This is a genomic window from Hydrogenophaga sp. L310, assembly GCF_055703065.1.
The window spans coordinates 55,805-108,671 of the sequence record NZ_JBVPZA010000012.1; the positions used below are offsets into that span (position 1 = coordinate 55,805).

Annotated in this window: 59 protein-coding genes and 4 tRNA genes (2 of these 63 cut by a window edge); 19 read left to right on the forward strand and 44 right to left on the reverse strand. The window is 65.1% G+C overall.

The genetic code is table 11. The features are described from left to right. The 3 genes in view from AC0GNO_RS18370 to AC0GNO_RS18380 are tightly spaced (at most 12 nt apart) and all read left to right on the forward strand, a layout consistent with a single transcriptional unit that may run on beyond the window. A protein-coding gene (locus AC0GNO_RS18370; protein WP_472904993.1) for a DNA-3-methyladenine glycosylase 2 family protein crosses the window boundary here: on the forward strand, window positions 1-167 show its end. It extends 1,369 nt beyond the left edge of the window; 167 of the gene's 1,536 nt are visible here — the last part of the coding sequence; its start codon lies off the left edge, out of view; the stop codon is at window positions 165-167. Then, entirely contained in the window at window positions 164-679 is a 516-nt protein-coding gene (locus AC0GNO_RS18375) for a methylated-DNA--[protein]-cysteine S-methyltransferase (protein WP_472904994.1), read from the forward strand. The genes AC0GNO_RS18370 and AC0GNO_RS18375 overlap by 4 nt, the downstream gene beginning before the upstream one ends. Window positions 680-691: 12 nt before the next feature. Further along, window positions 692-1,603, forward strand: a complete 912-nt coding sequence (locus tag AC0GNO_RS18380) for a DMT family transporter (protein WP_472904995.1) — start codon at window positions 692-694, stop codon at window positions 1,601-1,603. A 103-nt stretch (window positions 1,604-1,706) separates the two neighbouring features. On the opposite strand, the gene AC0GNO_RS18385 is transcribed toward AC0GNO_RS18380, so the two are convergent. The 9 genes from AC0GNO_RS18385 to folC form a co-directional block, all read right to left on the reverse strand. Continuing rightward, a tRNA-Asp gene (locus tag AC0GNO_RS18385) sits at window positions 1,707-1,783 on the reverse strand. 54 nt (window positions 1,784-1,837) lie between these two features. Beyond that, window positions 1,838-1,913: transfer RNA gene (locus tag AC0GNO_RS18390), tRNA-Glu, on the reverse strand. 75 nt (window positions 1,914-1,988) lie between these two features. Then, window positions 1,989-2,064: transfer RNA gene (locus AC0GNO_RS18395), tRNA-Ala, on the reverse strand. Window positions 2,065-2,139: 75 nt separating this feature from the next. Next, a complete protein-coding gene (gltX, locus tag AC0GNO_RS18400; RefSeq protein ID WP_472904996.1) occupies window positions 2,140-3,528 on the reverse strand; it encodes a glutamate--tRNA ligase in 1,389 nt (462 codons plus the stop codon). An 83-nt stretch (window positions 3,529-3,611) separates the two neighbouring features. Next, window positions 3,612-4,820 carry an O-succinylhomoserine sulfhydrylase gene (locus tag AC0GNO_RS18405; protein WP_472904997.1) on the reverse strand — a complete coding sequence of 403 codons (1,209 nt, stop codon included), beginning with the start codon at window positions 4,818-4,820 and terminating at the stop codon, window positions 3,612-3,614. Window positions 4,821-4,828: 8 nt separating this feature from the next. Further along, window positions 4,829-6,331, reverse strand: coding sequence for an amidophosphoribosyltransferase (gene purF / locus AC0GNO_RS18410; protein ID WP_304920511.1), 1,503 nt, complete (start codon window positions 6,329-6,331; stop codon window positions 4,829-4,831). A gap of 33 nt (window positions 6,332-6,364) precedes the next feature. After that, a complete protein-coding gene (locus AC0GNO_RS18415) occupies window positions 6,365-6,850 on the reverse strand; it encodes a CvpA family protein (protein ID WP_472890165.1) in 486 nt (161 codons plus the stop codon). A gap of 31 nt (window positions 6,851-6,881) precedes the next feature. After that, window positions 6,882-7,640 (reverse strand): SPOR domain-containing protein, encoded by a 759-nt coding sequence (locus AC0GNO_RS18420; protein WP_472904998.1) that lies wholly within the window; start codon window positions 7,638-7,640, stop codon window positions 6,882-6,884. A 75-nt stretch (window positions 7,641-7,715) separates the two neighbouring features. Then, window positions 7,716-9,077, reverse strand: a complete 1,362-nt coding sequence (folC, locus tag AC0GNO_RS18425; RefSeq protein WP_472890163.1) for a bifunctional tetrahydrofolate synthase/dihydrofolate synthase — start codon at window positions 9,075-9,077, stop codon at window positions 7,716-7,718. A gap of 67 nt (window positions 9,078-9,144) precedes the next feature. Between folC and AC0GNO_RS18430 the strand changes: the two genes are divergently transcribed. The 3 genes from AC0GNO_RS18430 to argG are packed head-to-tail and all read left to right on the forward strand — an operon-like array spanning window position 9,145 to window position 11,219. After that, entirely contained in the window at window positions 9,145-9,510 is a 366-nt protein-coding gene (locus AC0GNO_RS18430; RefSeq protein WP_472890162.1) for an arsenate reductase, read from the forward strand. 39 nt (window positions 9,511-9,549) lie between these two features. Beyond that, a complete protein-coding gene (gene ppnP, locus AC0GNO_RS18435; RefSeq protein ID WP_472890161.1) occupies window positions 9,550-9,867 on the forward strand; it encodes a pyrimidine/purine nucleoside phosphorylase in 318 nt (105 codons plus the stop codon). An 8-nt stretch (window positions 9,868-9,875) separates the two neighbouring features. Continuing rightward, window positions 9,876-11,219 carry an argininosuccinate synthase gene (gene argG, locus AC0GNO_RS18440; RefSeq protein WP_472904999.1) on the forward strand — a complete coding sequence of 448 codons (1,344 nt, stop codon included), beginning with the start codon at window positions 9,876-9,878 and terminating at the stop codon, window positions 11,217-11,219. 74 nt (window positions 11,220-11,293) lie between these two features. Here argG and AC0GNO_RS18445 read toward each other — a convergent pair whose 3' ends face one another. The 3 genes from AC0GNO_RS18445 to murB all read right to left on the reverse strand — a co-directional run bounded on the left by AC0GNO_RS18445 (window position 11,294) and on the right by murB (window position 14,570). Further along, window positions 11,294-12,835 carry a hypothetical protein gene (locus AC0GNO_RS18445; protein WP_472905000.1) on the reverse strand — a complete coding sequence of 514 codons (1,542 nt, stop codon included), beginning with the start codon at window positions 12,833-12,835 and terminating at the stop codon, window positions 11,294-11,296. A 6-nt stretch (window positions 12,836-12,841) separates the two neighbouring features. After that, window positions 12,842-13,378, reverse strand: coding sequence for an SRPBCC family protein (locus AC0GNO_RS18450; protein ID WP_472890158.1), 537 nt, complete (start codon window positions 13,376-13,378; stop codon window positions 12,842-12,844). A gap of 142 nt (window positions 13,379-13,520) precedes the next feature. Then, complete coding sequence (gene murB, locus AC0GNO_RS18455) at window positions 13,521-14,570, reverse strand: UDP-N-acetylmuramate dehydrogenase (RefSeq protein WP_472905001.1); 1,050 nt, start codon at window positions 14,568-14,570, stop codon at window positions 13,521-13,523. Between the two features lie 40 nt (window positions 14,571-14,610). Between murB and AC0GNO_RS18460 the strand changes: the two genes are divergently transcribed. Then, on the forward strand, window positions 14,611-15,102 hold the full coding sequence (locus AC0GNO_RS18460) for a YajQ family cyclic di-GMP-binding protein (protein ID WP_177138396.1): 492 nt from the start codon (window positions 14,611-14,613) through the stop codon (window positions 15,100-15,102). Between the two features lie 102 nt (window positions 15,103-15,204). Further along, on the forward strand, window positions 15,205-15,855 hold the full coding sequence (locus AC0GNO_RS18465; protein WP_472905002.1) for a retropepsin-like aspartic protease family protein: 651 nt from the start codon (window positions 15,205-15,207) through the stop codon (window positions 15,853-15,855). 4 nt (window positions 15,856-15,859) lie between these two features. Here the strand turns inward: AC0GNO_RS18465 and AC0GNO_RS18470 are convergent, their stop codons facing one another. The 4 genes from AC0GNO_RS18470 to AC0GNO_RS18485 all read right to left on the reverse strand — a co-directional run bounded on the left by AC0GNO_RS18470 (window position 15,860) and on the right by AC0GNO_RS18485 (window position 18,441). Next, complete coding sequence (locus AC0GNO_RS18470) at window positions 15,860-16,216, reverse strand: RidA family protein (protein ID WP_472905003.1); 357 nt, start codon at window positions 16,214-16,216, stop codon at window positions 15,860-15,862. Beyond that, window positions 16,213-16,842 (reverse strand): glycerol-3-phosphate 1-O-acyltransferase PlsY, encoded by a 630-nt coding sequence (plsY, locus tag AC0GNO_RS18475; protein ID WP_472905004.1) that lies wholly within the window; start codon window positions 16,840-16,842, stop codon window positions 16,213-16,215. The genes AC0GNO_RS18470 and plsY overlap by 4 nt, the downstream gene beginning before the upstream one ends. Before the next feature lie 64 nt (window positions 16,843-16,906). Beyond that, window positions 16,907-17,398 (reverse strand): aminoacyl-tRNA deacylase, encoded by a 492-nt coding sequence (locus AC0GNO_RS18480; RefSeq protein WP_472905005.1) that lies wholly within the window; start codon window positions 17,396-17,398, stop codon window positions 16,907-16,909. After that, on the reverse strand, window positions 17,398-18,441 hold the full coding sequence (locus AC0GNO_RS18485; RefSeq protein WP_472905006.1) for an aldo/keto reductase: 1,044 nt from the start codon (window positions 18,439-18,441) through the stop codon (window positions 17,398-17,400). The genes AC0GNO_RS18480 and AC0GNO_RS18485 overlap by 1 nt, the downstream gene beginning before the upstream one ends. A 259-nt stretch (window positions 18,442-18,700) precedes the next feature. Between AC0GNO_RS18485 and AC0GNO_RS18490 the strand changes: the two genes are divergently transcribed. Continuing rightward, entirely contained in the window at window positions 18,701-19,006 is a 306-nt protein-coding gene (locus AC0GNO_RS18490) for an OmpA family protein (RefSeq protein ID WP_472890152.1), read from the forward strand. Window positions 19,007-19,012: 6 nt separating this feature from the next. Here AC0GNO_RS18490 and AC0GNO_RS18495 read toward each other — a convergent pair whose 3' ends face one another. Beyond that, a complete protein-coding gene (locus AC0GNO_RS18495; protein WP_472905007.1) occupies window positions 19,013-20,764 on the reverse strand; it encodes an acyl-CoA synthetase in 1,752 nt (583 codons plus the stop codon). Between the two features lie 34 nt (window positions 20,765-20,798). Here AC0GNO_RS18495 and AC0GNO_RS18500 point away from each other — a divergent pair, with 34 nt between their 5' ends. The 5 genes from AC0GNO_RS18500 (at window position 20,799) to AC0GNO_RS18520 (ending at window position 26,898) form a co-directional block, all read left to right on the forward strand. Then, window positions 20,799-21,707, forward strand: coding sequence for an alpha/beta fold hydrolase (locus tag AC0GNO_RS18500; protein ID WP_472905008.1), 909 nt, complete (start codon window positions 20,799-20,801; stop codon window positions 21,705-21,707). A 134-nt stretch (window positions 21,708-21,841) separates the two neighbouring features. Next, window positions 21,842-22,946 (forward strand): peptide chain release factor 2 gene (gene prfB, locus AC0GNO_RS18505; protein WP_177138409.1). Its coding sequence is split into 2 segments (ribosomal slippage): window positions 21,842-21,922 and window positions 21,924-22,946, totalling 1,104 coding nucleotides; the frame shifts between segments, so codons are not numbered across the junction. A gap of 2 nt (window positions 22,947-22,948) precedes the next feature. Continuing rightward, window positions 22,949-25,645 carry an aminopeptidase N gene (gene pepN, locus AC0GNO_RS18510; RefSeq protein WP_472905009.1) on the forward strand — a complete coding sequence of 899 codons (2,697 nt, stop codon included), beginning with the start codon at window positions 22,949-22,951 and terminating at the stop codon, window positions 25,643-25,645. A 144-nt stretch (window positions 25,646-25,789) separates the two neighbouring features. Beyond that, entirely contained in the window at window positions 25,790-26,809 is a 1,020-nt protein-coding gene (locus tag AC0GNO_RS18515) for a class 1 fructose-bisphosphatase (protein ID WP_472905010.1), read from the forward strand. Window positions 26,810-26,822: 13 nt separating this feature from the next. Further along, window positions 26,823-26,898 (forward strand) — tRNA-Thr (locus tag AC0GNO_RS18520). A 341-nt stretch (window positions 26,899-27,239) separates the two neighbouring features. Here AC0GNO_RS18520 and AC0GNO_RS18525 read toward each other — a convergent pair. The 27 genes from AC0GNO_RS18525 to nifH form a co-directional block, all read right to left on the reverse strand. Further along, window positions 27,240-27,422 carry a hypothetical protein gene (locus AC0GNO_RS18525; protein ID WP_472905011.1) on the reverse strand — a complete coding sequence of 61 codons (183 nt, stop codon included), beginning with the start codon at window positions 27,420-27,422 and terminating at the stop codon, window positions 27,240-27,242. Next, window positions 27,419-27,844 (reverse strand): hypothetical protein, encoded by a 426-nt coding sequence (locus tag AC0GNO_RS18530; RefSeq protein WP_472905012.1) that lies wholly within the window; start codon window positions 27,842-27,844, stop codon window positions 27,419-27,421. Before AC0GNO_RS18530 ends, AC0GNO_RS18525 begins: the two co-directional genes overlap by 4 nt. 339 nt (window positions 27,845-28,183) lie before the next feature. Beyond that, a complete protein-coding gene (locus AC0GNO_RS18535; protein ID WP_472905013.1) occupies window positions 28,184-28,918 on the reverse strand; it encodes a hypothetical protein in 735 nt (244 codons plus the stop codon). A gap of 12 nt (window positions 28,919-28,930) precedes the next feature. Next, window positions 28,931-29,122: a hypothetical protein gene (locus AC0GNO_RS18540; RefSeq protein ID WP_472905014.1), complete on the reverse strand. Its 192-nt coding sequence runs from the start codon at window positions 29,120-29,122 to the stop codon at window positions 28,931-28,933. Window positions 29,123-29,166: 44 nt separating this feature from the next. Beyond that, on the reverse strand, window positions 29,167-29,538 hold the full coding sequence (locus AC0GNO_RS18545; RefSeq protein WP_472905015.1) for a VRR-NUC domain-containing protein: 372 nt from the start codon (window positions 29,536-29,538) through the stop codon (window positions 29,167-29,169). Between the two features lie 117 nt (window positions 29,539-29,655). Then, window positions 29,656-31,647 carry an AAA family ATPase gene (locus AC0GNO_RS18550; RefSeq protein ID WP_472905016.1) on the reverse strand — a complete coding sequence of 664 codons (1,992 nt, stop codon included), beginning with the start codon at window positions 31,645-31,647 and terminating at the stop codon, window positions 29,656-29,658. Continuing rightward, entirely contained in the window at window positions 31,647-31,934 is a 288-nt protein-coding gene (locus AC0GNO_RS18555) for a hypothetical protein (protein WP_472905017.1), read from the reverse strand. The genes AC0GNO_RS18550 and AC0GNO_RS18555 overlap by 1 nt, the downstream gene beginning before the upstream one ends. Then, window positions 31,931-32,293, reverse strand: coding sequence for a hypothetical protein (locus tag AC0GNO_RS18560; RefSeq protein WP_472905018.1), 363 nt, complete (start codon window positions 32,291-32,293; stop codon window positions 31,931-31,933). Before AC0GNO_RS18560 ends, AC0GNO_RS18555 begins: the two co-directional genes overlap by 4 nt. Further along, entirely contained in the window at window positions 32,290-32,490 is a 201-nt protein-coding gene (locus AC0GNO_RS18565) for a hypothetical protein (RefSeq protein ID WP_472905019.1), read from the reverse strand. The genes AC0GNO_RS18560 and AC0GNO_RS18565 overlap by 4 nt, the downstream gene beginning before the upstream one ends. A gap of 354 nt (window positions 32,491-32,844) precedes the next feature. Beyond that, window positions 32,845-33,354, reverse strand: a complete 510-nt coding sequence (locus AC0GNO_RS18570) for a hypothetical protein (RefSeq protein WP_472905020.1) — start codon at window positions 33,352-33,354, stop codon at window positions 32,845-32,847. 106 nt (window positions 33,355-33,460) lie between these two features. Next, window positions 33,461-34,768 (reverse strand): tyrosine-type recombinase/integrase, encoded by a 1,308-nt coding sequence (locus AC0GNO_RS18575; RefSeq protein ID WP_472905021.1) that lies wholly within the window; start codon window positions 34,766-34,768, stop codon window positions 33,461-33,463. A 315-nt stretch (window positions 34,769-35,083) separates the two neighbouring features. After that, the gene (locus AC0GNO_RS18580) at window positions 35,084-35,527 is read right to left on the reverse strand and encodes a nitrogen fixation protein NifQ (RefSeq protein ID WP_472905022.1); all 444 of its coding nucleotides are present in this window, start codon (window positions 35,525-35,527) and stop codon (window positions 35,084-35,086) included. Between the two features lie 6 nt (window positions 35,528-35,533). Next, window positions 35,534-35,845, reverse strand: a complete 312-nt coding sequence (gene fdxB, locus AC0GNO_RS18585; RefSeq protein ID WP_472905023.1) for a ferredoxin III, nif-specific — start codon at window positions 35,843-35,845, stop codon at window positions 35,534-35,536. 115 nt (window positions 35,846-35,960) lie between these two features. Next, a complete protein-coding gene (locus AC0GNO_RS18590; RefSeq protein ID WP_472890145.1) occupies window positions 35,961-36,158 on the reverse strand; it encodes a CCE_0567 family metalloprotein in 198 nt (65 codons plus the stop codon). Between the two features lie 2 nt (window positions 36,159-36,160). Continuing rightward, window positions 36,161-36,649: a NifX-associated nitrogen fixation protein gene (locus AC0GNO_RS18595; protein WP_472905024.1), complete on the reverse strand. Its 489-nt coding sequence runs from the start codon at window positions 36,647-36,649 to the stop codon at window positions 36,161-36,163. After that, window positions 36,646-37,056, reverse strand: a complete 411-nt coding sequence (nifX, locus tag AC0GNO_RS18600; protein WP_472905025.1) for a nitrogen fixation protein NifX — start codon at window positions 37,054-37,056, stop codon at window positions 36,646-36,648. Before nifX ends, AC0GNO_RS18595 begins: the two co-directional genes overlap by 4 nt. Before the next feature lie 14 nt (window positions 37,057-37,070). Next, window positions 37,071-38,471 carry a nitrogenase iron-molybdenum cofactor biosynthesis protein NifN gene (nifN, locus tag AC0GNO_RS18605; RefSeq protein WP_472905026.1) on the reverse strand — a complete coding sequence of 467 codons (1,401 nt, stop codon included), beginning with the start codon at window positions 38,469-38,471 and terminating at the stop codon, window positions 37,071-37,073. 22 nt (window positions 38,472-38,493) lie between these two features. Further along, a complete protein-coding gene (gene nifE / locus AC0GNO_RS18610; protein WP_472905027.1) occupies window positions 38,494-39,987 on the reverse strand; it encodes a nitrogenase iron-molybdenum cofactor biosynthesis protein NifE in 1,494 nt (497 codons plus the stop codon). Window positions 39,988-40,146: 159 nt separating this feature from the next. Beyond that, complete coding sequence (locus AC0GNO_RS18615) at window positions 40,147-40,626, reverse strand: ferritin-like domain-containing protein (protein WP_472905028.1); 480 nt, start codon at window positions 40,624-40,626, stop codon at window positions 40,147-40,149. A 16-nt stretch (window positions 40,627-40,642) separates the two neighbouring features. After that, window positions 40,643-40,999 (reverse strand): hypothetical protein, encoded by a 357-nt coding sequence (locus tag AC0GNO_RS18620; protein WP_472905029.1) that lies wholly within the window; start codon window positions 40,997-40,999, stop codon window positions 40,643-40,645. 7 nt (window positions 41,000-41,006) lie between these two features. Continuing rightward, entirely contained in the window at window positions 41,007-42,725 is a 1,719-nt protein-coding gene (locus AC0GNO_RS18625) for an AAA family ATPase (protein ID WP_472905030.1), read from the reverse strand. Between the two features lie 19 nt (window positions 42,726-42,744). After that, the gene (locus AC0GNO_RS18630) at window positions 42,745-43,230 is read right to left on the reverse strand and encodes a hypothetical protein (RefSeq protein ID WP_210825810.1); all 486 of its coding nucleotides are present in this window, start codon (window positions 43,228-43,230) and stop codon (window positions 42,745-42,747) included. Between the two features lie 108 nt (window positions 43,231-43,338). After that, complete coding sequence (locus tag AC0GNO_RS18635; RefSeq protein WP_472905031.1) at window positions 43,339-43,713, reverse strand: hypothetical protein; 375 nt, start codon at window positions 43,711-43,713, stop codon at window positions 43,339-43,341. 2 nt (window positions 43,714-43,715) lie between these two features. Beyond that, window positions 43,716-44,033: a 2Fe-2S iron-sulfur cluster-binding protein gene (locus AC0GNO_RS18640; protein ID WP_472905032.1), complete on the reverse strand. Its 318-nt coding sequence runs from the start codon at window positions 44,031-44,033 to the stop codon at window positions 43,716-43,718. A gap of 187 nt (window positions 44,034-44,220) precedes the next feature. Then, entirely contained in the window at window positions 44,221-45,780 is a 1,560-nt protein-coding gene (nifK, locus tag AC0GNO_RS18645) for a nitrogenase molybdenum-iron protein subunit beta (protein ID WP_472905033.1), read from the reverse strand. 71 nt (window positions 45,781-45,851) lie between these two features. Further along, window positions 45,852-47,315 (reverse strand): nitrogenase molybdenum-iron protein alpha chain, encoded by a 1,464-nt coding sequence (gene nifD / locus AC0GNO_RS18650; RefSeq protein WP_472905034.1) that lies wholly within the window; start codon window positions 47,313-47,315, stop codon window positions 45,852-45,854. A gap of 87 nt (window positions 47,316-47,402) precedes the next feature. Continuing rightward, window positions 47,403-48,296, reverse strand: a complete 894-nt coding sequence (nifH, locus tag AC0GNO_RS18655; protein ID WP_177138454.1) for a nitrogenase iron protein — start codon at window positions 48,294-48,296, stop codon at window positions 47,403-47,405. A gap of 380 nt (window positions 48,297-48,676) precedes the next feature. On the opposite strand from nifH, the gene AC0GNO_RS18660 reads away from it, so the two are divergent. The 5 genes in view from AC0GNO_RS18660 to AC0GNO_RS18680 are tightly spaced (at most 20 nt apart) and all read left to right on the forward strand, a layout consistent with a single transcriptional unit that may run on beyond the window. Next, entirely contained in the window at window positions 48,677-49,135 is a 459-nt protein-coding gene (locus AC0GNO_RS18660; RefSeq protein WP_472905035.1) for a group II truncated hemoglobin, read from the forward strand. After that, the gene (locus AC0GNO_RS18665) at window positions 49,132-49,740 is read left to right on the forward strand and encodes a hypothetical protein (protein WP_472905036.1); all 609 of its coding nucleotides are present in this window, start codon (window positions 49,132-49,134) and stop codon (window positions 49,738-49,740) included. Before AC0GNO_RS18660 ends, AC0GNO_RS18665 begins: the two co-directional genes overlap by 4 nt. A gap of 20 nt (window positions 49,741-49,760) precedes the next feature. Beyond that, a complete protein-coding gene (locus AC0GNO_RS18670; RefSeq protein ID WP_472905037.1) occupies window positions 49,761-50,609 on the forward strand; it encodes an NAD(+)--dinitrogen-reductase ADP-D-ribosyltransferase in 849 nt (282 codons plus the stop codon). Further along, the gene (gene draG / locus AC0GNO_RS18675) at window positions 50,602-51,531 is read left to right on the forward strand and encodes an ADP-ribosyl-[dinitrogen reductase] hydrolase (protein ID WP_472905038.1); all 930 of its coding nucleotides are present in this window, start codon (window positions 50,602-50,604) and stop codon (window positions 51,529-51,531) included. Before AC0GNO_RS18670 ends, draG begins: the two co-directional genes overlap by 8 nt. Next, window positions 51,524-52,867, forward strand: the 5' portion of a protein-coding gene (locus tag AC0GNO_RS18680) for a nitroreductase family protein (protein WP_472905039.1). Its footprint extends 267 nt past the window's final position; 1,344 of the gene's 1,611 nt are visible here — the first part of the coding sequence; it begins with the start codon at window positions 51,524-51,526; its stop codon lies off the right edge, out of view. Before draG ends, AC0GNO_RS18680 begins: the two co-directional genes overlap by 8 nt.

Here is a 52,867-nt window from a genome sequence, read left to right on the forward strand (position 1 = left end):
TGGCACTGATCAAGGCGCTCGGTATCGAGGGGCGAGGCCGGGCGGCCACTCTCGAAGCCGGCCGGCAATCAACCGCTTGGCGTCCCTGGCGCAGTTACGCTGCGATTCGCGCCTGGGCCGGCACGTTTGATCTCCCCATCCCGACCTCAGGAGTACCCACACCGTGAACCACACCACACATCGGGTGAAAGCCACCATCGCATCGCCATTGGGCCCGTTGCTGCTGGCCGCCACGCCCTCGGGTTTGAGTGGCGTCTGGTTCATGGACCAGCGCCACAGGCCTGCAGAAAGCCAGATCCTGGACTGGACACCTGTTCAGGACAACGCCACCCTGAACGCAGCGGCAGCCCAGCTGATCGCCTATTTTGAACAGCGCCTCGGCCAATTTGAACTTCCGCTGGATCTGTCCGCCGGCACCGCGTTTCAGACTTCGGTCTGGCGAGCGCTGCTCGACATTCCGTTTGGCCAGACACGGAGCTATGGCGAACTGGCCCGCGCCATCGGCAACCCCGCAGCGGTGCGCGCCGTGGGTGCGGCCATCGGACGAAATCCCCTCGGCATCGTGGTGCCTTGCCACCGGGTGGTGGGCGCACAGGGCGCGCTCACCGGCTATGCTGGCGGGCTTGACCGCAAAGCGGCCCTGCTCCGGCTTGAGGGTGGCGACGGTCTGTTTGCCTGAATCGTCTGCACCATGTCGCTTTCGCTGATCGCCGAGTTCGTTCTGCTCGCAGCCCTCTGGGGCTCCTCGTTCCTGTTCATGCGCCTGGGTGCTGCCGAATTTGGCGCACTGCCCACGGCGGGTCTGCGGGTCGCACTCGCCGCACTGTTTTTGCTGCCGGTATTTCTCGTCAAAGGCGTCTGGGCCGACTTCCGGCAGCGCGCCAGACCCATCCTGTTTGTCGGCCTGCTGAACTCGGGCATTCCATTTGCGCTGTTTGCCTACGCCGTGATGCACATCACCACCGGCCTGACCTCCATCCTCAATGCCACCGTGCCCCTGACCGGTGCGGTGGTGGCCTGGCTCTGGCTCAAGGATCGACCGAGCGGCTCCCGCATGCTGGGTTTGCTGATCGGCTTTGTCGGTGTGACCCTGCTCGTGATCGGGAAATCCGGATTCAGCGCCACCGGCGTGGCCGGCGCCGCATCCATCGGCACGACCTTGCTGGCCATGGGCGCCTGCCTGCTGGCCACCACGTGTTATGGCCTGGCCGCCAGTTTCACCAAGCGCTACCTGACCGGCGCACACCCCCTGGCCACGGCCACCGGCAGCCAGATCGGCGCTGCGCTCGGCCTGGCGCTGCCCACGTTCTGGCTCTGGCCCGAAACACCCGTGAGTCTGGGCGCCTGGGGTGCGCTCGCGGCGGTGGCCTTGTTCTGCACATCCATCGCGTACATCCTGTTTTTCCACATCATCGAGCAAGCTGGACCGTCGAAGGCGCTGACCGTCACGTTCCTGGTCCCGGTGTTTGCGCTGATGTACGGTGTGTTCTTTCTGGGCGAAAACATCACCCCCTGGATGGTGACCTGTGGCGTCATCATCGTCTGCGGCACCGCGCTCTCCACCGGGCTGGTGCGCCTGGGAAGGCTGGAACGGGCAACTTGATGGCGGCACGCTGCTTATGGCGGCCGCACGCCAAACCAAACCCATTCTGAAGCGCACAAGAAAAAACCGCCGCAGTCTTGCAACTGGGCGGTTTGTCTTTAACTGGCGGAGTGGACGGGGCTCGAACCCGCGACCCCCGGCGTGACAGGCCGGTATTCTAACCAACTGAACTACCACTCCGCAGTGGTGCAGCTTTTGCCTGAGGCTTTCGCTTCAGGCCAAGTGCCACAAACTTGGCGACCCTACGGGGATTCGAACCCCGGTACTCACCGTGAAAGGGTGATGTCCTAGGCCTCTAGACGATAGGGTCAAAACCTTGGAACTAACCGAACTTCGCATTGTATCAGTGCCTTTATCAAGACACCGGCACAAGCTTCACAAATTGTGGTGGAGGTAAGCGGGATCGAACCGCTGACCTCTTGCATGCCATGCAAGCGCTCTCCCAGCTGAGCTATACCCCCACAAGGTTTGTTGATTCACGCTTCGCATGTCACCGCTTGGTGCGAATCAGCAAGCCTCAAATTATAGGACATTTTTCAGCGATTTTGAAGTCGTGCCAAAACTGTTTGCTGATTTTGCAGTTCGAGCACCGCGTCCAGCGACGGCGTCTGCGCCGTGCCCATGACCAGCACGCGCACCGGCATCGCCAGTTGCGGCATCTTGATGCCGTGGGCGGTGATGGTTTCCTTGATGGCCGCCGAGATGCTGGCCTTGTCCCAGGCACTGGCAGCCAGCTTCTCCGCCAGCGTGGCCAGCGCGGGCTGAATGGCTGACGTGACATGCTGCGCGCGCTCTTCGGTGCTGGGCGTCACATCGGCGTAGAAGGCAGCGGCCCAGCCGGCCAGCGCTACGGTCGTATCACAGCGGTCCTTGAACAGGCCACAGATGCGCGGCAGCCGCTCGTCGGCGGTGATGCCACGTTTCGCCAGCTGCTCGGCCACCAGGGTGCTGAGCGCCCCATCGTCCATGGCCTTCATGTGCTGGGCGTTGACCCAGCGCAGCTTGGCTTCGTCGAACTGCGCGGCACTGCGGCCGAGGTGATCGAGGTTGAACCATTCGAGGAACTGCGCGCGGCTGAAAATTTCGTCGTCGCCGTGGCTCCAGCCCAGGCGCGCGAGGTAGTTCACCATCGCATCCGGCAGGTAACCCTCGTCGCGGTACTGCGTCACGGGCTTGGCACCGTTGCGCTTGCTCATCTTCTCGCCCTGCTCGTTGAGCACGGTGGGCAGGTGGGCGTACACCGGCGGCTCTTTGCCGAGCGCTTTGAAGATGTTGATCTGGCGCGGCGTGTTGTTCACGTGGTCGTCACCCCGGATCACGTGGGTGATCGCCATGTCGATGTCGTCCACCACGACGCAGAAGTTGTAGGTGGGCGTGCCGTCGGGGCGCGCGATCACCAGGTCGTCGAGTTCGTCGTTGCGGATTTCGATCAGTCCCTTGACCTTGTCGCCCCAGGCCACGACGCCGCCCTGCGGGTTCTTGAAGCGCAGCACCGGCTTCACGCCTTCCGGTACCGGCGGCAAGACCTTGCCCGGTTCGGGGCGCCAGGTGCCGTCATAGCGCGGCTTTTCCTTGTTGGCCATCTGGCGCTCGCGCAGCGCGTCCAGCTCGGCCATGCTCATGTAGCAGGGGTAGACGTGACCGCCGGCCACCATTTCGGCCAGCACCGCCTTGTACCGGTCCATGCGCTGCATCTGGTAGAACGGGCCTTCATCGTGGTCCAGACCCAGCCACTTCATGCCCTCGATGATCACATCCACCGCGGCCTGCGAAGAACGTTCGAGGTCGGTGTCTTCGATGCGCAGCACGAAAACGCCGCCGGTAGCGCGGGCGAAGGCCCAGGGGTACAGGGCCGAGCGGATGTTGCCCAGGTGGATGAAGCCGGTGGGCGACGGAGCGAAGCGGGTGCGAATGGGTGCTGTCATTTCAGGGTCTCTCGACGGGCCGCCCCTGGGGAGACCCGCACCCCCATGGGGGGAAGTGAATACACGAGGTGATGAACGTGGGGTTAACGCGCGCTGAGGCCGCGGTCGAGGTCGGTCTGGATGTCGGTGAGGTGTTCGAGGCCCACGGCGACGCGGATCAGGCCCTGGCTGACGCCGGAAATCTGGCGCTGCGCTTCGGTCAGACGGCCGTGTGACGTGCTGGCGGGGTGGGCACACAGGGTCTTGGTGTCGCCCAGGTTGGTGGACAGCGATAGCGTCTGGAGCGAATCGAGGACGTGGAAAGCGCGCTGGCGGGCCTGATCGGCATCGGATGCTTTGACCTCAAACGACAGCACGGCACCACCGCAGTTCGACTGCTGGGCCATGGCCAGCTCGTGCTGCGGATGGCTGCTGAGGCCGGGGTAAAACACGCGCGCCACACCCGGATGCAACTGCAGCCACTGCGCCAGCGCCAGCGCGCGGGCGGATTGCGCCTGCATGCGGATCTCCAGCGTCTCCAGGCCCTTGAGCACGACCCAGGCGTTGAACGGAGCCAGCGTCATGCCGCCGCTCTTGAGCACCGGCAGGAAGGTTTTGGTCACCAGCTGCTGGCTGGCACACAGGGCACCGGCCATCACGCGGCCCTGGCCATCCAGGTACTTGGTGCCCGAGTGCATGACGATGTCGGCCCCCAGCGCCATGGGACGCTGCAGCGCCGGTGTGGCGAAGCAGTTGTCCACCGCCAGCAGCGCGCCCGCGTTGTGCGCGATGTCGGCCAGCGCGCGGATGTCGCAGACGTCGGTCAATGGGTTGGTGGGCGTCTCGGCGAACAGCAGCTTCGTGTTGGGCTTGACGGCCGCAGCCCAGGCCGACACATCGGTCTGCGAGACAAAACTCGACTGCACGCCGAACTTGGCCAGATCCGAACCGATCAGCTTGATGGTCGAGCCGAACATGGAATGCGAGCAGATCACGTGATCGCCGCTTTGCAGCAGGCCCATGCACATCATCAGGATCGCCGACATGCCCGAGGCGGTGGAGATGCAGGCTTCTGCGCCTTCCAGTGCCGCCAGGCGCTGCTCGAAGCTGGACACCGTGGGGTTGCCGTAGCGGCCGTAGGTGTAGCCGTCTTCGTCGCCCGCAAACCGCCGCGCGGCGGCTTCGGCCGAGGGCTGCACATAGCCGCTGGTCAGGAACAGGGCTTCGGAGTTTTCACCATAGGGGGTGCGCGGCACGGCGGCGCGCACGGCCAGGGTGTCGCGGTGAAGGTCGGGGTCTTTGTCTAAAGGCATGGGCGTGTTCAGGCGGTCTGGGCGTTGGGCAAGGCCAGACGCGAGTTGTCTTCCTGGCCTTCTTCGCTCTGGTCGCGGCCCTGGTTCATGCGTTCGATGGTCTCGAGCGTGATGTCGCCGGTGACATAGACGCCATCGAAACACGAGGCGTCAAAGCCGGCCAGGTTCGGATTGAGCGAGCCGATGGCCTGCTTCATCGCGTCCACGTCCTGGTAGATCAGCGCGTCACAGCCAATGCTCTCGCGCACCTGTTCCACCGTGCGGTCGTGCGCCACGAGCTCGCTCGAGGTCGGCATGTCGATGCCGTAGACATTGGGATAACGCACCGGCGGCGCGGCGCTGGCCAGGTAGACCTTGCGCGCGCCGGCATCACGCGCCATCTGCACGATCTCGCGGCTGGTCGTGCCACGCACGATGGAGTCGTCGACCAGCAGCACGTTGCGGCCCTTGAACTCGCTCGCGATCACGTTGAGCTTCTGGCGCACCGACTTCTTGCGCACGCCCTGCCCCGGCATGATGAAGGTGCGGCCCACATAACGGTTCTTCACGAAACCTTCGCGGTACGGCAGACCCAGCAACTGGGCCAGCTCCATGGCGCTGGGGCGCGAAGATTCGGGGATCGGGATCACGACGTCGATCTCGTTCGGCGGCACGGTGGACACCAGGCGCTTGGCCAGGGTCTTGCCCAGGTTCAGGCGCGCCTGGTAGACCGAGATGCCGTCGAGCACCGAGTCCGGCCTCGCAAGGTAGACGTACTCAAAAATACAGGGGTTGTGGCTGGTCTTCTCGGCGCACTGCTCGAACTGCGTGCTGCCGTCGTGGGCCACGAACAGCGCTTCGCCCGGCTGGATGTCGCGATCCAGTTCAAACCCGTTGCCTTCGAGCGTGACCGATTCGCTCGCCACCATCACGCTGTCGCCCTGCCGACCCACACACAGCGGCCGGATGCCGTAGGGGTCGCGGAAGGCGAGCAGGCCGTGGCCGGCGATCAGGGCAACCACGGCGTACGAGCCGCGAATACGCTGGTGCACGCCGCGCACCGCCGCAAACACGTCGGCGGGCTTCAGCGTGATGCCGCGGCTGACTTTTTCCAGCTCGTGGGCCAGCACGTTGAGCAGCACCTCGGAGTCGCTGTCGGTGTTGATGTGGCGGTGGTCGGTCTGAAACAGCTCCTGCTTCAAGGCCTGTGCATTGGTCAGGTTGCCGTTGTGCACCAGCACCAGGCCAAACGGCGCGTTCACATAAAACGGTTGCGCTTCTTCTTCGCTGTAGGCATTGCCCGCGGTCGGGTAACGCACCTGGCCCAGGCCGCAGTGGCCGGGCAGGCTGCGCATGTTGCGCGTGCGGAACACGTCACGCACCATGCCCTTGGCCTTGTGCATGAAGAACTTGCGACCTTGTTCGGTCACGATGCCGGCCGCATCCTGGCCCCGGTGCTGCAGCAGCAGGAGTGCGTCGTAGATGAGCTGGTTGACCGGCGCCTGGCTCACAACGCCAACGATTCCACACATGATCGGATCCTTACGGAAATAGTGACAAAAACTTCAAGGCAGGTAGCTCGCCAGAGCTGCCGGCAACAGGGGGCGCAGTGTGTGAACACTGTCCGCCATGGCATCGGCCACCACCGACGCCCGCCAGTCGGTTTCGGCACGCAAAGGGGTCATGCTGATCACCACCGTCAGGGCCAGCAGGATCAACACCCCCCGAGCCAGACCAAAGGCGCCCCCCAACACCCGGTCGATGGGCCTGAGCCCCACCGACGCCACCAGCTGTTTCACCAGCCAGGCCAGCAAACCACCCGCAAACGCCGTGGCAATGAACACCAGCGCAAACCCCGCCGCCAGCTTCAAGGCCGGCAAGGCATCCCCCATGGGCAACACCGCAGCCACCTCGTCGGCGTAGGCCTGGGCCAGCAAAAAAGCCGCCACCCAGCCCGCCACGGAAATCACCTCGTACACCAGGCCGCGCCACAGGCCCAGCACCGCCGACAGCACCAGCACCGCCAGCAAAACACCATCGACCCAGTTCATGCGCCGGGGCCCGCGATAAAAAACAGCCCCATCACAAGGTCAGGATGGCGGCGGGCAGTCCGAGGGCCTTCACGCGCGCCGCCGCCTTGTCGGCCTCGGCCCGGCTCGCGAAGGGCCCCAGGCGCACGCGTATCCGCTTGCCTTGCGGCGTTTCGGCCACATGGGTGTATGTCGTGAGGCCTGCGCGCTCCAGTTTCAAACGGGTCTCGCGCGCACGGTCGGCCTCGGCGAAAGCGCCCACCTGCACCACGATGCGCACGCTGGCAGCCCCGGGTTTGTCTTCCAGCAAGGCCTTGGCCCGGGCGGCTTCGGTGGCGGTGGTGCTTTCTTTGGCAGGCGCTTCGACCTTGGCCACGGGCTTCGGTGCGGTCTTCGCAGCGACCTCGGTCGCGTCCTTCGTGGCGGGTTTGTCGGCCGCCGGCGCTGCCACCACCACCTCTTCACGCGCATCAAGCCCGCCACCGGCCGGCAAACGCCCCAACGGACTCTTGCTTTTGTCGACCTCTTCAGGAATCGGTTCAGGGGTCCGGGCCGGCGTAGGGGCCTGCTGGCCGGTGACTTTTTCGCCTGACAAGGGTTGCGCGGGCTGGCGTGCCGGAATCTCGATCGGAATGTCCACAGCGACAGGACGCGGCTGCGTGTCAAAGAGCATCGGAAAGCCCATCACGCCAAGCAACACCAGCACGGCGGCACCGATCAGACGGTGACGGGCGCGGCGGCGAATGGCCTCGATGCTCTGAGGCGGAGGCGTCGTGGGGCTGCTCTGGGAACCTGAACGGGGTGTGAGCATTCGGGGGTGGACCAATACGCTTTCAAAGCCGTAGGCGAGGCGCAAAAACGCGCCAAGGCGTGATCGAGGAAGGGGTCAGGCGGTCAGGTGTTTCGCCGACAGCCGGGGTATCCCATCCTGCAAAATCCCACCCACGGTGAAGAAGGAACCAAAGACCACGATTCTATCAGCGGGGTCTGCAACCGACACCGCCGCCCGCAGGGCGTCCATGGGGCTGGAATGGCATCCTGCGACGCGGCTTTTCCCGTCCGGCGCGGTGCGTGGGTGGGCGTCGAGCAACTGGGCCAGCGCCTCGGCGCTGCTGGCGCGCGGCAACGGCAGATCCGTCACATGCCAGCGGTCGATCAGCGGCGCGATGCGCTCCAGCATGGCGCCCAGGTCCTTGTCGGCCATGGCACCGAAGACCGCGTGGGTGGTTGGGTAATAGCCCATGGCGTCCAGGTTTTCAGCCAGAGCGGCCACCGAATGCGGGTTGTGCGCCACATCCAGCACCAGCGTCGGGGTGCCGGGCACGATCTGGAAGCGCCCTGGCAACTCCACCATCGCCAGCCCATTGCGCACCGCCTGCGCGGTCACGGGCAGGCGTGGGCGCAGCGCCTCAAGGGCGGCCAGCACGCCCGACGCGTTCACCAGCTGGTTGGCACCGCGCAGCGCCGGGTAGGCCAGACCGGCGTAACGCCGCCCGCCGTGGGACGGGTGCATGGCCCAGCCCCACTGCTGCTGGTCACCGGCAAAGTGAAAGTCCTTGCCCAGGCGCCAGAGATTGGCACCCACTTCCAGCGCCCGGTCCAGCACGCTTTGCGGCGGCACCGGATCGCTCACCACCACCGGGCGGCCGGTGCGCATGATGCCTGCCTTCTCGAAACCGATCGCCTCGCGGTCGTTGCCCAGCAATGCCATGTGGTCCAGCGCAATGCTGGTGATGACAGCACAGTCGGCATCGACGATGTTGACCGCGTCCAGCCGGCCACCCAGCCCCACCTCCAGAATCACCACATCGAGCCCGGCGCGCGACAGCGTGCGCAGGATCGCCAGCGTGGTGAACTCGAAATAGCTCAGGCTGATCGTCTCCTGATCACTTCCCTGCCCTTGGCGGGCCTGCTCAACCTCGGCAAAACCGGGCAACAGATCGCCGGCGGCCACCGCCTCACCCGCGATGCGACAGCGCTCTTCAAAGTGAACCAGGTGCGGCGAGGTGTAGACCCCGGTGCGGTAACCCGCCTGGCCGTAGATGGCTTCGAGCATGGCGCAGGTCGAGCCCTTGCCGTTGGTGCCCGCCACCGTGATCACCGGCATGTCCATGACCAGCCCCATGCGCTGGGCTACCTGCTGAACCCGCCCCAGTCCCATGTCGATGGCAACCGGGTGCAGGCGCTCGCAGTGTTCCAGCCATTCGGCCAGCGTGGAAGGGTGTTCAGGCAAGGCGATGTTCAACATGGCAGCTATTGTCCCATTGGTCTTCTGGCCCACCTGGCCGGCGGGCCATTTCTCCGACAATGGCACCATGACCATCCTCTACGGCATCCCCAATTGCGACACCGTCAAGAAGGCCCGCGCCTGGCTGACGGAACACGGCGTCGAACACACGTTCCACGATTTCAAGAAACAGGGCGTTCCCGAGGCCGATCTCGACCGCTGGCTGGCCGCCGCAGGCTGGGAAAAGCTCGTCAACCGCAAGGGCACGACCTGGCGCGGGCTGGACGAACCCACGCGCAACGCCGTGGTGGACAACGCCAGTGCCCACGAATTGTTGGTGGTGCACGCCAGCGTGATCAAACGCCCGGTGGTGGTCTGGGCCGACGGCCAGATCACCGTGGGCTTTGACGCCACGGACTGGGCACAACGAGCCAGAGCAACCCCGCCCGCCTAAAATCGCGGTTTCGCCTCCACTTTTCACACCCTCCTTCCCATGAGCACCACCCAGATCAGCGGCGTGTCCGTCACCACCCAGGCCAGCGTCTATTTCGACGGCAAATGCGTCAGCCACGGCATCACCTACCCGGACGGCACCAAGAAATCGGTCGGCGTGGTGCTGCCAGCCAACCTCACCTTCAACACCGGCGCGCCCGAGATCATGGAATGCGTTGCCGGCGGCTGCGAATACAAGCTGGCCGGCACCGACGCCTGGCTCAAGTCCGGCCCGGGCGACAAGTTCAGCATCCCCGGCAACAGCAGCTTCGACATCCGGGTGACCGAGCCCTACCACTACATCTGCCATTTCGGCTGAGCACACACATGGCCACCATTCTTCAGAACCTGCCCACGCAACAGAAAGTCGGCATCGCCTTTTCCGGCGGCCTCGACACCTCCGCCGCCCTGCTGTGGATGAAGCAGAAGGGCGCGATCCCCTACGCCTACACCGCCAACCTCGGCCAGCCCGACGAGCCGGACTACGACGAGATCCCGCGCAAGGCCATGCAGTACGGCGCCGAACTGGCGCGTCTGATCGACTGCCGCACCCAGCTGGCGCACGAAGGCATTGCCGCGCTGCAGTGCGGCGCCTTCCACATCAGCACCGCGGGCGTGACCTACTTCAACACCACGCCGCTGGGCCGCGCCGTGACCGGCACCATGCTGGTGGCCGCGATGAAGGAAGACGACGTCCACATCTGGGGCGACGGCAGCACCTACAAGGGCAACGACATCGAGCGTTTCTACCGCTACGGCCTGCTCACCAACCCCAGCCTGAAGATCTACAAGCCCTGGCTCGACCAGCTGTTCATCGACGAACTGGGTGGCCGCGCCGAGATGAGCGCCTTCATGACGGCCAACGGCTTTGGCTACAAGATGAGCGCCGAAAAGGCCTACTCCACCGACAGCAACATGCTGGGCGCCACGCACGAGGCGAAAGACCTGGAGCACCTCAACAGCGGCATCACCATCGTCAACCCCATCATGGGCGTGGCGTTCTGGAAAGATGAGGTCGAGGTCAAACGCGAAACCGTGACGGTGCGCTTCGAAGAAGGCCAGCCGGTCGCCCTGAACGGCCAGACCTTCGATTCGCCGGTGGACCTGATCCTGGAAGCCAACCGCATCGGCGGGCGCCACGGTCTGGGCATGAGCGACCAGATCGAGAACCGCATCATCGAAGCCAAGAGCCGCGGCATCTACGAAGCCCCGGGCCTGGCGCTGCTGCACATCGCCTACGAGCGCCTGGTGACCGGCATCCACAACGAAGACACGATCGAGCAGTACCGCATCAACGGCCTGAAACTCGGCCGCCTGCTCTACCAGGGCCGCTGGTTCGACCCGCAGTCCATCATGTTGCGCGAAACCGCCCAGCGCTGGGTGGCGCGCGCCATCACCGGCGAAGTCACCATCGAACTGCGCCGCGGCAACGACTACTCGATCATGAACACCGAGAGCCCGAACCTGACGTACGCGCCCGAGCGCCTGTCGATGGAAAAGGTGGAAGACGCGCCGTTCACGCCGCTGGACCGCATCGGCCAGCTGACCATGCGCAACCTCGACATCGTCGACACGCGCGCCAAACTCGGCATCTACGCCAAGAGCGGCCTGCTGTCGCTGGGCGAAGGCGCGCAGATGCTGCGACTGGAAGGCGACAAGAACGGGGATTGAGTCCTGCCACCTGCGCCGTGTTGAAAGCCGCTCCAGGGAGCGGCTTTCCCGCTTCTGGGCGCGGCCACCGGCTGTCAGTGACTTTCGGCACCGGCCCCGGATGGTTCGACGACGTCAAAACGTTGATCGACCAGGTGCGGGTCGTCAAAATGCCGCCGCCCGACAAAGGCCGTGGCGTGTTGGCCCCACTGGCGCTGCGCGCCCGCATCGCGCACGCCCATGGGCCAGAACAGGTAACGCTCGCCCCGCTGCGTGCCCGCGATGATGCCGTCGGGACCGTAGAGGCTGCGATGACCACCGCCCGGCAGGGGCAGTGAGCGCAGCAGCCCCTCGGGCAAGCTCCGGTAGCGCTCGCCTTGCGGTTCGCGTGTAGCGGCCAGTCCGGTGAGGTAGTGGGTCCGGGGTGCCAGGTGCAACAGCATGCGCTCGCCCCTCGCCAGTTCGGGTGGATTGGCCGGCGTGAACAGCCATTCGATGCCGGGCTCGGGCGCAGGCTTCGCACGCAGGGAACGGGTGGGAAAAAACAGGTGGTAACAGCCGCAGGCGTGGATCGAGTCGTAGAGCAGCGGTCGGCCCTGATCGTCCAGCGTGACGCGCCAGACCAGTCCGTCCAAGGTCCCCGCGAGCAGGTCGACACTGCCGGCCGGAGGTCGCTCCGGAAACCAGGCGAGATACACCAGTTGCACCAGCGTCTTCTGCCCCTGGCGCACGAACGCGATGCGGCGGTACACCGTCGGCTGCGTGGTGTCCACGTCGGGCGTTCCGTCGCCGGCCAGTTTCAGCGCACCGATGCGGTCAAAGCCGCCCTCGACCGGCAGGGCAAACACGGGGGCATGCCGGTCCAGCAGTTGCTGCCGAAGGGCTTCGTCCAGTTGCGGAATACCCAGCGCATCGCGCGGGACGCGTGTGAATGCTTCGGTGCGGTATCCATCGCCAGGTTCGAGAGGCACGTAACGCGTGATGGGTACACCCTCCGAGGGCCCGGCCACATTGAAAGCCGCCACGGTGTCGGCCTGCCAGCGCCGCACACCGGCAGCAAAAGGCAGGCGGGTCAGCGCGTACATCCCCCACACCCGAGCAGCGGTGGAATACGCATCGGGCACGACCGCCCTGTCCAGCAGCATGGCCCGCCGATCGGGAGCAGCGCGATCCAGGTCGCTCAGCACCTGGGCGCAGTGCTGCGTCCGGGCCATGGCCCTTTCCCGGTTGTCGGACGCCGGCTCGTTGCCCGGCAACACGTCCACAACCGCCTCGGGCAGGTTGGCGATCTCGATCGCATGGGCCTCTGCGCCCAGGACTTGCAGCAGGTCCAGCCAGTCGCCGAAATCCGCCCGGTCTTGTGCAGCCTGGTCGCGAAACGACGCCGCAAAGCGGGAAACGCGCAGCTGGGGAAACCCCGCGATGCGCTGATCCTGGGCGTCGCCCACGCCGTGCTGCGCGATCTGCTGGTCCAGCAGGGAAAACCAGCGCCGGCAGCGGGTCTCCTCCGTGTCCGACGGGTCGGTGGTGCTGTCCACCGTCAGGCTGGAACAGGCCGACAGGATCAACAGCAGCAACGCCATCACGAGGCCGTGGCCAGCGTGCAGCACCTGGGTATTGGTTGCTGCGGCCCGCACGTCCAACTACTCCCGCGCGGCCTTGGCGCGCCGTTCGATCTCGGCCACCAGGCTTTCAAACCGGAGGCGGACGTTCTCTTTCAGCAGCGGCTGCGCCAGAAATCCCGGCACCGGCGAGGCCAGCTCCAGTTTGCCTTTCCAAGTGAGGTCGTAGCGGTCCCGGACGCCCGGCACGCTCGTGAGCAGGTACTCCCCTTCGAGGTGCCTGAAATCGCCCCGAACCAGCTTCACGCCGATGCGTCCCGGCGGGTCCTCCTCGACCTCCAGCACGACATTGAGCGTCATGGTGAAAAACAGGATGTCTGCGCTGCCGCTCTGCTCGACCACCACGCGCCCGGGCATGCGCTGCAGGACCACGCTGCGGTCCATGCCCGTGATCCATTTCGCCGTGTTGTCGTAGTCGGTCAGGGTGGCCCAGATGACACTTTGGGGAGCCAGCACGGTGGCGTGCATGCCGATCGCCACCATGCGGCCTTGACGGGTGGCCGTGATGTCGATGGGCTCGGCGCCCGCCAAGGCTTCTGGGTGTGCAATGGGTGCCATACAAAGCGCCAGGAAAAACCGCCTGGCCATGCGCAAAGTGTTTGGATCCCTCATGTCTCCGCATGCTACAGCGGTGTCGCCGCTGCCGTGCAGGCGCGGGTTCAAGCCCCCTCACCCGGCGCTCGACCCACCCTGAAACCGCTCAGACCACCACCGGCTCGGGCTCCAGCCGGATGCCGAAACGCTCGTAGACACTGGTCTGGATCGCCTTGGCCAGCGTCATGACCTCGCCGCCGGTGCAGGGGTGGCTGGGGCCGCCGCGGTTGACCAGCACCAGCGCCTGCTTTTCGTACACGGCGGCGTTGCCCACGCTCTTGCCCTTCCAGCCGCAGGCATCGATCAGCCAGCCCGCCGCCAGCTTGATGCTGCCGTCGGGCATGGGGTAGTGCACCACCTTCGGGTCGCGCGCGATGATGTCGGCGCACTGCTCGGGCGTGACGGTGGGGTTCTTGAAGAAGCTGCCGGCGTTGCCGATCACCGCCGGGTCGGGCAGTTTGGCGCGCCGGATCGCCACCACCCAGTCAAAGATCTGCTGGGCGTCGGGCGCGTGGATGCCGGTCTCGGCCATCTTGCGTTCCAGGTCCAGGTAGCCCAGCACCGGCTTCCAGGGTTTGGGCAGCAGGAAGCGCACGCGGGTGATCAGCGCCCGACCCGCCAGGCCGAAGCTGCGCGCATCCGTTGGTGCGTGCTTGAACACCGAATCGCGGTAGCCAAAACCGCATTGCGCCGCATCGAGCGTGAACGCGCGACCGGTCTGCAGGTCGATGGCGTCGAGGGAATGAAAACGGTCCTGCAGTTCCACGCCGTAGGCACCGATGTTCTGTACCGGCGAAGCCCCCACCGAACCGGGGATCAGCGCCAGGTTTTCCAGACCGGGCCAGCCCTGCTCCAGCGTCCAGGCCACGAACGGGTGCCAGCTTTCGCCCGCGCCGGCCTCCACGACCCAGCCCTTGGCGGTTTCTTCCACCAGCCGGCGGCCCAGGATGTCGACCTTGAGCACCAGCGCCTTGATATCGCCCGTGATCACGAGGTTGCTGCCCCCGCCGAGCACGAACACCGGGGCTGCCCAGTCCGGGCTGGTCATCAGCGCGGCCAGATCCGCCTCGGAGCGCACGCGCGCGAACCGCTGGGCCCGCGCCGCGATGCCAAAACTGTTGAAGGGCTGGAGCGCCACATTGTTCTCGACTAACATCTGAAGATTGTCTCACCCACGCTTTCTGGAACCACGCACCATGCCTTCTTTTGACACCGTTCTCGAAGCCGATCTTGTGGAAGTGAAAAACGCGGTCGAACAGGTCGCGCGCGAAATCGGCACCCGCTTTGACTTCAAGGGCACCAGCGCTGGCATCGAACTCAAGGACAAGGAAAAGGAAATCACCCTGTTCGGTGATGCCGACTTCCAGCTCACCCAGGTCAACGACGTGCTGGTGGCCAAACTGGCCAAGCGCGGCGTGGACGTGCGCTTCCTCGATGCCGGCAAGGTCGAAAAGATCGGCGGCGACAAGGTCAAGCAGGTGGTGAAAGTCAAAAACGGCATCAGCACCGAAGACGGCAAAAAAATCCAGCAAACCCTCAAGGGCAGCAAGATCAAGGTGCAGGGTGCCATCCAGGGCGACGCGGTGCGCGTGACCGGCGCCAAACGCGACGACCTGCAGGCCGCCATGGCGCTGATCAAGAGCGAGCTGAAAGACCTGCCTTTGTCGTTCAACAATTTCAGAGATTGAGCTCACCCCCGCGCCGCGCCTGAGGGCGCGTCACCCCCTCAAGGGGGCGGCGCCTTTGGGCCGGCAAAGCCGGACCCTCGGCGCCCTCGGTCAAGGCACTTCATGCGCACATCGTTTCTTTGTCCCGCACTGCTTCTGGCCCTCGTTGCCAACGCCTCGCTGGCGCAGTCGGTCGCGCTCTCGGGCATGAGCGGCAGCAAGGCGCTGGTGGTGATCGACGGGGGCGCGCCCCGGTTCATGAGCGCGGGGCAGACGCATCAGGGCGTGCGCCTGATCAGCGCCCAGGACGACACCGCTGTGATCGAGATCGAGGGCAAGCGCCAGACATTGCGGGTGGGTGATGCACCGGTGAGCGTGGGCCGCATGGCGCCCAGCGGCGGCGGTGGCCAGCGCATCGTGCTGACGGCCGATGCTCGTGGGCACTTCATGCCGCAGGGCCAGATCAATGGCAAGACGGTGCAGTTCATGGTGGACACCGGGGCCACCGGCATCGGCATCGGCGAAGCCGAAGCCCGGCGCATCAACCTGAAGTTCGAACAAGGACAGAAGGTCCAAATGAACACCGCCAATGGCGCGGCCAACGGCTACCTCATCAAGCTGGATTCGGTGCGTCTGGGTGATGTTGTGGTGTACGACGTGGCGGCCATCGTGTCGCCGCAACCCATGCCCTTTGTGCTGCTCGGCAACACCTTCCTCACCCGCTTCCAGATGCAGCGCACCAACGACCAGCTCACCCTGGAAAAACGTTTCTGACCGTTCAGGCCTGCGCAGCCGTCACCACGATCTCGATCTTCCAGTCCGGGTTGGCCAGCGCGGCCTGCACCGTGGCACGCGGCGGCGCGGTGCCCGGCACCACCCAGGCGTCCCACACCTCGTTCATGATGCCGATTTCGCGGATGTCGGTCAGGTAGATCTGTGCGCGCAGGATGCGCGACTTGTCGCTGCCGGCTTCCTGCAGGCGCTGCTGGACCTGGTCGAGCACGTCCTGCGTCTGACCCCGGATGTGTGTATCGCCCCGTTCGGGCACCATGCCGGCGAGGTAGACCACGCCGTTGATAACCGCCGCTTCGCTGTAGCGGGCCGCCACGCCGTGGCGCTGAATATCGTTGCTCATTGGCTTTTGGACCCCAGTTTGCTTTCTTTGCCGGCGAACAACCGGTTGATGTTTTCAGCGTGGCGCCACACCAGCAGGATGCCCATGACCGCCAGGCTCAGCACCATCACATTCGGCGCGTCCCAGGCCACCTGGCGGCCAAACAGGTAGTACGCCGGGGCGAACACCGCCGTGACGATGGAGGCGAGCGAGGAATAGCGGAAGAAAAACGCCACGATCACCCAGGTGGCCAGCGAAGCGAGGCCGAGCCAAGGGTTGAAACCGAGGATCACGCCGGCCGCCGTGGCCACACCCTTGCCACCCTGGAAGCGGAAGAACACCGGATACAGGTGCCCGAGAAAAGCCGCCAGGCCGACCAGCGCCACCGTCCCATCGCCCAGCCCCCAGGCATCGCCCCACCACTTCACGGCCACCACCGGCAGCCAGCCCTTGAAGGCATCCAGCAGCAGCGTGACGATGGCAGCGGCCTTGCTGCCCGAGCGCAGCACGTTGGTGGCACCAGGGTTTTTGCTGCCGAAGGTGCGCGGGTCGTTCAGGCCCATCGCGCGACTGACCAGGACAGCAAAAGACAGCGAACCGATCAGGTAGGCGGCCAGGGTAGCGATGGCGGGGTAGAGGGATTCCAAGGCGACGTCCTCGTTGTTGTTCTGGGGGTTCGCGCGTCCAGCGCGCGCGGGCGGTTCCGGTCGCCTATTCTGCCAGCGCGCACTGCACGGCCCTGGCCCCCAGCGGACCGCTGAGCACGGCCGGATCGATGCCGACCAGGAAACCGCGCCGCCCGCCGTTGATCCAGATCTTCGGCAGCGCCAGCACCGTGGACTCCACCCACACCGGCATGTCGCGCTTCAGACCAAAGGGCGAGGTGCCGCCCACGAAATAGCCGCTGTGCCGGTTCGCCACTTCGGGTTTGCAGGGCTCGACCGACTTGGCGCCGATCTGGCGCGCCAGGTTCTTGGTGGACACCGTGCGGTTGCCGTGCATCAGCACCGCCAGCGGCTTCGCCGCCTCGTCCTGCATGATCAGCGTCTTGACCACGGCGAAGGGATCGAAGCCCAGCACCGCGGCGCTGTGCTGCGCACCGCCGTGCTCCAGGTACTCATAGGGGTGCTCGGTGAAGGCCACGCCATGGGCCTTGAGCCAGGCGGTGGCGGGGGTTTCAGAGATGTGGGTCTTCTTCGCCATCACTGGGCGGGATCGCGCAGTTCCCAGCGGATTTTGTCAATCTCTTTGAGCAGTTCGGGCGACAGCGCCGTGCCCCACGCATCCAGGCATTCGTCCAGCTGCGCCAGCGAGGTCACGCCGATGATGGTGCTGGCCACGCGCCAGTTGGTGTAGCAGAAGGCCAGCGCCAGTTGCGCCGGCGTCATGCCGTGCTCGCGGGCCAGCGCGTTGTAGCGGCGCGCGGCATCCAGCGCTTCCGGCCGGCCCCAGCGCTGTTTGCGCATCGATTCGTACAACGCCATGCGCCCGGCGTCGCCCACCAAGCCGTTGGCGTCGTATTTGCCGGTCAGCAGGCCGAAGCCCAGCGGTGAATACGCCAGCAGCGACACGCCCAGACGGTGGCCGGTTTCGTCGAGCCCGTTTTCGTAGCTGCGGTTGATCAGGCAATACGGGTTCTGCACCGTGGCCACGCGCGGCAGGCCGTGCTGCTCGGCCAGGCGCACGAACTCGTGCACGCCGTAAGGTGTTTCGTTCGACAGGCCCACCGCCCGCACCTTTCCCGCTTTCACCAGATCGGCCAGCGCTTCGAGCTGCTCCAGCACGGAAACACCCGGCTTGTCTTTGGCCGGATCGAAATACAGCGCGCCGAAAGCGGGCACGTTGCGCGCCGGCCAGTGGATCTGGTAGAGGTCGATCACGTCGGTCTTCAGACGCTTGAGGCTGGCTTCGCAGGCCTCGATGATGCCGGCCTTGCTCACCTCGGGGCGCAGCCAGGGCATGCCGCGGGCGGGGCCCGCCACCTTGGTGGCCAGCACGAGTTTTTCGCGTGCGCCCGGCGTCTTGGCGAACCAGTTGCCGAGGATGGTTTCGGTGGCGCCGCAGGTTTCGGCCCGCGCCGGCACCGAATACATCTCGGCCGCGTCGATGAAGTTGACACCCCGTTCCAGCGAGCGGTCCAGGATCCGGTGGGCATCGGTCTCGTTGACCTGTTCACCAAAGGTCATGGTGCCGAGGCAGATGGGGGTGACTTGCAGGGCGCTGGCGCCCAGTGAAACAGTGTTCATGAAGAAGTGTGCAAATGCGTATGGCGTGAAACCGGAAGACCGAAACGGTCTATAAGTTTAGGGCCGCGGGAATGCCCCGTGTGTCGCCCGTGAACCCGTCTGCCTGATTGCTCTGGAGTTGCCCATGTACCGATTCAAGCCCCTGTACCTGCTTTCTGCCCTGGCCTTGTGTGTCGCCGTGGCGGGCTGTGGCACGCCCGGCCGAGGTCCTGGCCCAGGGCCCGACCGTTCTGGCCCAGCCACTGGAACCGCGCTTGATATGCCCGTCGCGGAAGCATTTGCACCAGGGCGCTCGGCCGTCAAACCCGCCCTCGCCCGCGAGCTCAATGCCCTCGCGCAACGGCTGCAGGGGCGAGGCTATTCGCGCCTGCGCATCGTGGGCCCCGGCGACGAGACGGGCCGTGCAACGTCCAACCGGCTGCTGGCGCTGGACCGCGCGCACAGCGTGCGCGATTACCTGATCGCACGCGGTCTGTCGGTAACGCGGCTGCAGGCCGAAGGCCTGGCGGCGAGCCGCAGCCTGGAAATCCACGTCACCGCGCCGCCCGGTCGCGGCTCCCGCTGAGGGTCTTCACGCCAGCGCCCGGGCCCGCGCCTCTTCCTGCTGGCGCAACACGCGACGCTGCACCTTGCCGGTGGTGGTCATGGGCAGGGACTCGACGAATTCGATCTCTTTCGGGTACTCGTACGGTGCGAGCTTGCCCTTCACATGGGCCTGCAGTTCCGCCGTGAGACGCGCTTCAAACCCGGCATCACCCAGGCTTCGCCCTGGCTTGGCGTTGAGGTATTCCTGCGCCAGCACCACATAGGCCTTGACCACCGCACCGCGCTCGGCGTCGGGCTTGGGCACCACCGCCGCGTTGGCCACGGCCGGGTGCTTGACCAGGCAGTTCTCGATCTCGCCCGGCCCGATGCGATAACCCGCGGCCTTGAACACGTCGTCGGCCCGGCCCTGGTACCAGAGGTAGCCCTCGGCGTCGCGGATGGCCATGTCGCCGGTGCGGCACCAACTGCTGGCCATGTCGCCGGTGAACTTGGCGCGCGTGGCGGCCTCGTTCTTCCAGTAGCCGAGGAAAAAGATCGGGTCCGGGTAGCCGTGCACGTCCAGCCGGTGCACCGCCACGTCGCCCGGCACGCCCACCGGGCACTCGTGACCTTCGTCGTCGATCACCGCCACCCGGTGCCCGGGGTAGCCTTTGCCCATCGACCCCGGCTTGGCCGGGTAGAGCCGCGCGCAGTTGCCCACGATGTAGTTGATCTCGGTCTGGCCAAACATTTCGTTGACCGTCACGCCCAGCTGTTTCTGGCAGTAGGCAAACACCGCGTCACCCACGGCCTCGCCCGCGCTCATGATGGCCTGCAGCTGCACCCGGAACTGTTTTCGCGGCTGGGGATAGGCCTTCATCATGGCCTTGAGCGCGGTCGGAAACAGGAAGGTGTGCGTGACGCCGTGGCGCTCCATCAGCTCAAACGCGGCCTGCGGACTGAAGCGGCCGTTGAAGGCCACGATGGGGCGGCCGAAATACAGCGAGGGCAGCAGCGCGTCCATCAGGCCACCGGTCCAGGCCCAGTCGGCCGGTGACCAGAACACCGCCTGCGAAGGCTGGGCCACATCGAAGGGATCAAAGCCAAACCAGTTCTGGCTGCAGACAAACCCCGTGAGGTTGCCGATGAGCGCGCGGTGCGGAATCAGCGCGCCCTTGGGGTTGCCGGTGGTGCCGCTGGTGTAGATCAGCACCGCGGCTTCGTCCGCCCAGGTGTCCACCGCCTTGAACCGCGCGGAAGCCGAAGCCAGCAAGTCGGACCACGCCAGCGCACCCGACGCCGGCGCTTCGACCGCGATCAGGGCCCGCAGCTGCGGGCAGTTGCCGCTGACCGACTGCACCGCCGCCAGCGTGCTGCCGTCACAGATCGCGACCACCGCCTCGCTGTCCTGCAGGCGGAACTCCAGCGCCTCGGGGCCGAACAGCTGCGACAGCGGCATGCCCACCGCGCCCATCTGCAGCACCGCCATGTAAGCCACGGCGGTCTCGAAGCGCTGCGGCATCACGATCGCCACCCGGTCACCACGCCGCACGCCAAGCGCCGTCAGGGCGCTGGACAGTCGGTTCGCCTGCTGCTGCAGTTCGGCGTAGCTGTGGCGGCGGTCGGGCTGCCCCGGCGCGGTGGCGATCACCGCGGTCTGTGGCGCCGTGGCCGGATCGGCGGCCCAGCGGCGCGAGCAGACCGCCGCCATGTTGAAGCGCTTGGGCACCTGCCAGCCAAAGCGGCCATGCAGATCGGCGTAGTGGTCGGGGGTGTCGCTGGCTTGACGCTGGCGCATGAAAGGTCTCCGTCTCGTCTTTATGATGAATCGAATGTACCAAGCCCTGAAAGACTCGCGCAGCACGTTTGTGCCGATCCGCCACCTGTCCTACCACGTGCGTCAGTGGGGTGAACCGGTGCCCGGACAGGCCCCGCTGGTGCTGGTGCACGGCTGGATGGACGTGTCGGCTTCGTGGCAGTTCATGGTGGACGCGCTGAAGACCGACCGCTGGATCATCGCCCCCGACTGGCGCGGCTTCGGGCTGACCCGAAGCAGCGATCCGGCGCCGGACAGCTACTGGTTCCCCGACTACCTGGCCGACCTCGACGCCCTGCTCGACCATTTCGCGGGTGAGCAGCCGGTCGATCTGGTCGGCCACAGCATGGGCGGCAACGTGGCCATGATGTACGCCGGCGTGCGGCCGCAGCGCATCCGCCGCCTGGTGAACCTGGAAGGCTTCGGCCTGCCTGCCACGCGCCCGGCCCAGGCGCCCGAGCGTTATGCGAAGTGGATGGACGAGATCAAGGCCCTGCACCGCGGCGAGATGGACCTCAAACCCTACGAGTCGGCCGAAGGTGTGGCCCGCCGCCTGATGAAGACCAACCCGCGCCTGCCGCAGGACAAGGCCGACTGGCTGGCGCAGCACTGGGCAGCGCCCGATGCCCAGGGCCGCTGGCAGATCCTCGGGGACGCGGCCCACAAAGTGATCAGCGCCCACCTCTACCAGGTGGAAGAAGCGCTGGCGATCTACCGCCGCATCAGCGCGCCGGTGCTCAGCGTGACCGCGAGCGACGACAGCCTGAGCCAGTGGTGGAAAGACCAGTTCACGCTGGCGCAGTATCACGAGCGCCTGCAGGTGGTACCCGACCTGCAGAACGCGGTGATCCAGGACGCGGCCCACATGCTGCACCACGACCAGCCGGAAGAACTCGCCCGGCTGATCGAGAACTTCCTGATCTGAGAGGCTGCCCTGAGGCTATGCCGGGCCGTCAGTGCCAGGGGACGGCTGGCATGAGAAAATCGCGGATTCTGTCAACGGCGGCTTCCCGCCTGTCCGGCTGACTCCCATCCCCGAATTCCGATTGAGGCCCCATCATGGAAGCAGAACGCGTCAACACCATCCGCAGCCAGCTCGAAGACCTGACCACCCGCGTGGTCGAGTTACGGAGGTATCTTTGACTACGATGCCAAAGCATCCAAACTGAAAGAAGTCGAATCCGCGCTGGAAGACCCGACGGTCTGGAACGACCCCAAACGCGCCCAGGACCTGGGGCGTGAGAAAAAATCGCTCGAAGACGTGGTGCACGTGCTGGACCGCCTCACCGGTGAGCTGTCCGACAACACCGAGTTGTTCGAGATGTCGAGCGAGGACGGCGACGACGCCGGGCTGATCACCATCGAAGGCGAGGCCGCCAAGGTCGCGGTCGAGGTGGAGAAGCTCGAATTCCGCCGCATGTTCAACAACCCGGCCGATCCGCTGAACTGCTTCCTGGACATCCAGGCCGGCGCCGGCGGCACCGAGGCCTGCGACTGGGCCAGCATGCTGCTGCGCCAGTACCTCAAGTACTGCGAACGCAAGGGCTTCACGACCACGATCGAAGACGAGACCGCGGGCGACACCGCCGGCATCAAGGGTGCCACGATCAAGATCGAGGGCGACTACGCCTTCGGCCTGCTGCGCACCGAAACCGGTGTGCACCGCCTGGTGCGCAAGAGCCCGTTCGACTCCTCGGGCGGACGCCACACCTCGTTCGCCTCGGTGTTCGTGTACCCCGAGATCGACGACTCGATCGAGATCAACATCAACCCGGCCGACGTGCGCACCGACACCTTCCGCGCATCGGGCGCGGGCGGCCAGCACATCAACAAGACCGACTCGGCCGTGCGCCTGACGCACATCCCCACCGGCATCGTGGTGCAGTGCCAGGATGGCCGCAGCCAGCACAGCAACCGCGACGTGGCCTGGAAACGCCTGCGCTCGCGCCTGTACGACTTTGAACTGCGCAAGCAGCAGGAAGAACAGCAGAAGCTGGAAGACACCAAGACCGACGTGGGCTGGGGCCACCAGATCCGCAGCTACGTGCTGGACAACAGCCGCATCAAGGACCTGCGCACCAACGTCGAAATTTCCGCCACACAGAAAGTGCTGGACGGCGATCTCGACGCCTTCATCGAAGCGTCTCTCAAACAAGGAGTCTGAGCATGAGTTCACTGCGTGAAGGCCCCTCCACCGTGGTCCGTCGGGAAGACTACACCGCACCCGCCTACTGGATCGACACCGTCGACCTGAGCTTCGACCTTGACCCGGCCAAGACCCGGGTGCTCAACAAGATGCGCCTGCGCCGCAACCCGGACGTGGCCGCGCAGGCGCTGCGGCTCGATGGCGAAGACCTGAACCTGGCGCGCGTGCTGGTCAACGGCGCAGGCTGCTCGTTCAAGATGGACGGCAACCAGCTGGTGCTGGAAAACCTGCCCGACGGCGACGCGCCGATCGAGCTTGAAATCTTCACCACCTGTTCGCCCGAGAAGAACACCCAGCTCATGGGCCTCTACGTGAGCCAGGGAACCTTCTTCACGCAGTGCGAGGCCGAAGGTTTCCGCCGCATCACGTATTTCCTGGACCGTCCGGACGTGATGGCGAGCTACACCGTGACGCTGCGCGCCGACAAGAAGCTCTACCCGGTGCTGCTGTCCAACGGCAACCTGGTCGAAGAAGGCGCGCTTCCCGACGGCCGCCACTTCGCCAAATGGGTCGACCCGCACAAGAAACCCTGCTACCTGTTTGCGCTCGTGGCCGGCCAGCTGGTGGCGCGTGAGCAGCGCATCACCACGCGCAGCGGCAGCAACCACCTGCTGCAGGTGTTCGTGCGCCCCGGCGACATGGACAAGACCGAACACGCGATGAACTCGCTGATCGCCAGCGTGATCTGGGACGAAGCCCGCTTCGGCCTGCCGCTCGATCTGGAGCGCTTCATGATCGTCGCCACCAGCGACTTCAACATGGGCGCGATGGAAAACAAGGGCCTGAACATCTTCAACACGAAGTACGTGCTGGCCAACAGCGCCACCGCGACCGACACCGACTTCGCCAACATCGAATCGGTGGTCGGCCACGAGTACTTCCACAACTGGACCGGCAACCGCGTCACCTGCCGTGACTGGTTCCAGCTCTCGCTCAAGGAGGGCCTGACCGTCTTCCGCGACCAGGAATTCAGCATGGACCTGTGCGCCGAGCCCTCGGCGCGCGCGGTCAAGCGCATCGAAGACGTGCGCGTGCTGCGCACCGCGCAGTTCCCCGAAGACGCAGGCCCGATGGCGCACCCGGTGCGGCCCGACAGCTACGTCGAGATCAACAACTTCTACACCGTCACGGTCTACGAAAAAGGCGCCGAGGTCGTGCGCATGATGCAGACCCTGGTGGGACGCGCCGGTTTCGCCGCGGGCATGAAGCTGTATTTCGAACGCCACGACGGCAGCGCCGTCACCTGCGACGATTTCGCGCAGGCGATGGCGGACGCCAACCCGGACAGCGACCTCGCCCGCCTGCTGCCGCAGTTCAAGCGCTGGTACAGCCAGGCCGGCACGCCGCTGGTGCGGGCCCGCGGGGTGTACGACGCTGCAGCGCGCAGCTACACGCTCACGCTCACGCAAAGCTGCGCCCCCACGCCCGGCCAGGCGGCGAAAGAGCCGTTCGTGATCCCGGTCGCCATCGGCCTGCTCGACGCCCAGGGCCATCAGCTGCCGCTGCAGCTCGCGCACTGGACCCAGCCCGAAACCGGCACCCGCACGTTTGTGCTGACGCAGGACAGCGAAAGCTTCACCTTCGTCAACGTGGACGCCGAACCCGTGCCCTCGATCCTGCGCGGCTTCTCGGCGCCGGTGCTGCTGGACGCCGAGTACACCGATGCGCAGCTGCTGAGCCTGCTGGCCCACGACACCGACGCCTTCAACCGCTGGGAAGCCGGCCAGCGCCTGGCCCTGCGCCGCGCGCTCGGCGCCATTCGCGCCGAAGGCCCCGTGGCCAGCGAACCGCTGGATGCCGCTTACCTCGACGCCATGCGCGACGTGCTGCGCCACCCCACGCTGGACGCCGCGTTCAAGGAACTGGTGCTCACACTGCCGGGCGAAACCTACATCGCCGAGCAGCTCGACGTGGTCGATCCGCAGCGCATTCACGCGGTGCGCGAGACCATGCGCGGGCAGCTGGCCGAAGCCCTGTTTGACGACTGGGCCTGGGCCTTTGAAGTCCACAAGGACAACGGCGCCTACCGCCCCGATCCGGTCAGTACGGGCCGCCGCGCGCTGGCCGGCCTGGCCCTGAGCATGCTCTGCCTGGCCGCACGCAAAACCGGCGATGCGGTCTGGCCCGGCAAGGCCTACCAGCGTTTCAAGGACGCCGGCAACATGACCGACCGCTTCAACGCGCTCTCGGCCCTGGTGGTCAGTGGCCAGCCGCTGGCGCTGGACGCACTCGCCCGCTTTCACGCCATCTTCCGCAGCGACGCCCTGGTGATCGACAAGTGGTTTGCGCTGCAGGCCGGCGCGCCCGACCGGGGTGGCAACGTGTTGCCCGCCGTGCGCCAGTTGCTGAACCACCCGGACTTCAACCTGAAGAACCCCAACCGGGCGCGCAGCGTGATCTTCAGCTACTGCAGCGCCAACCCGGGCGCCTTCCACCGCAACGATGCGTCGGGCTATGTGTTCTGGCGCGAGCGCGTGATCGAACTCGACGCCTTCAACCCGCAGGTCGCTGCCCGCCTCGCGCGCGCGCTGGACCGCTGGAAGAAACTCGCCGAACCCTACCGCAGTGCAGCGCGCGAAGCCATCGCCCGCGTGGCCGCGAAGCCCGATCTGAGCAACGACGTGCGCGAGGTCGTGACCCGCGCCCTCGCTGAATGACAGCCCCTTGCGTGCCGTGCTTATCAGCCCGGCCCGGGGCTCACACCGCTTCGCGGGTCGCTGCCCCCGAGGGGCTTGCCTTGCTTGGGGCGGCCCGGCGCTGCGGCCTGTTGCTGGACTTATCGAAAAACGTCAGGAACTGAAATGACCAAACGCATCTCCCTCACCCGCTACCTCGTCGAACAACAGCGCGTCGACGGCCACATTCCCGGCGACCTGCGCCTGCTGCTCGAAGTGGTGGCCCGCTCGTGCAAGAGCATCAGCCAGGCCGTCAACAAAGGCGACCTCGGCGGCGTGCTCGGCGCCGCCACCACGGAAAACGTGCAAGGCGAAATGCAGAAGCAGCTCGACATCATCGCCAACGAGGTGCTGATCGAAGCCAACGAATGGGGTGGCCACCTCGCCGCCATGGCCAGCGAAGAAATGGAGGGCATCTACGTGGTGCCCAACCGCTATCCGAAGGGCGAATACCTGCTGCTGTTCGACCCGCTCGACGGCTCGTCCAACATCGACGTCAATGTGTCCATCGGCACCATCTTTTCGGTGCTCAAGAAAGGCAACGACGACCCCGACATCATCGATCCGGTCAGCGAACAGGACTTCCTGCAGGCCGGCAGCCAGCAGGTCGCCGCCGGCTACTGCGTGTACGGCCCGCAGACCACCCTGGTGCTGACCGTGGGCGACGGCGTGGCCATGTTCACCCTCGACCGGGAGCAGGGGTCGTTCGTGCTCACCAAAGAGCACCTGCAGATCCCCGCCGACACCCAAGAGTTTGCCGTCAACATGAGCAACATGCGCCACTGGGACACCCCGGTGAAGCGCTATGTGGACGAATGCCTGGCCGGCAAGGAAGGCCCGCGCGGCAAGGACTTCAACATGCGCTGGGTGGCCAGCATGGTGGCCGACGTGCACCGCATCCTCACCCGCGGCGGCGTCTTCCTGTACCCCTGGGACAAGCGCGAACCCGAGAAGCCAGGCAAGCTGCGTTTGATGTACGAAGCCAACCCCATGAGCTGGCTGGTCGAGCAAGCAGGTGGCGCCGCCACCAACGGCCACCAGCGCATCCTCGACATCCAGCCCACCAAGCTGCACGAACGCGTCAGCGTGATGCTGGGCTCAAAGAACGAAGTCGACCGCCTGACCAGCTACCACAGCACGCTATAATCTTGGGCTACAAGCCGGTGTAGCTCAGTCGGTAGAGCAGCTCATTCGTAATGAGAAGGTCGGGTGTTCGATTCATCTCTCCGGCACCAAGTAAACAAAGGAAACCCTGCTATCAAAACGGTAGCGGGGTTTTTCTTTTCCCGTCCGATGTAAGGGCGGATGTAAGACGATTTCGGCAATCCCACCCAGCACCAGACAAAAGAAAAGCCCCCCCCGCCGTGGGGCTTCGGTCATTTGCTGATTTGAATACTTCGCAAATGGGGATTTTTTCTCCGCGTGCGAAACGGTGGGGTGTCGCCGGTTCGAGGGCGGCAAAGGTTGGACGGCCCCCCACCCCTCGCGCGCGCACGACACGACTTGTGCGTTAGCGTTATCGCAAACCAGAACAGTCGGTTTACATATTGGCAGGGGGCATGTTTTGGACGGCCCCCTACGGCACCAGCTCATCAATGCGCGCTTCTAGCTGGGCAATGTGCGCCTCCAGGCAATCCAGCCGGGCCCGCATCGCTGCAACGTCATAGCGCGTCACCTTTTCGAACTGTTCCCGCAAGGGCTCTATGTGCTTCAAGTAGCGCATAACCCCGTCTAGGTTCTGCTCTGGTGTGCGGCTCATGAAAAATACTGTTCCATCTCGGGGTCGGTTTCCCACGGCTTCAAACCGCTGTGCAAAGCCTTTTTCAGCCCGGCGCTTTCTGGCCTTGTCGTGGCGCTCTTGCACAGTCGCAGCTTGCCCGATAGCGCGGCCATTGTTCCCGCGTACTGGTTCGATAGCTTCGCAGCGGGGTTAATCGCGCCATCGCTCGTGATAGGCCCGTCACGCAGCACCAGCGCATCGCAAAGCCTCTTTTGATGGTCTGCCATGCACAGCGCTTCAAGTAGCGTTAGGTCGGCACCAGCAAAGTAATTCGGGTCAAGCCCGGCGCAGATTGAAACCCACAGCGCGGCAGCGCCAGGGGGCAGGCCAGCAGGCGGCGGCGGGCGCTTCGTGCTGAAAATGGTCGGGGTTGCCAGTGCGGCGGCGGATTTTCTAGTCATGGTGTGTTCCTCAAAACTACAGGCTTTTGAACGTAGCTTGGACATGTCGGTTTACATATCGGCAGGGTGTACGTTTTGACCGTGCCCCCCCTCACTCACGCGGCAGGCCATCGCGTCCCAGCCGGAAACCATGCCTGCCCAGTGCTGGCCTTGTCGTGCCGGTCAGTGCGGCTATGTCGTGCCGGTCAATGTCTTGTAGGGCAGTCACTAGGACGCGGTGCCCATTCCCCAGCAGTTCAAAACAGGACTCGCGAACGTTCACGCGAACCCCGGCGGCTTCAAGCGTTTGTTGTGTGTGCTGCATAAGGCAAAGGCAGGCCCGAAGGCCCGCCCACTCTCTTAGCCCAGCACCAGCGCGATAGATTCGCGCACACGCGGCAGCTTGCCCGCCTTCGCCGTGGTCGGCTCACCATGTCCCAGCGCCACCACATGCGCAGCGTCCGGCCCGTCGATTTTCACAACGTCCCCAAGGTCGCCAAACCCCGTGCCGTCCACCAGCAGCCGGACATTCACCGGCCCACCGGCGCGCAGGCGTTCCACTTCCAGGCGGCGGGTTACATCACGCAGCAGGCGGGACGCGGCGCTTTCCGTGTCTGCGAAGTTCAGTTCAGGCTCTGCCACACCTACCAAACCACACCGATACCCGGCGGCCTCGATAGAACCCCTCACAGCGGCCTCAGCAGCCAGCGCAGCCCGTAGGCTCACCAGCGCATCAGCCACGCCTTGTACGGCCTTTGCGTGCCCCGGTTGGGCCTCTGCGCAGACTGCGGCGCTCAGTTCGGCCACCAGCGCAGCCACGGCGGCCCGTTGCGCTTCAATGGCGGGGCGCAGGGTGTCCAGACGTTCGCGCACCTGGGCAAGCTCACGATTAAGGCCCGTGCTGTCGTTGCGCTGTGCAGGCTCACCACGCAGCAGGCGCAGGCCAGCGGCCAGGGGGTCGAACGTATCGGCAGGCGCGGCCAGCAGTCCCAGCAAACGCGCTTCCTCGGCAGTGGCTGCATTGAATGCGCCGGTCAGTTCGGCAAGGGTGTTCTGTGCTTCGGTGAAGCGGGTGTTTTGATTGATGGTTTTCATGGTTCTTTCGATTCAAAGGGAAGGGTTAACGCGGGAAACCATCGCCATAACGGCGCGGCGCTGTTCGGCTGTCAGGTTGCGCGGCAGCAGCGCGCCACGGTTTGCGACGTTGTGCGCCAGTTGCTCAAGTTGCGCGGTTTCAAATTTCGCCATCGCGGCGGCCAGTTCTGGGGGCGGTGTCTGCCCGGTCTTTGCTTGGAACATGTTGTCTTTCAAAAGTTGGTGAAGGGATGCAGGGCGGCAGCGTGTTACGGGGCTTGCGCCTCGCCCAAGGTGCGCAACACATCGCGGCAGTCACGCGCCACAAAGGCCACGCCACCAGCGGCACGGATGCGCGCCAGGAATAGGGCTTGCTCTGGGCGCAGGCGTCCGGCCTGGGCTTTCACTTCCACACCCAAAAAGCGGCCATCCTTCAATTGCCCCAGCACATCAGGGCAGCCCGGCCAGCCAAAGCGGATAAAGCGGTTGCCCACCTTTGCAGCCCCGGTATTCATGCGTTCGGCCCATGCCACGGCGGGGTGCGTTCGCAGCGCTTTCAACACTTCCACCAGGGCGGCAGCCTCGGGGCGGCTGTTGGTTCGGGGGGTCTGTTGTTCCAGGCCGAAAAGGTCAGCATTCATTGCCAAACCTCCCCACCGAAAAAATCACCGAACTTTCACCCCCTATATATAGGGGGCGGTGAATTTCGGTTACGGATTTCACCGAAAACAGACGGAACGGTGAATTTCGGTTATTCGTCACGCCAGCCATAACCACCCCTCGTTGCAGCCCATCACCCCACGGGCCACCAGTCCAGTGATTGCCTCTCTGGTGCGTGTTGCGCGGCGGTCGGTCTGGCATGTCAGCTTTGCAGCGCCAGCAGATACAGCGGCTTCCAGTTCAATGCAGGGGCGCAGCAGCGGGGCACCGGGCTTGCCTGTTTGCCCGTCCTTGAACATCGGGCGCAGCGCATCCAGAATCACGCGCTGATTTCCACCCTGGGGCAGCTTCACGGCGCGCACATCCTGGGCGGCGGTGTCGCGTAGCACTACGCACGATGTAATGGCCTCGCCCGTATCCTCCACGCCCAGCGTTTCCACTTGCAGCTTGAACGGGTGTGCGGCTCCGTCCTGCCCGTCCTTGCTTTTCGCAACCTTCCATTCCCGGCGCTCGCCCTCGCGTGAAACCTCGATAGCGGCATCCATCGCAGCGAATAGCGAACTGTGCCCACGCAGGCCAGCGGCGGCATTCTTGCCCGTGTGGTGAACCAGCAGCACCAGCCCACGGGTCAGGGTTTGCAGAGTCTTGGCAGCTTCCAGAATCTCGCCCATGTCGCGTGAACTGTTTTCGTCTGCGGTCGGTGCGGAACGGTTCAGCGTGTCCAGCACCACCACAGCACCAGCAGGCACCACGGCGGCCAGGTCTAGCACGTCCTGCCCATCGGTCAGCTTGAACGGTTGCAGCATCATGCGCAGGCCATCAGGCAGCGCACGGCCCCGGCTTGTCTCCCATGCCTGGGCGCGCAGCTTGAACCCGGCTTCACCCTCCAGCGCGGCATACACCACGGGCGCAGCTTCCACCCGGCAATCAAACCAGCGTTGCCCCTCAGCAATGGCGGCGGCCATGTCGAAGGCCAGGAACGATTTACCGGATGCGCTCGGGCCATACAGCGCAGCAAGCCCCACGGCAGGCAGCACACCACGCACACGCCACGCCAGCGGGGGAAGGTCGCGCAGTTCATCGGCTCCCAGCAGCTTGTAACGGGGCGCAGGCTTTGGGGGCTCTGTCGCAGCTTCCAGTGTGCAGGCCAGCACATCAAACCCATCGCGCTGTGCAAGGTCGTTCGCGTCGAAGTTCTGCGCCTCACCCTGGGGCATGTAGGCAACGGCAGCCCCTACGGCCTGGGCAATCTCTGCGGCGCTTTCTTCTTTGCCCGTGTCGGGCACCACCACCAGCCGGGCGGATGCGTCACGCTGGCGCAGGTCGGCAGCTACCTTGCCCACGTTGCCCCAGCCAAAGCACGCCACGGCAGGATGCCCGGTAGCCTGCCAGCAGGCCCACGCGGTGCCCACGCCCTCGCACAAGGCCACGGGCGCACCGGGCACCAGCTCGCCCACGGCAAAGGATCCACGGGCCATCGGCGCACCCGGTAGGTTCAGCTTCGCCTTTTTCCCCTTCGCCTTCAAGCGTGCGGCGGTGTCGCCAGTGGTCACACATTGCAGGCTCTGCAAACTGCCATCGGGCGCATAGGCAGGCACCACCAGCGCCCCGGCCATGCTCTCGCCTTGAATGCGCAGCGGGTCACCAGTAGGCACCACGCGCAGGCCATCCAAAGGCACACCGGCGGCGGCCTTTGCCACGATGTAGCCATGCGCAGCGGTTGCGGGTTCGCAGCGGTTCCACACTTCGGCAGGGCTCATGCCTGGGGCGGGCTGGCGCGGCTGCTCTGGTGCCTTTCTGGGGGCTTGCATGGGCCTTTGCTGGGGCTTGCCTTCACCCATGCGCCAGCCATGTTCAGCGGCCACGCGGTAAAGGGTTCCAGCCCCCACGCCCTTACCCGGTTTGATGCTGCGCCACACATCGCGGGCGGCGGCGGCATCGTAGTTTCCAGCCCCGGCGCTCCAGGCGTCGAAGTCGTCAAAACCCACCCCGGCGGCATTTGCAGCCATTGCGACACGCACCCATGACTCGCGGTCTATGTCGGGCGGGATGCTGTGCAATGCGTCGATTGCTTTTGCGGTGTCGGTCATCAAAACGGGCACCCCCCGTCATCTACTGGGGCGGGGTTGCCTGGGGTGTTGCCCGGCTCGTTCAGCGGTGCGAGTAGCTGAGGCTCCCTCTCCAGCTTCGCAGCCAGCAGGCGCAGCAGTTGCGCGGCCTCCAGCGCGTCAGGCGTCAGCACGTACACGCTAACGGGCGCGTTCGGCAGTTGGTGCCCGTCCGGGATAGTGCAAGCGTCGAACGAATAGGGCATTGCACTGTTCCAGCGGTCGCCCCACCACTCAAAGGAACTGCATTCGATTTGAACTGCCTTCATGCAGCACCCCCATTCATCGCCAGGGCTTGCGCGGTGTATTTCCCGTCAAGGCGATACAGCGCGATAACTCGGTGCGGGTTGTCCTGGGTGGGGCTCGGTATCTCCACGGTTTCCACCGGCCAGCCGTAAGCGCGCAGCGTGAAAATCACGGCTCCCAGTCGCCAGGATTGCGTGCTGTTCTCGAAGTCGGGATGGTCAATCAGGCGGCCATCCATCAGCATCCCCAGCGCCTTATCGGCAAGGGTTCCACGCTTGGGCCATGTCGGGCAAAATGGCGGGGGCGGCAGAAACGAAAGTTGTTCACCGTGGGCCCCTTGCGTCTTGGTCGGTGCGGGGGCCTTTCCTTTTGGGGCGCTCATTGCTTCACCTCCCCCAGCCAAAGCAACGCGGGCTTGTGGCTGTCAAATTCGGCCAGGGTGCGGCCATCCTTTTGCAGCAGCAAAAACGCCTTGCCGGTAATGCGGGCTTCGTGGTCAACCCACACACGCAACCCTTTTGCGCGTGCTACGGTGCGCAGCTTTTGCAGCGCGTCCTGGGGTACGAACGGGGCGGCCATTTACGCCACCCCCAGCGCGGATTTGATTCCAGCCACAGGCCAGCCCAAGCGCCCATTGATGCGAACGGGGCGCAGGCCATCCGGGAAGGTTTCAGCGCAGGCCCAGCCCCTCAAAGTTTGAGGACGGCGCAGCAAATAATGCGCGGCTTGCTCGGTCGGAACCGTGGGGCGGTTCACCAGTTCCAGCGGGGGGAACTGTTGAGGCTCAGTGACAGCGCGGCGGGTGTCTGCGCTGTGTTGCGTTGCGGATTGCATTGGTTACCGTCTTTCTGCCCATCGCTGGGCATTGATTGATGACGGTTCCCAAGTATTCGCATATATCGGCAGGTAAGCGCCTGCCGTTCGCTTGCCGCTTTACTTGCCGAAAAGTCGCTCTCTATGCGCGTTCAGGTCTTGCGCCAGGGCCTGCCGCGTAATGTTCTCGGCTTTTGCGATTTCTTTGATTCCACGCGGCAATTGTGCGTAGGTGTCTTGCGGCATAGGCAATCCAGCATCAATGCACATTTGCCAGCGGCGCGCCTGCCGTTGTTCTGCGTTTGCTGCCACCATTGGCGCTGCCTGGGGCTCTGCGGCCAGCGGCTGCAATCCCTCCAGCACGGGTATTTGACGGGCGGGCGCTTCATGCTGTGCCCATTCATCAATCAGCCTCAGCAAGTGGGCATCAATCTGCCGTGCTGCCTCATCAAGTCCCAAACTTAGGCCCACAGTCCACGGGGCGGGCATCAGTGCGGCACGGGTCAGGATGGCGGCACCAGCGGGCAGGCCATCCAAGGTAAACCGGAATTGTTCAAACGCTCCGAAGCGTGCTTTTAGGCGTACCCGTGCAAGGTCTAGCAGGCGGTCGCGGATTTCGCTTTGTGTCATGTTGGCATCCCCCCGGATGCGCCCCTAAATAGGTGCCACCAGCAGACCAGCGGGGGAACTGGCTTTTCGGCAGGATTGCGGCCCTGCCTAGCTGGGGCGAAACTGATTACGCGGCTTGCACCACGCGCAGCGCACCGGGCGCGGCCTTGGCATCAAACTGCACACCGGCAAGGCTCAGAATGTGCGCCTCTATCTGTTCCAGAAACGGGCGCAGGGCGTCAATGCTGCGCGGCCTGTAGCCCTCGGCTGTTGCGCTTGGCTTGTGGCCCATTACTTGCGCGATAGCCCCAGCAGGTGCCCCGGCAGCCTCACCCAGCAGCGAAAAGGAACGGCGCAGGCCGTGGATTGTCAGCCCCTCGATTGCAGCGCTTTGCAGGGCCTTTGCGTGGCTGTTGCGGGTGTCTGTAATGCGCCCTGCCTTGCCCGTGCTGGCGAACACATACGGCCCCACCCTTGGCAGCGTTGCCAGCATGTGCGCCATGTATGGGCTCAGGGGAATGGTTCGGGTGGTTTCCACCTTGTCGGCAATGGTCAGTTTGCGCCACTGAAAATCCACGTTCGCCCATGTCAGGGCGGCCAGTTCTTCACGGCGGGCACCACTCAGCAGCAAGGCGCGCAGATAGGCGCTTGCAGTGCGGTTGCTCAGTTGCTCCACGCCAGCCCACCAGCCGGACACCTGGGCGGCTTCCAGGGCGTCGGTGCGGCGTGTGTTGCTGGGCAGGTTCTCGACAATGGCGGCTGCCTTGCCTGCATCGCGGTCTGTCAGGTTCCGATACTCAGGGCGGGCAGCACACCAGCGCAGGAAACCCCGGAACATCATCAGGGCGCGGGCGGCTTGGTGCTTACCGGCCACGGCTTCCCGGTCATACCAGCTTTTCAGCGTGTCCTCGTTCACCCCGGCCAGCGGCAGCGCCAGCAACGGAAACAACGGCCCCGGCCTTGTTGTGCCCTGCCCTCGCTTTTTCTTTTCGCCACCGGGCGCGGCCATCACTTCAAGGTCGGCACGGTAACGGGGTTTCCATGCATCGCGGCGCTTGGGCTTGCCGTTTTCCAGATACAGCGGCCAAACCTCGCCCACGGTCAGGGCTCGCGCTGCGGCTGCGGCCTGCTTTTCAGCATGGACAGCCAGGGCTTCGCGTTTCAGGTCGCGGGGGTCTTTGCCTTCATCAATCAAGCGTTGCAGCTCGCGTGCCTTAGCTTGCGCGTCGGGGATGCTCCAGGCGGCAGGGCTCCCGATGGTTATGCGCAGGTCTTTGCCTTGGTACACGCTCTGGAAAACGTAGGCGGGTTTCCCGGCTGGCGTGGCACGTAGCCCCAGCCCCGGCGCAGTCGCATCCCAAAGAAAAGCCTGTTTCTTTTCGGGCGGGCACTTGAACCCCGATACCCGGCCAGCGGTGAATGCAATCTTTGCCATGTGGTGCCCTTCGCTGTCTTACATCGGCCAGGATGTAAGGGCGGATGTAAGACTATTTGCCGAAAAATGCCGAATCTCAATCAACGATTAGGCTGTTCACTTGTCCAGTGGCATTTACCTAAATCGTTGATTTATATAGATTATATCAGCATCAATCAACGCAGGCGAACATACCTATCCTATCATTCGTAATGAGAAGGTCGGGTGTTCGATTCATCTCTCCGGCACCAAGTAAACAAAGGAAAGCCCGCTATCTTTACGATAGCGGGCTTTTTCTTTTGGGTTGGCTTGTAGCCCATTTATAGACAAGCTGTGTCAAACCCTTTGTGTTTCCCCCGGTTTGGCGAGCACCACCATGGGCGTGTTTTCAGGGCCAAAACACACGCTGTGTTCGGAGCAGGCCTCGCAGGTGGGCGAGCGGCAGATCGGCAGCTCTTCGCGCAGGCAGAGCTGTTTGTAGAGGAACTTCTTCCACCGCATGTGCTGCGTGTTGCGGGCCGCCAGGGCCGGAAACCAGTGGGCGATCAGCTGCGACAGGGCCTCGCGCGTGGGCAGGCCCATGTCCTGCCACAGGTGCTGATCGCCCAGCGTGGCGCAGGCCATGGCCCACGACACTTGGCGCAGCTCGTCGGCCGAACCGGCCGCCATGTCGGCGTGCTCCAGCAGCAGGCTCATGACGTCGTCGACCTCATCGCGCCGGCGTTGCATGCGCTCGGCCAGTGCGCGCCAGTCGGGTCGGGGAGTGGCCAGCTCGGGCATGGGGGTTCAGGCCGGCGCAGCAGCGTGGGTGTAGCACTTCTTCGGACAGATCTTCGAGCAGGCGGTGCAGCCGATGCACAACTCCTGGTGCGCGATGGTCATGACCTTCTTTTCGTATTCCTCGTCGTCGTCATCGTCGTCGAGGTTGACCGAGATGCGCTCGCCTTCGTCGGTCAGACCCACAAGTTCGAGCACGCCGCGCGGGCAGACCTTGAAGCAGCGGCCGCAGCCGATGCATTTGTCTTCGTCCAGGGCGGCGACAAAGGTCGGCGTCCAGGTGGCGCCGCTGGGCAGTGTGACGCTGAAATGTTCGCTCATGAAACAAACTCCTTGGCGGTGTGAGCGACTTCGTGCAAGGCACCCGTGGAACCGGCTGTGCCGGGCCACCAGGTGCGTCCCCCTGGGGGGAAGACGCGAAGCGGCGCAGGGGGGATCAGGTGATTGCGGCAACGGCCTTGCGCAGGTCCATCAGCGTGGCGTGGGTGTCGTGGCAACGCTGGGCCACCGAGAGGATGTTTTCCCAACCTGTGGGCAGGTCCTCGGACAGGTCGTGCAGGTCCATCTTGGCCTGCGTGGCCTGTGCGTTGGCCTTCTTCAGGCGCGCCTTGAGTTCATCGGCTTCGGTGCTCATGGTCAGGCTCCGTACTGGGCGACTGCTGGGTACTCGCGGATCATGGCCACCGCTTCGTTCAGGAACTTGGTGCCCGCGTCGGACAGTTTGGCCAGCGAGGGAAAGCCGAAGCGGTGCACGTCGCGCAGCTGCTTGTTGACCACCACCAGGCGGCCAGCGATCAGCACCATGCGGCCAAAACCTTCGTGGCTCATTTTCATCATGGGCGAGACCATCTGGCCGGTCTCGCGCTCGATCGCGACCGCGATCGCGTTGTAGAAAATCTCCAGGTGCCACAGGGTCTCGGGGTCCGGGTCGCCGAGGATGGGCAGGGCGCGGCGCTCTTCGGCGGTGTGGATGAAGGGCTTGAGCAACTGCAGGTCGGTCTTGCCTTCCCAGCTGCCGTGCGTGTCCTGCGCGCGCATCTGCTTGATCAGCTGCTGCACAAAGGGCGTGTTCAAAAAGGCCTCGTCGCTCTCGGGCGCGAGTTCGGGGGTGGCGGTGGCGTTCATGGGGTGACCTCGTCGTCTTCAAAATCGAATGCGCGTTCGCTGTCCTTGGCCATGGCCTTGCGCAGCCAGGGCGGCGGTGTGCCCTGCAGCACGGCCTGCAGCTTGTCCAGGATCTCGGCGATGCTTTCGGGCTGCGGCACCTTGATCGGGTGGATCTTCATGGCCACGACACGCGCCGCACCCGAGCCACCGATGGCGGCCACGTAGAGGATCGCGCAGTCCTTGATGGCTTCGAGCTTGGGCGCGAGCTTGTCTTCGTCGCCGTCTTCTTCGAGCTTGTCGCCGAACTCGAAGCTCTCGACGAAGTGATGGCCCTCGGGGCCGATCTCGTAGACAACGATGCTCTTGGCCCAGCCGAAGTGCGCGTCCACGCGCTCCTTGTCCTGGGTGGCGAAGGCGATCTTCATGGTGGACTCCTGGGTCAGGCGCTGGCCGCAGCCAGCGGGGTGGGTGGGAAGGCGTCGTTGGATTTGTCGAGCCGTCGCGTGGCGAGCTGCGCTTCGGGCGTGAGCGGCCAGTCGCCCGCGTGGTGGTGGGCGATGCGATCGATCATCAGGTTGGCGATTTCAAAGATCAGGTTCATCGTGCCGCGGTAGCCCACGCTCACCTTGTGCGCGTTGCCGATGCGGTCGAACACCGGAAAGCCCACGCGCAGCAGCGGCTTGTTCAGGCGCTCCGCAGCCTGTCGGCCGTGCGAATGCGTGACCAGCAGGTCGCAGTCGGCACCGGCGGTCTCCAGGTCTTCCAGGTCGCCGAGCAGCACCTGCTCGGCCGGCAGCAGCTCAAGGGCTCTGGATTGCGTGGTGCTGATGCAGCAGCGCAGCTCGGCGCCCATCTCGTGCAGCAGGCCGCCCAGGGCCAGCATCAGGTCGGGCTCGGCGGCAAGGGCCACCTTCATACCGCCGGTGTAGAAATGGCCGTCGAGCATGGCGTCGAGCAGCTGGCTGCGCTGGCGCCGGTACTTGGCCGGCACGGGTTTGCCCGAGAGCTGAGAGAGGCGCTGCAGGAAACGGTCGTTGCAGGCAAGGCCGGTCAGCCGCTCGAAGATCTCCAGCGGCGTGCCGGCGATCTTTTCCAGCGCCTCGGCGCCTTCGCGTGTCTGCTCGCCGATGCCCAGCGTGAAGGCCGAGGCGCCCGCGGCGCGGATCTGTTCCAGCGTGGTGCCGCCGAGTGTGGTGCCGCGCCAGTCGGGCGCGATGTGGCCGTCGAGCGAGCCCGAGATGTCGGGCAGCACGATGGGGTTCAGGCCAAAGGCCTGGATCATCTCGCGCAGCTCGTCGATGTCGCTGGGCGTGAGGTGGCTGCCCGGCAGCAGCGTGACCTGGTCGGCCACCACCGGCAGCGGCTTCACCAGCGACTTGACGATGGCGGTGATGGCGTGTTTGAAGCCGTCTTCGAACGCGCCCACGTAGTCGGGCGTGGAGACGTAGATGATCTCGGTGTCGGCCAGCTCGGGGTGGCGCTTGCGCGCGGTGACGAGGTAGCCGTCGACGTCGTCGCCCTTGGTTTCGGTCAGGCCGGTGGAACAGATCGCGATCACCTTGGGCGCGGCGCGCTTGCGGATGTTGAGCAGCGCCGCCTCGATGTTTTCGTAGCCGCCGAGGATGGTGGTGACCTCGTTCATGGCCGTGGTCTGCAGCGGGATCGCTTCCTTGAAGTGACGCACCAGCAGCACCAGACCGAAGGAGGTGCAGCCTTGCGAACCGTGCATCACCGGCATGCAGGCGTCCAGACCGAGAAACGCAAAGCTCGCGCCCAGCGGCTGGCTCATCTTGAGCGGGTTGACGGTGCAGGCTTTTTTGGATTCGACGACGCGTGCCATGGCTGTTTTCCTTGTGGTGGCGTCAGACCGGAACTTCTTCGGGTTCGAGCCCCATCGCCTTGGCCGCGATACCGCTCAGGTGATCGGTGGTGGTGTTCGGCGTGACCGCGCCCAGGGTTTCGCCGTCGTCGCCCCAGGGCGCGGGGATGCGCACTTGCTGCCACACCGGGTTGAAGATGGCGCGATCAATCTCGTGCACCAGCTCGACCATGCCTTCGTAGCCGCCGTAGGGATGGTGGCGTTCCTGGTTGATGTCGAGCCAGGGCATGCGTGCCTTGAGCGCCACGAACTGCGAGCGGCCTCCCGACAGCATGATGTCGGCGCGCGCTTCCTTCAACATCGCGTACATCTCGCGCGGCGTCATGTCGTCGATCATGTGGGCGTCGGCGCCCTCGCCCATGATCTCCTTGATCTTTTCCTTGTCTTCCTTGGTGCTCTTCTTGACGCTGGTGCCGACGATTTCCATGCCACCTTCCTGCAGCGCCGCCACCACCGACCAGGACTTCACGCCGCCCGTGATCAGCAGCACGCGTTTGCCCTGCAGGCGCTTCTTGTATTCGGCGATGCGCTTGTAGGCGCGTGCTTCTTCCACCTCGATCAGGCGCTCGGTGCGTTCGATGAGTTCGGCGTCGGCGCCCTGCTTCACCAGCAGGCTGGCGATCTGGCGCAGGGTCTCGCTCATGTCGCTGATGCCGTAGAACGAACCTTCGAAATACGGGATGCCGTAGCGCTGCTCCATCTTGGTCGCGATGTTGATCATCGACTTGGAGCAGACCATCATGTTGACCTTGGCCCGGTGCGCGCTGGCGATCTCGTTGTAGCGGCCGTCGCCCGAGATGCACGAGAGGATGCGGATGCCCAGGGCGTCGAGCAGCGGCTTGACCTGCCAGAGTTCGCCGACCAGGTTGTATTCGCCAATGATGTTGATGTCGTAGGCGGTGGTGAACTCGGGTTCGACGGTGCCGATCACGTAGTCCAGCAGGGCTTCGGCGCCGAGCTTGTTGCCCAGGTTCTTGGGGCCGGCGAAGCCGGGCGCGTTGACCGGGATCACCGGCTTGCCAAACTTCTCGGCGGCGCGCTTGCAGACGGCTTCGATGTCGTCGCCGGTCAGCGCGGTGACGCAGGTCTGGTAGACGAAGACCGCGGGTGGATCGTACTTTTCGATGATCTCGCGGATGGACTTGAACAACCGCTTTTCACCGCCGTAGATCACGTCGAGTTCGTTGATGTCGGTGGTGAAGCCGCTGCGGTAGATCGTCGAACCGCTGGATGCACTGTGGCGGTTGTCCCAGGAGTTGCCTTCGCAGGCGATGGGGCCGTGCACCAGGTGCGCCACGTCGACCACGGGCTGCAGCGCGATCTTGGCGCCGTCGAAGGCGCAACCACCCGCGGCCGCGCCGGGCGAGAGCTGCTTGGTGCAGCCCTTCTTGCGTTCCTTCTCGCTCTTGCCCTGGTTGATGTCGCAGCCGGGCTCCTCGAACACTTCAGCGATCTTGGCCTTGAGCGATACAGACATGGCGGACTCCAGACGGTGGGTTGTGAGTCCCTTTGCAAGTTGGGTGCCAGCCCAAAACCGCTGCTTTTCAGTCCGTTTTCGCTTGTCGCTCGCTCTTCAGTGGCGGTTTTGGAGGGAATGTCACGGTGGCTTTGCGACAGGCCACCCCACCACCGCGGTTCACTTCTGCATGGGCAGCTTGGCGCCGCTGCGGTGCAGGACGATCCAGCGCTCCAGCTCTGCGACGTGCTGCGCCTCCTCCTCTACAAACTCTTTCGCCAGCACCTTGATCTCGGGGTCGGTCGTGGTCTGCAGCACGTTGTCGTAAAAGGCCAGGCCGGCGCTCTCGGCGTCCAGCGCCACCTGCAGCGCCTGCTCGATGCCGATGAACGGGTCGGCGGCCCAGATCGCTGCGGCCTCGGGGCTCTCGATGTCGGGCCACTGGTAGTCGGCCTCGGCCAGCGTGGGCAGATTGCGGTAGCCGGCGCGTTCGCGCGCGTCGCCCAGGTGCAGCAGCGAGTAGTCGGCCAGCTGGCGGAACAGCTGGGCCACCTCGGTGTTGCCGGCCGTGCGCATGGCGTCGGCGAGCTGGCCGAAGCGCAGCGCGGCTTCGTTTTCCAGCTGGATGGTGTGGGCCAGAAATTCTTCAACGGATTCCATGTCAATCTTCCTTCGGTCAAAAATCCAGTTCGAACCAGGCCGGCTCTTTCTGGCGCAGCTGGGCGATCAGTTCCAGCGTGGCCGGCACCAGGGCGTGGATGCCGTACCAGACCTCTTCGCGCCGTGGCTGACCATCGCTCTCCAGCATGCCCTGCAGGCGCCCCCAACCGTGCCAGTCGAGCTGGACCAGGCGCAGGCGCAGCGGCTCGGGCCAGTGCGCCAGGGTCTGCGCCATGCGCAGCAGGTGCATCTCGACACAGGCCAGGGTGTTGGCGCTGGCGAACAGCTCTTCTTCCCCCTGCAGCTCGGCGAGCAGGCGCGCCATGACCTCGCCGCTGTTCTGCAGGATCAGGTATTGCATGCGGGCAAACATGGCGGGCTCAGTGAATCGTCAAGGACTCAACAGAAGGGTCCAGCCCGCGGAACATGGCGCAGCGCAGGAACACCTCGCGGCTCGCGCCCACCTGCTTGTGGCGGCAGTACTTGGCGACCAGCTTGGCCAGGCCCTTGATGTCGCGCCCGGTCGCGGCCGGGAACAGGTCGGCCAGCATCTGCGGCATGCCGGGCGCCAGCGCCAGCGCGAACTGCTCACCCATCACGCCCCAGATGCGCGCGCGGGCGGCCGCGTCGGGCGGGTGGTAGCGGATCAGCGCGATGCAGCGCGAGACGATGGCCTCGTCGATGTCATCCACCCGGTTGGTGGTGAGGAACAGCAGGCCGTTGAAATACTCCAGCACACGCAGGAAGACACCGACCACGGCGTTCATGGTCAGGTTGTCGTCGCGCTTCTTGATGTACACGTCGGCCTCGTCGATCAGCAGCACCGCGCCCCAGCGCTGCGCACGCTGCAGCACGTCTTTCAGCGCCGTCTCCATGGTGGCCACGTTCAGCCCGAGCTGGCCCGAGTGCACGCGGTAAAGCGGGCGCTGGATGATCTCGGCATAGACCTCGGCGGTGAGCGTCTTGCCCACGCCGGGCGGGCCGGCGCAGAGCACCGTGGTGCCGCCGGACTTGCCGGCGATGATGTCGTCCATCAACACGTCCATCTCGGCGGTCAGGATGTCGATCAGGTCGGTCTGCTCGGGCGGCAGCACCAGCAGCTGCTTGAGCTGGGGCTTGTAGGCGTAGGGTTCGAGGTCGTCCACATGCACCCACACATGGTGGTGCAGCTCCAGGTGGAACATCAGGATCAGCGGGTGCACCGGCAGCTGGCGGAACAGGCGGGGCCTGTCTTTCAGCTCGGCTTTCAGCACCAGCACGTCCTGCTCGGCGTCGTACTGGCTGCTCTTGGCGGCCTTGTTCAGGTAGTTGGTCAGCAGCTCGCCCGGGGTTTCCAGGCTGGTGTCGCGCTGCTGCAGGACGGCCTCGTCGTTCACCAGGCGCGCCGCTTCACCCTGCGCCGAGAGGATCACGATGTCCTTGCGCAGCCAGTCGCAGTCGCGGTGGGTGGCGCTCGGGTCGGGCGCGTGAAAGGCCAGGCCACGGCCGAGGAACTGGGCACCGCTCTGCGCGCGCCACTCGAAGTACGTGGCCACCGACGCTTCGTACGCGCGCAGCAGCTCGGGCGTCTCACGCACCAGGCCGCGCGCGAGCAGCAGCTCGGCCACGCTGCGGCCGATCACGTCGTTGCCCGAGAGGCGCAGGGTCTGGTTGACCAGGCCGCCCTTGGCGTTGGCCTTGAGGTCGATGGTGACCTTGCCGGTTTCGTCGTTCGAGGGCGGCGTGTAGTCGATGCGGGTCGGGCACCAGGCCAGCGGCACGCTATCGGTGTCGGCGCTGAACAGCCAGCCGTGCGTGCTGCCCTCGGCCAGATAAGCCACCAGCGCGGGCACCACGTCTTCCAGCGTGTCGGCCGTGAAGCGCTGGGCGCCGGGCACGCCGAGCAGGCCCCGCAGCGAACGCAGCTGCACGGCGCGGCGCTGCTGAGCCGGGCCGCCCGCGTCCCAGAGCTGGTCGAGACGGTCCAGCACCGGCGCACTGAGCAGGCGCAGCCGGGTCTCGGCGTGTTGTCCGAAACGCAGCTGGTCCGTCAGGCCGGCCAGCTCGGGGAATTCCCCGGCCAGGGTCTGGGCATGGGTGCGTTCGATGCGCAGCTTCATGGCCGTGGATCGGTGGGGATCAGTTGTCGTCGGCCAGCACTTCCAGCGCCACCAGCTGTTCGTACAGGGCGCGCCGCGCGTGCCAGTTGTCTTTGCCGGCGATGCGCGGGTCGGCACCTTCAAATGCGCCGATGGCGTCGCGGTCGCCGCGGTAGACGCAGGTGAGCCCGCCGCGCGCGGCCAGCGCCGCCTCCAGGGCCGCGGCCTCGCTCACCGGCTCGGCGCTCAGCACGCCGCTGCCGAGCAGGTGGTCTGCCCGGTACAGCGCCGTGTCCCAGCCGTGGCTGTCGCCGAGCGCGCAGATGGCCGGGTAGCGCTCGCGCGCCAGCGCATCCACCTCGGCGTGGCCGAGGTCGTCGAGCAATTCGCGAGGGCTCAGGCTGTCGAAGATTTCCCAGGGCTGCAACGCATCGCCGGCCTCGACCTTGCGGGCGAAGTCGGCCTCGTCGTAGGCGAACCAGGCGCGCGGGGCGGCTTGTTCGGGCACTTCCACCACATAGATCATGGTTTTCTCCGGTGGCTGGGGGACTTCAACAACGCCAGGGGCGCCGACCACCCGGGCAGCGCGGCCAGCCGCTGTGGGCCAGCCGGCGCCGGGCCGGGCAACCCGCTTTCACTCCACGCCTTCAGCGGCCGTTTTGGCCCAGACGGCTTTGCGCAGGCGCTGGGTGATGCCGGCCGGACTGGCGTCAAACTGCCGCTGCGCAATCGACAGGGCGCCCTGGGCCACAGCGGCTTCGGGCAGGGTCAGGGGCAGGCGACCCGCCACATGGGTGGCGCCCGGCACCGCCTTGGCGATCGCCTGGCGGTTCGGGTGTTCGTCCATGGCGATCAGGTTGTCCGCCTCGCGCACACCACCCAGACAAACCCAGCCGTCGATCACTTCAACCTTGCGGCCGTCCTGCGTGGTCTTGATGTAGACCGCCTCAAGGGCCGTGCTTCCCGATCCATCGGGAGCCGGTGCAGTGGGGATGGCGGGCGTGTTCATGGTCAGAACTTCACGACGATGTCTTCGTTGCGCACGATGAACTGGCAGGCCAGTCGCCACGGGGGTGGCAGGTCCTTGGTCTCGGCGTCGGCGATCTGCTGCGCGGTGATCTTTCCGGACAGCTTCAACACGGTCTTCTCTTTTTCGGTCAGCGCCACGCCGTGCGGCGTGTTGCCCGAGAGCACGGTCACCTGCAGCTGGCAGGAGCCGCACTCACCGTTCTCACACTCAAAATCCAGCGGAATGTTGTTGGCTTTCGCCACCGCCAGAAGAGTCTTGGTGTCACCCGCGATGGCATAGACCGTGAGGTCCTTCTTCATGCGCGGAGAACTGAATGTCACGTTGGCCATAAAGCACCTCAAAAAATGAAATGAACCCGCACCACCAAGTCAGTCTCCGGCGAGCAATGAAGCTCACCGAGGCCGCCGCGGAACCGGCTTTGCCGGGCCGCCAGCGGCGCCCCCCTGGGGGGGTGACGGCCGCAGGCCGGCGCAGGGGGGGACTCAATCACCGAATGATGTCGTAGCTGTAGTCCGTCTTGCCGGGGATGATCGTGTTCGCGTCCAGCGTCTCGAAGAACTCGTCAAGCAACGTGACCAGCACGCGCATGCCGCCGTCGTAACCCCAGGTGGGGAAACGGTGGTAGTGGTGGCGATCGAAGATCGGGAACACCATGCGCACCAGCGGGGTCTTGGTGTCGCGTTCCAGGTACTTGCCGTAGGTGTTGCCGATCAGGAAGTCCACCGGCTCGGTGAACAGCAGCGAACGCAGGTGCCACAGATCGCGCTTGGGGTAGACCTTGCAGCCGGCGCCGTAGGGCGACGAGTCGAACAGCTCCTGCACTTTCTTGGCCCAGGTTTCGGTGCCGTTGGTGGCCAGCACGTGCGAGGGTTCGGCACCGAGTTCCAGCAGGAACTGGGCGTAGCCGAGCATCTGGTCCGGGTCGCCGTAGAGGGCGTAGCGCTTGCCGTGCAGGTGGGCCTGGCTGTCGGCCATGGCGTCCACAAGTTCGCCGCGTTCTTTTTCCAGCTCGGCCGGGATCGGCTTGCCGGTCAGGCGCGAGATTTCCATCAGGAACTGGTCGGTGCCGGCCACGCCAATGGGGGCGTTCAGCGTGACGACTTCCTGGCCGTGTTCGGCGATGAACTTGCTGGTCTTCTCGCAGCAGAACTCCTGGAACACGATGGTGGCCTTGGCGTGCAGGGCGGCAACCACTTCTTCTTTCGAGGTGCCGCCGGCGTACATGCGGAACTCACCGTCGGTGGGCGTGTTCCAGTTGCCGGACGGGTCACAGATGATGTTCACCTGCACACCGAACAGATCGAAGATGCGGCGGATTTCCTTCATGTTGCCGACGACGTACCCGTCGAAGCCACCGATGAAGTTGATGCTCTCGTTGGGCACGCGAACCAGCGGTTCGGTGGTCTTGGCCTTGCCGTCCCAGAAGTGGCGCAGGATGCCCAGCAGCGCGTTGTCGTAGCCGGTGATGTGGCTGCCGACGAAGGCGGGGGTGTGGGCAAAGGGCACGTCGAACTCGTCGGGCACGCTGCCTTTTTGTTTGCTGGTCTTGATGAAGGCGTCGACGTCGTCACCGATCACTTCGGCCATGCAGGTGGTCGAGACGGCGATCATGTCAGGCTTGTACAGGCTGTAGGCGTTGGCCAGGCCGTCGACCATGTTGTTCAGGCCGCCGAACACGGCCGCGTCTTCCGTCATCGAAGAGCTCACGCAGGAGGTGGGTTCCTTGAAGTGGCGGCTGAAGTGCGAGCGGTAGTAGGCCACGCAGCCCTGGCTGCCGTGCACGAAGCTCAGCGTCTTCTGGAAACCGTTGGCGACATACACGGCGCCCAGCGGCTGGCAGGCCTTGGCCGGGTTCACCGACAGGGAATCGCGGGCGAAGTTCTTCTGCTTGTAGTCTTCGGTCTTGGTCCACTCGACGATCTGCTTGACCGTTTCGTCGCTGTGGTTGAACTCGAATTCCGCTTTCTTGTTGCGGAAGATGTCCTGGTACTCGGGCTCACGGAACAGCAGTTCGTGGTCGAGGATCTTGTCGGCTGATTGGGGCATGGTGCTCTCCAGAGGATGTTGAGATTCAAGGAGCGGACGACCGGCTCAGACCAGGCCGTCCGCAGACTTCTTCAGGCGGCCTTCTTCCAAGGCGCTTTCGTCAGGCCCCAGATGGGAGAGCTGATCGCCATGTCCATGTCACGGGCGAAGATGGCAAAGCCGTCGTAGCCGTGGTACGGGCCGGAGTAGTCCCAGCTGTGCATCTGGCGGAACGGCACGCCCATCTTCTGGAACACGTACTTTTCCTTGATGCCGGAGCCGACCAGATCGGGTTGCACCTGCTCGACGAACTTCTCGAACTCGTAGCCGGTCACGTCGTCATAGATCAGCGTGCCGTCTTTCACGTAGTGCGTGGTGCGCTGGTAGTCGTCGCCGTGGCCGAACTCGTAGCCGGTGCCGACCACGTCCATGCCCAGGTCTTCGTAGGCACCGATCACGTGGCGCGGACGCAGACCGCCCACGAACAGCATGACCTTCTTGCCCTGCAGGCGCGGCTTGAACTTGTCGATCACGGCCTGCATCAGCGGCTTGTACTTGTTGATGACCTCTTCGGCCTTGGCCTTGATGCTGTCGTCGAAGTGGCTGGCGATTTCGCGCAGGCTCTTCTCGATCATGGTCGGGCCGAAGAAGTTGTATTCCACCCATGGAATGCCGTACTTCTCTTCCATGTGGCGGCTGATGTAGTTCATCGAGCGGTAGCAGTGCAGCACGTTGAGCTTGGCCTTGGGCGTGTTCTCGATCTCGGCGATGGTGCCGTCGCCGGACCACTGGGAGATCACGCGCAGACCCATTTCTTCGAGCAGGATGCGGCTGGACCAGGCGTCGCCACCGATGTTGTAGTCGCCGATGATGGCCACGTCGTACGGCGTGGAGACGAACTCGGGACGCTTGTTCGGATCGGTGCGGTCGAACACCCAGTCGCGGATCGCGTCGTTGGCCAGGTGGTGGCCGAGCGACTGGCTCACGCCACGGAAACCTTCGCAGCGCACGGGCACGATGGTCTTGCCTTCGTATTCCTTGCTCTTCTTCTTCGACACGGCTTCGATGTCGTCGCCGATCAGGCCGATCGGGCATTCGGACTGGATCGAGATGCCCTTGTTCAGCGGGAACAGTTCCTGGATCTCGTCGATGATCTTGTCGAGTTTCTTGTCACCACCGAACACGATGTCCTTTTCCTGGAAATCGCTGGTGAACTGCATCGTCACGAAGGTGTCGATGCCGGTGGTGCCGATGTAGTAGTTGCGGCGTGCGGCCCAGGAGTACTGGCCACAACCCACGGGACCGTGGCTGATGTGGATCATGTCCTTGATGGGGCCCCACACCACGCCCTTGGAACCGGCGTAGGCACAACCGCGGATGGTCATGACGCCCGGCAGGGACTTGATGTTGGATTTGACGCCGCAGTCCGGCTTGCCTTCTTCGAACGAGCCCAGGTGCTTCGCCCTGCGCTTGGCCATCTTTTCGGGATAGGCCTTCAGCACTTCATCGATCAAGGCTTTGTTCGTGGCCTTGCGGTCTTCAACTGTGGCAGTCATGGGTAACTCCGATGGATATTTGGTTTGCTTGGGTGATCAAGACCGACCCTCCGGCACAAGCCAGGCGGATCGGACTTGTGGGGCCGTTCAGGCGGCGGCCAGGGCGGCGGCGGCCGCAGCGGCCTTGCCGACTTCGGACTCGTCGATCTGCTGCATGATCCCGAACTCCATCAGCATGTCTTCCAGCTGGTCCATCGTGATGGGGGTGGGGATGGTGCCGTTGCCAGCGTTGTTGTGGATCTTCGAAGCCAGGGTGCGGTACTCGGCGGCCTGCTTGGAATCGGGCGCGTACTCGATCACGGTCATGCGGCGCAGCTCGGCGTGTTGCACGATGTTGTCGCGCGGCACGAAGTGGATCAGCTTGCTGCCCAGCATGCCGGCGAGGGCGTCGGCCAGTTCCAGTTCCTTGTCGGTCTGGCGCTCGTTGCAGACCAGGCCACCCAGACGCACACCACCCGAGTTGGCGTACTTCAGAATGCCCTTGGAGATGTTGTTGGCCGCGTACATGGCCATCATCTCGCCCGACATCACGATGTAGATCTCTTGCGCCTTGTTTTCGCGGATGGGCATGGCGAAGCCGCCGCACACCACGTCACCCAGCACGTCGTAGGACACGTAGTCCACGCCGTCGTAGGCGCCGTTTTCTTCCAGGAAGTTGATCGAGGTGATCACGCCGCGACCAGCGCAGCCGACGCCTGGCTCAGGGCCACCGGACTCGACGCAGCGGATGTCCTTGTAGCCGATCTTCATCACGTCTTCGAGCTCCAGGTCCTCCACCGAACCGGCTTCAGCGGCCAGCGAGAGGATGGTGTCCTGGGCCTTGGCGTGCAGGATCAGGCGGGTCGAGTCGGCCTTGGGGTCGCAGCCGACGATCAGGATTTTCTGGCCGAGGTCGGACAGAGCAGCCAGGGTGTTCTGGGAAGTGGTCGATTTACCGATGCCGCCTTTACCGTAGAAGGCGATTTGCCGAAGTTTGGCCATTGCAGTACTCCATTCAGGAAAGTTAAAGAACCTAAGCAAGCGTTGCCGCGACTTTGGGTCAGCCTTTCGTGCCTGTTGGTCTTATTGCTCTAGGTTCACGTCGGCCGGACTGGTGTCCGCGCAGCCTCCTCTTTGCAGCTTCCGTGCCATGTTGTTTGGCCTCTGTTTTGTCGCTCTTGAAACAGGGCCTCCACAGAGGGAAAAACGCAGTTTTCAGGGCTCGCTGCGGGCGCTGAAAGGGCTTTGTCCTGTTCCCGACAAAACGGCGAAATCCGTCGCACACACATCGCGTCGACGGGTCGCCGCGGCGGCTTTGTGTCGCATTTGATGGCCGCGGGTGGACAAATCCGCCTGGTACGGTCATTGCTCTCTAGAGAGGCATGAACCTGCCCCACGCGCTCACCACCGCCCCGCTGGCACCGCCCTCGCACTTTGAAGCGATCGGTGGCCAGGCGGCGGTGGACCGCCTGGTCAACGCCTTCTACGCGCAGATGGACAGCCGCAGCGATTCGCGCGGGATCCGCGCCATGCACGAGCCCGATCTGGGCCACACCAAGGCCGTGCTGCGGCTGTACCTGGCCGAGTGGCTGGGCGGCCCCAAGGACTACACGGCGCAGCGCGGCCACCCGCGCCTGCGCATGCGCCACGCGACCTTTCCCATCGGCGTGCCCGAGCGCGACGCCTGGCTCGCCTGCATGGACGCCGCCATGCAGCAGACCGGCGTGCCCCCGGACCAGCACAAGTTGCTGATGGCGGCCTTCTTCAAGACCGCCGACTGGATGCGCAACACCCCAAACCCCCCGGCAATCCCTGCCACCAACCCGAAGGAAGCTCCATGACCGCCACCCTGGCCACCCAAGAGATCGACGACACCGCGTTTGCCCGCCTGGACACCGAGGGCCGCCTGCTCAACCCGCTGCTCAAGGGCACCACCAACAAGTTCGGCCGGGTCGGCTTTCGCGGCGAACTCGCGCTGCGTTTTGCGCCCAAGCTGGCCGACGAGGCCCGCCCGCCCGAACTGCTGTGCGGCCAGGCCATGGCGGTGGGCACCGTGGGCGAGAAAACCCTGTCATTCTTCGCCGGCTACCTGCTGAGCTTCGAGTACCTGAAGGACGTGGCCGAGGTGCTGGGCGACACGCTGAGCGCGGGCGGCAAGTACTTCCTGTTCTGCAACAACATCGACCTGTCGAAGAAGTACCAGGTGCCGTACAAGGGCGCGATGTTCTATGTGCTGCCGATCGACGAGGCCACGGTCTACAACGAACTGCTCGACCTGTTCTACCTGGAAAAGGGCGACCTGAAGAAGAAGGACACCGCGGGCAAGCTCGACGCCATCGCCGACGCCGCGCTGAAGTACGACGTCACCTTCGACACCATCACCTACGCAGAAGGCCTGACCCTCATGGGCCCCGTGCGGAATCCCAACGAAAACCGCCCCGTCTGATCCGACCTCCCGAGCCGGCCGTGGCAAGCGATGAAGGCCTTGACCAACCCCAACGCTGGACCAGCACCAACCTGGTGGGGGTGTCCACGGCCTGGCTGGCCAGCACGGGCTTCAACCAGCGTGCGCCCGAGCTGCACATCGCCGGCACGCGCGAGACCCAGCCGGGTCTCTTCGCGCTGCTGGACCGCTGCGACGACCTGACCGAAGCGCGCGAGGTCTTTGTGCACTACCTGTCCATCGCCTTCGGTCTGCAAGCTCCCGAGAAGCCCGCCATCGGCAGTGCGACATCGGCCGAGCCACGGCGCTGGCGCGGCAGCTGGCGCCGCCTGCTGCAGGGCTGGGGCATGGACGCCAACGGTGTCGCGGGTGCGGTGCTCAAGGGCTGGGTCGAAAGCCGCTTCGGCCTGGTGCCCACGTTCCACAAAGCGCCGCTGGCGCACTTCCCTTCACCGGCCTGGGTGGCCTACCTGGAAGAAAAAACCAGCAGCCGCCACCACAGCAACAACATCCACCAGCAGCTCGACCTGCTGTACGAGTTCTGCCAGTGGGCGCTCGCCCGCTTCCCGCTGCCCGCGCCCCAGATGCAGGGCCCCCACGTGCGGCTCTGGCGCGGCAGCAACCGTGTGGAAGAGCAGTTGCTGCAGGGCACGCTGCGCGAACGCCGTTGCCGCGTTCGGCTCAACAACATCGTCTCCTTCAGCCTCAGCCCCGAAGAAGCCTCGTGTTTTGGCGACTGGGTGTTTGAGCTGCTGGTGCCGCGCAGCAAGCTGCTGGTCTTTCCCGGCCTGCTGCCCGGCCAGGTGCTGCAGGGCGAGCAGGAGGTGATTGCACTCGGTGGCGACTACGACGTGGTGGCGCGTTATGACTGACCGCTTCGACCAGGTGCTCGGCGCCTACCTCGGTCTGGCCATCGGCGATGCGCTGGGCGCGACTGTCGAATTCATGCGCCCGCGCGAGATCGCCCTGCAATACGGCGTGCACCGCGACATCGTGGGCGGCGGCTGGCTCAAGCTCGCGCGCGGCCAGGTTACCGACGACACCACCATGTGCCTCGCGCTGGGTGAGGCGTTGCTGCAGGGCGGCCCACAGGCCCTGCAAGGCCATGCCCTCGGCGACGACGCGCTGGTGCACGCCATCGGCCAGGCCTTCGTGCGCTGGTTCCAGGCCAAGCCGGTGGACATCGGCAACACCTGCCGGCGCGGCATCTTGCGGTACCTCCACGAGCGCAGCCTGTCGGGCCCCTACAACGCCGGCGACGGCGGCAACGGCGCGCTGATGCGCAACCTGCCCGTGGCCCTGGCCACGCTGGGCGACGACGCTGCCTTCGAGCGCCTGTCCATCGCCCAGGCGCGGCTGACGCACCACCACCCGCTGTCCGACGCCGCCACGCTGGGCTTTGGCCACCTCGTGCGCCGGCTCATCGATGGCGCCAGCCAGGTCGACAGCCTGCTCTGGATCGATCGCTGGATCGAGCAGAACCCGGCCTTCAAATTTGCACCGTACCGCGGCCACGCCACGGCCTATGTCGTCGACACGGTGCAGACTGTCTTGCACTTCTACACCCGGCACCGCGACTTTGAAGCAGCCCTGATCGCCACCGTGAACCAGGGCGACGACGCCGACACCACCGGCGCGCTGATCGGCATGCTGGCCGGTGCGCGCTGCGGCGCGGCCGCCCTGCCCCGGCGCTGGCTGCAGCGCCTGCAGCCTCAGACCGTGATGGCCATCACCGACCAGTGCAGCGGCCTGCTCGCGCTCGCGCACGGCCCGGCGGAGGTGCCCCATGGCTGAAAACACCGCGCAAGTCAGCGCGCTGGCCCGCGTACAGGCCTACCACGAGCGCAGCAAGCACCGGCTGGGCGCCTACGCCGCCGGCCCCGAGACGCTGGACTGGGACGCCCAGCCCGACCCTTTCCGCCGCTTCGCTGGCGCGCCGATCACGTCCTTGCCGTTGAAGGCCGCTGACGAGGCCATCGGCTGGAATCAACTCTTCGAGCCCGGGCGCGAGGCCTTTCCCGCGAACCTCGCCCAGATCGGCCGCCTTTTCGAACTGTCGTTCGCGCTCTCGGCCTGGAAAGAACTCGGCCCCGACCGCTGGGCGCTGCGCGTGAATCCCTCCAGCGGCAACCTGCACCCGACCGAGGTGTACCTGGTGGCGCAGGGCCTGTCCGATCTGGCCGATGGGGTGTACCACTACGCGCCCAGGGAACACGCGCTGGAGCAACGAGCTGCCTTCGTCGGGCCGGTCGCAGCACCGCGCCTGCTGGTGGGTTTCAGCTCGATCCACTGGCGTGAGGCCTGGAAATACGGCGAGCGCGCCTTCCGATACTGCCAGCTGGACATGGGCCACGCCATCGGCGCCCTGCGCTACGCCGCCGCCCTGCTGGGCTGGCGCGTGCGCGAGCTGGGCCTGGGCCATGGCGAACTGGCCGCGCTCATGGGCCTGGACCGTGTGAGCGATTTTCAGCACGCGGAGGGCGAAGTGGCCGAGGCCGTGTTCGAGCTGTGCTTTGACGCGATCAACACGCCGCCGCTGGATTTGCCCGAGGTGCTGGCCGGTGCGAGCTGGTTCGGGCAAGCCAACCGGCTCGATGCCCACCCGATGTACCGCTGGCCGGTGATCGACGCGGTGGCCAAGGCCTCACGCCGCCTCACCGCAACACCGACTGCGACACTGCCTCCGTTGGCCCGCCGCACGCTGTTGCCCGGCAGCACAGCCAAGGCCTCCCAGCTGATCCGCCAGCGCCGCAGCGCCCAGCGCTTCGACCGCAGCGCACGCACACACACCGCCACCCTCTGGCCCCTGCTCGCCGCGCTGATGCCGGCCGGCCAGCTGCCGTGGGACATGGGCCAGACCGCGCAGGTGCACGCCATCCTGTTTGCCCACCGTGTCGACGGCCTCACGCCCGGCGCCTACCTGCTGCCGCGCAACACCACGGCCCAGGCTCGGCTGCAAACCGCCTTGCCCCAGCTGGCCTGGAAGCCGGTCGAAGGTTGTCCCACCGAGCTGCCGCTGGTCGAGCTGGCCCTCAACCCGGCGCTGGCCGGCACGCTGCGCACCCTGTCCTGCCACCAGGCCATCGGTGCCGACGCGGTGTTCGTGATCGCCCTGCTGGCCGAGCTGCCG

What these genes read in the sequence shown, in the direction of transcription:
- AC0GNO_RS18380 (WP_472904995.1), top strand. Translation starts at nt 692, where the DNA reads ATGTCGCTTTCGCTGATCGCCGAGTTCGTTCTGCTCGCAGCCCTCTGG.
- gltX (WP_472904996.1), bottom strand. Translation starts at nt 3,528, where the DNA reads ATGACAGCACCCATTCGCACCCGCTTCGCTCCGTCGCCCACCGGCTTC.
- AC0GNO_RS18405 (WP_472904997.1), bottom strand. Translation starts at nt 4,820, where the DNA reads ATGCCTTTAGACAAAGACCCCGACCTTCACCGCGACACCCTGGCCGTG.
- purF (WP_304920511.1), bottom strand. Translation starts at nt 6,331, where the DNA reads ATGTGTGGAATCGTTGGCGTTGTGAGCCAGGCGCCGGTCAACCAGCTC.
- AC0GNO_RS18415 (WP_472890165.1), bottom strand. Translation starts at nt 6,850, where the DNA reads ATGAACTGGGTCGATGGTGTTTTGCTGGCGGTGCTGGTGCTGTCGGCG.
- AC0GNO_RS18420 (WP_472904998.1), bottom strand. Translation starts at nt 7,640, where the DNA reads ATGCTCACACCCCGTTCAGGTTCCCAGAGCAGCCCCACGACGCCTCCG.
- folC (WP_472890163.1), bottom strand. Translation starts at nt 9,077, where the DNA reads ATGTTGAACATCGCCTTGCCTGAACACCCTTCCACGCTGGCCGAATGG.
- AC0GNO_RS18430 (WP_472890162.1), top strand. Translation starts at nt 9,145, where the DNA reads ATGACCATCCTCTACGGCATCCCCAATTGCGACACCGTCAAGAAGGCC.
- ppnP (WP_472890161.1), top strand. Translation starts at nt 9,550, where the DNA reads ATGAGCACCACCCAGATCAGCGGCGTGTCCGTCACCACCCAGGCCAGC.
- argG (WP_472904999.1), top strand. Translation starts at nt 9,876, where the DNA reads ATGGCCACCATTCTTCAGAACCTGCCCACGCAACAGAAAGTCGGCATC.
- AC0GNO_RS18450 (WP_472890158.1), bottom strand. Translation starts at nt 13,378, where the DNA reads ATGGCACCCATTGCACACCCAGAAGCCTTGGCGGGCGCCGAGCCCATC.
- murB (WP_472905001.1), bottom strand. Translation starts at nt 14,570, where the DNA reads ATGTTAGTCGAGAACAATGTGGCGCTCCAGCCCTTCAACAGTTTTGGC.
- AC0GNO_RS18460 (WP_177138396.1), top strand. Translation starts at nt 14,611, where the DNA reads ATGCCTTCTTTTGACACCGTTCTCGAAGCCGATCTTGTGGAAGTGAAA.
- AC0GNO_RS18465 (WP_472905002.1), top strand. Translation starts at nt 15,205, where the DNA reads ATGCGCACATCGTTTCTTTGTCCCGCACTGCTTCTGGCCCTCGTTGCC.
- AC0GNO_RS18470 (WP_472905003.1), bottom strand. Translation starts at nt 16,216, where the DNA reads ATGAGCAACGATATTCAGCGCCACGGCGTGGCGGCCCGCTACAGCGAA.
- AC0GNO_RS18480 (WP_472905005.1), bottom strand. Translation starts at nt 17,398, where the DNA reads ATGGCGAAGAAGACCCACATCTCTGAAACCCCCGCCACCGCCTGGCTC.
- AC0GNO_RS18485 (WP_472905006.1), bottom strand. Translation starts at nt 18,441, where the DNA reads ATGAACACTGTTTCACTGGGCGCCAGCGCCCTGCAAGTCACCCCCATC.
- AC0GNO_RS18490 (WP_472890152.1), top strand. Translation starts at nt 18,701, where the DNA reads ATGCCCGTCGCGGAAGCATTTGCACCAGGGCGCTCGGCCGTCAAACCC.
- AC0GNO_RS18495 (WP_472905007.1), bottom strand. Translation starts at nt 20,764, where the DNA reads ATGCGCCAGCGTCAAGCCAGCGACACCCCCGACCACTACGCCGATCTG.
- AC0GNO_RS18500 (WP_472905008.1), top strand. Translation starts at nt 20,799, where the DNA reads ATGTACCAAGCCCTGAAAGACTCGCGCAGCACGTTTGTGCCGATCCGC.
- pepN (WP_472905009.1), top strand. Translation starts at nt 22,949, where the DNA reads ATGAGTTCACTGCGTGAAGGCCCCTCCACCGTGGTCCGTCGGGAAGAC.
- AC0GNO_RS18515 (WP_472905010.1), top strand. Translation starts at nt 25,790, where the DNA reads ATGACCAAACGCATCTCCCTCACCCGCTACCTCGTCGAACAACAGCGC.
- AC0GNO_RS18525 (WP_472905011.1), bottom strand. Translation starts at nt 27,422, where the DNA reads ATGAGCCGCACACCAGAGCAGAACCTAGACGGGGTTATGCGCTACTTG.
- AC0GNO_RS18530 (WP_472905012.1), bottom strand. Translation starts at nt 27,844, where the DNA reads ATGACTAGAAAATCCGCCGCCGCACTGGCAACCCCGACCATTTTCAGC.
- AC0GNO_RS18535 (WP_472905013.1), bottom strand. Translation starts at nt 28,918, where the DNA reads ATGAAAACCATCAATCAAAACACCCGCTTCACCGAAGCACAGAACACC.
- AC0GNO_RS18540 (WP_472905014.1), bottom strand. Translation starts at nt 29,122, where the DNA reads ATGTTCCAAGCAAAGACCGGGCAGACACCGCCCCCAGAACTGGCCGCC.
- AC0GNO_RS18545 (WP_472905015.1), bottom strand. Translation starts at nt 29,538, where the DNA reads ATGAATGCTGACCTTTTCGGCCTGGAACAACAGACCCCCCGAACCAAC.
- AC0GNO_RS18550 (WP_472905016.1), bottom strand. Translation starts at nt 31,647, where the DNA reads ATGACCGACACCGCAAAAGCAATCGACGCATTGCACAGCATCCCGCCC.
- AC0GNO_RS18555 (WP_472905017.1), bottom strand. Translation starts at nt 31,934, where the DNA reads ATGAAGGCAGTTCAAATCGAATGCAGTTCCTTTGAGTGGTGGGGCGAC.
- AC0GNO_RS18560 (WP_472905018.1), bottom strand. Translation starts at nt 32,293, where the DNA reads ATGAGCGCCCCAAAAGGAAAGGCCCCCGCACCGACCAAGACGCAAGGG.
- AC0GNO_RS18565 (WP_472905019.1), bottom strand. Translation starts at nt 32,490, where the DNA reads ATGGCCGCCCCGTTCGTACCCCAGGACGCGCTGCAAAAGCTGCGCACC.
- AC0GNO_RS18570 (WP_472905020.1), bottom strand. Translation starts at nt 33,354, where the DNA reads ATGACACAAAGCGAAATCCGCGACCGCCTGCTAGACCTTGCACGGGTA.
- AC0GNO_RS18575 (WP_472905021.1), bottom strand. Translation starts at nt 34,768, where the DNA reads ATGGCAAAGATTGCATTCACCGCTGGCCGGGTATCGGGGTTCAAGTGC.
- AC0GNO_RS18580 (WP_472905022.1), bottom strand. Translation starts at nt 35,527, where the DNA reads ATGCCCGAGCTGGCCACTCCCCGACCCGACTGGCGCGCACTGGCCGAG.
- fdxB (WP_472905023.1), bottom strand. Translation starts at nt 35,845, where the DNA reads ATGAGCGAACATTTCAGCGTCACACTGCCCAGCGGCGCCACCTGGACG.
- AC0GNO_RS18590 (WP_472890145.1), bottom strand. Translation starts at nt 36,158, where the DNA reads ATGAGCACCGAAGCCGATGAACTCAAGGCGCGCCTGAAGAAGGCCAAC.
- AC0GNO_RS18595 (WP_472905024.1), bottom strand. Translation starts at nt 36,649, where the DNA reads ATGAACGCCACCGCCACCCCCGAACTCGCGCCCGAGAGCGACGAGGCC.
- nifX (WP_472905025.1), bottom strand. Translation starts at nt 37,056, where the DNA reads ATGAAGATCGCCTTCGCCACCCAGGACAAGGAGCGCGTGGACGCGCAC.
- nifN (WP_472905026.1), bottom strand. Translation starts at nt 38,471, where the DNA reads ATGGCACGCGTCGTCGAATCCAAAAAAGCCTGCACCGTCAACCCGCTC.
- nifE (WP_472905027.1), bottom strand. Translation starts at nt 39,987, where the DNA reads ATGTCTGTATCGCTCAAGGCCAAGATCGCTGAAGTGTTCGAGGAGCCC.
- AC0GNO_RS18615 (WP_472905028.1), bottom strand. Translation starts at nt 40,626, where the DNA reads ATGGAATCCGTTGAAGAATTTCTGGCCCACACCATCCAGCTGGAAAAC.
- AC0GNO_RS18620 (WP_472905029.1), bottom strand. Translation starts at nt 40,999, where the DNA reads ATGTTTGCCCGCATGCAATACCTGATCCTGCAGAACAGCGGCGAGGTC.
- AC0GNO_RS18625 (WP_472905030.1), bottom strand. Translation starts at nt 42,725, where the DNA reads ATGAAGCTGCGCATCGAACGCACCCATGCCCAGACCCTGGCCGGGGAA.
- AC0GNO_RS18630 (WP_210825810.1), bottom strand. Translation starts at nt 43,230, where the DNA reads ATGATCTATGTGGTGGAAGTGCCCGAACAAGCCGCCCCGCGCGCCTGG.
- AC0GNO_RS18635 (WP_472905031.1), bottom strand. Translation starts at nt 43,713, where the DNA reads ATGAACACGCCCGCCATCCCCACTGCACCGGCTCCCGATGGATCGGGA.
- AC0GNO_RS18640 (WP_472905032.1), bottom strand. Translation starts at nt 44,033, where the DNA reads ATGAAGAAGGACCTCACGGTCTATGCCATCGCGGGTGACACCAAGACT.
- nifK (WP_472905033.1), bottom strand. Translation starts at nt 45,780, where the DNA reads ATGCCCCAATCAGCCGACAAGATCCTCGACCACGAACTGCTGTTCCGT.
- nifD (WP_472905034.1), bottom strand. Translation starts at nt 47,315, where the DNA reads ATGACTGCCACAGTTGAAGACCGCAAGGCCACGAACAAAGCCTTGATC.
- nifH (WP_177138454.1), bottom strand. Translation starts at nt 48,296, where the DNA reads ATGGCCAAACTTCGGCAAATCGCCTTCTACGGTAAAGGCGGCATCGGT.
- AC0GNO_RS18660 (WP_472905035.1), top strand. Translation starts at nt 48,677, where the DNA reads ATGAACCTGCCCCACGCGCTCACCACCGCCCCGCTGGCACCGCCCTCG.
- AC0GNO_RS18665 (WP_472905036.1), top strand. Translation starts at nt 49,132, where the DNA reads ATGACCGCCACCCTGGCCACCCAAGAGATCGACGACACCGCGTTTGCC.
- draG (WP_472905038.1), top strand. Translation starts at nt 50,602, where the DNA reads ATGACTGACCGCTTCGACCAGGTGCTCGGCGCCTACCTCGGTCTGGCC.